The sequence below is a fragment of the Paenibacillus sp. JJ1683 genome, assembly GCF_053006485.1.
Window position 1 is genome coordinate 4,209,455 of record NZ_CM129820.1, and the last position, 57,671, is coordinate 4,267,125.

Sequence of the window (57,671 nt, forward strand, 5' to 3'; positions counted from 1 at the left end):
TCGCATGCCGCTTTTGCTTTGGCACCGTCTTTTAAGAGCATTTCATAGCATAACGTTGCAAGTGCCAACGCCGCATTCGTACCTACGGCTGGCGCACACTGTCCCTCGCGTACTCCATTAGGCAGTCCAGCGTTGACCCTGGAGTAAGAGCGAGAGGTCGCACGGGCTTCAAAGTATGTCGATAGTGCATCACCCATACCTGATACGAGGAATCGGGTTGGTGCATTGGCAATTACAGTGGTGTCAACTAATACGACACTCGGGCTTTGTTTAAAATAGGCGTAATCGTCGAATGCGCCTTCTGGAGTATAAAGAACGGCCGAGTGACTTGTCGGCGCATCCGTCGCAGCAATCGTCGGACAGATGATAAGCGCTTCCCCTTGCGCTACACATTTCGCCGCGTCAATCGCTTTGCCGCCGCCGAGACCAACGATGCAATCACATCCATTCGCAGTGGCGATTTCTTGGAGTCTAGACACTTCTTGTCTGGAGCACTCACCCATAAAACCGCTTTCAATAAAGGTTACGTTATACTTTTCCGTAGTGGAATCAAGCTTATCTTTCACCCGCTCCACATCGGCTGGATGCGCGATCAGTAAAGCAGATTTGCCAAAGGTACTCACATAGTAACCCAAATTCAACAATTCGTTTTCACCTTGTACATATTTGCTTGGGCTGATAAAAGCTTTTCTCATCTATAATTCCTCCCTTTAATGGTGTTGGTTTCGTTCTGATTAAAACTATAAACGAACCATGTGAACTTTACATCGGAGGAATCAAGGAATATATTATAATCTGCAATCGTATTTTTTTGCACTGAAGCATGTGAATTGTACTTTTTTGTTGTTGCTTACAGGATAATTTACTATTAAGGGATGAGAATCTTGATACGTGAACATTTGAGCATCCAGAAAATCTTTGATTTGAAAAAGTGGGAGCAGTTGCAGGATTCATTAGCATCCGTTACCAAATTAGCCATTCTCACCGTCGATTATAGAGGGAATCCCGTAACTAGTCACAGCCAATGTCAATCGTTCTGCAAGAAGGTTCGCCAAGATGAGAATCTCCTTCCCTACTGCCAGAAATGTGACTCTCGTGGTGGACTTGAAGCGGTGCGTTCCAACAAACCTTATATTTATCTCTGTCATTATGACATCGTTGACATCGCGGTACCAATCATTATCGACGATAAGTACATTGGCGCCGTCATGGCAGGTCAGGTTCGCCTAGCCGATCCTTCGAACGCTTTACAGCTGGAACAAATCCTCACATCAAAAAATGAAAAACTGTACAGCTCCAAATGGGAGGAACTTAAGGACTACTATGCCGATCTGCCGACGATGACCTATCAGGAAGTTCAGATGATCTCCAACATGTTATCCTTATTGTGTAATTATATTGTTGAAGAAGCAATGAACAAAAATCTTCTCGCGGAAATGTTCGAAAAGGCTTCGGCCATACAGTCCAGTCCGCAATTGTCTGATATCCTTCCTGGCTACTCGATGAAGCATATCGAAAGCCTTAAGAAAGAAATGAATAATTTCTTAGCAGATGCCTATCTGAACTCCTCAGGGGATGAGGATATTCCGTGCGGAAATCCTGTACTCAAACCCGCCTTTGAATATATTTATGAGCACAAAGGTGAAACTTTCTCTCTAAAAGCCATGGCTGACTTGTGTCACATTAGTCCGAGTTATTTTAGTCGGCTGTTTGCGAAGGAAACGGGTGAGAACTTTTCCAGCTATCTTGCCCGCTTAAAGATGAAATGGGCGAAGCAGCTGCTCGAAGCTACAGATATCCCTGTATCCCAGATCAGTAGTGAGCTCGGCTTTAATGAGCCAGGGTATTTTATTAAAATATTCAAAAAATATGAAGGCACAACACCCGCGGTATACCGAAAGTATTACAAGGGATAAATATAAAAAAACAGATGATTCATGGGTCTATCATTACCATGATCATCTGTTCATAATGTTCTTGCCCATGCTACCTCTTCAGTGTGTACTGATCAGGCTGCCTGACCTTTTTGTTAGTAATTATATTATGGCGTGTTTCTTTAGAGCTACTGTAATGTTTCTGACTGATCCTGAGCATTCGTTTCATTGTGCATAGATTCTGACTTTTTCTTGCGAAATAATTTGGCAAAAAACTTGCCTATCACACCAAACACACCTACACAAGCAGCACCAATGAGGACAAGCACCTTAACTCCCGCGCCCTTAATAAAAGCAAGGATTAATGCTAACAAGCCTACCTTTTTAGCTACTGCCAAGCCGGCCCCTCCCAAAATTAGTCCGGTCAGGCCATACTCAGAAATTTTGTCCGTTGAAGCATTAAAATCTTCGTATCGCTCACCTGATTTGACTGTCAGCTTGGGTAATATTTTCTCATTCAAGAACTTCTTATCCGCGTCCAAATGTGCAGGATCGGACACTAATATGGCAGAGATATAACCCTGACGAGTGAGCACACGAACATTATAATTAATCAGCTTTTCCTTGTTCCCATCTTCCGCCAGCATAGACCAGGTTAAATTATGGGTCGTTTCATTATAAAAAGGCTCCACATCCCAGCCTGTAACATACAGACGATCACTTTCCTCTTTTTCCTTGTTACTCTCTTCCGTACCCTCTTTATAACTATCTAGAATGGCATCTGCATCGATGTCTTCTTTTTCATCATCCTTGATATGTCCAAGTTCATAGTATTCAAAAACAACTTCCCAATTTTGATTTTCATCCTTCGGAAATATACTCCCAATTTCCTTGCCAGATGGCTTTTCGTGATTCATCTCGCTTACCTTCGCAGTGTTAGCCGCATCCAAAAAAAGAAGAGATGAGTCTAAATCAACCGCAGCTACATTTCCCAGGTCTACCTTTCGGCCACCCTCAATCCATTTTAACTGTTCACTGGATGAAGCCCACGCATTTCCTCCACTGAGTAACACCAGACTAAGCGCCAACAGCGCTCCCAAAATCGTTTGCCCCCATCTCATTTTGTAGTTACATCTGTTATCTAGTCTCTTATTCAAAACTCATTGCCCCTTTATAAATTCCAATATCTCCCGTGTTCCCAACCATATTAGCCACTGCTTTATATTTTGTCAATTCACCGTAGCAAAGGGCGTTTCCACGACTTAATACTCATTTTTATACATATGTATGCAAATTTTCTACTCTAATCGGACTGGTTTTACAATGTATGGAGGAGCGATATAAAAAGACTCATCATGGACAAGCACAATTGCGCAATCGCTGCAACTTATCCGTTCAAGTCTCTCTCACTTATAATTTCTTAAAGGACGTATCCCTTGATTTGACAACTCCGTTGACTTATAGCTTAGTCTCGAGCACATCCATCTAGCCTATAAAATGTCGAATTTCAGCAGATTAAGGAATGCATACTTCACCAAACAAGCGACTATAGTCTTAGTGACTTTATGCCTGTTTTTATACATATGTCATCTTTTTTATTTAAAAAAATGTATAGGCTTACACCGGATTGATTTAACAAATGCTGGAGCACAGAAGTAAAGATAGAGGGGATGAACACTCCACTCCTCTATCTGATGTTCTAATCCACAATCATCCGTCCAGCACCACCGCCCTGCCAGCGGCCTGTTGTGCGCTTCCCCCGTCTGGCTCCTTCCAAAATCAGCACTAGCTGCCTATGGAGCTGAGCATGTGAATATTCCTTATATTCCGCACCACTTCGGTTCGCAATATAATGCTGGATAGATTCTCTGTCCACAGCCTCCAGGTTCAGGCACATCATAGCAAACATACAATCCATCGGATCGTTCGTACCGCTTTTGAGCAGCTCGGATGCAAAGTAGCGCAACGTTTCTGGACGTAATGTACTTTGATACAACCCCGCAAACGGGACATGAATATCACTCCATGTATTGAATTCAGTAGCCATATCAGCAAAATCCTGATAATTGGAGCGAAGCACGGCTCCATCTTTGAGTTTGAATCGGCCCAACTCCAGTTCATCCAATCCGATCTCAGCCTCGGCCTCTAGCACAATATCTGCATGATGCACGGTGAAATCCGGGCGATCGGTTTGTTCCAAAAAGAGCAGCTTCAACACCGATAGCCGCCCCGTAGCCACATATGAAACTTCCTGCTCTTGCTCCAGCAGGTATAATCTATTTTTATGCTTTACAATGCCTCTGCCTACGGTCAGCGCATGTTTCCCGACGGTCACATTCATTCCGGTAATAATACCATCCGAATAATCCTGATACCGGATATCCAGAAAGCTACGGGGGTAATCCCGCAGATTTTCCAGCATCTCGGTTTTGAGAATGCGACCTTTTTCAAACTTTGGAACGATATGCGTTAACATGGGGTTTCCTCCTTTCTCTATTCTTCTTTATTTAAGGGAACAGATAGCCGATTCACACCAGGCGCAGGAGGCGGAACAATAACTCCATCATCGGTGGTGGGTGGAGCTTTACTTACTCCAAGTAATGCAGAAAATCGACGAAAATTCTTTTCTAAAAATTTGCGTATATCCATCATGCTCCCCCCTGATTGAAGACTACGATTCATTATCATCTTAGAATCTATTTATACTTTACATCCCGGCTCCGCGCCCAGCCTGCTCGCGCAGTATATAATTCAGCTCGCGCTTGTCCACAACATAGGTACGTGCAATCAGATCGTGAAGAGCCTGTTTTCTAGCTGTAAAGCCTGCCATAATAAAACCGATCCACAAAATGATACTCGATACAATTTTACTCCAGTAGCGGGCACTCGCACGTCCAAAGCTCAGCTTTTGGTTAAATTCATCTACTACAACGATACCAAGAGCCAGCTTGCCCACCGTAGCTCTGCATTTGGACGATTCCATGATCGCAAAATACAACCATGAAGCCCCCAAATTCATCAAAGTTTGTCCTAATAATTGCATAGTAAAAATAGCAGTCGGCCCGTCTGTCAGCATAGAGGTTTCTGCCGGAGATGGCACCCAATCTCCAATGGCCTGAATGATGATCCAGACCAGTCCGATAACCATAAATACAAATCCTAAAATAAGGCTGTCAATGATATAGGCCAAAGTTCGTTTCCAAAAACCTGCATACAGCATGTTATTCCCTCCATGTGTTGTGTGCTTTTCTGATTTCTGCATTTTGCAAAATCCTTAATTTATTATTTCGTGCCGTCAAAGAAATCCAGCTCGGAGAGATCATTTTCGAAGGCAAAAAAGCGCTTCGGACCCAGATACAGCAATTCATCACGGCGAGTAATCGGCACCACGTAAAAGCCCCAACGACTATCCCCGACAAAAACAAAATATTTCGTTTCCTCATTGCGAATGGAGTCCGTATCATCCTGCGGGATATCCCGGCCGTACAGCTCTTCGATTTCCTCATACGGCATGGGTTCAAAAGCATCTGGCCGACTGCGGTACACATGGCGCTGACGAAGCTTGCCCCCGTTGGCCGTCAGGAAAAATTCCACTTCGACCGCTTGAGACGGCCGGGATATAGAACCGCGTACCCGATTGCTTTCCAAACTCGCAATCAGTTCCTTCTCACGCCCCGTATGCGTCCATGCGCTGACCGTATACGGAATCGCTGGAATATGATTGGTAATGACAGGCTCAATGGTTCCCATTTTTTTAGCGTTCAGGTAACGGATAGCCCCGCGCAGACAGGCCATTTTCAACTCAGGTACTCGGCTCAGGTCTTCTGCCTTTTGTCGAAACTCAATACTGCGCCCCGGTACAAATTCCTTGAGTGCTTCGCGGAACACGTCAATCCGGCAGGACTGCCCGGTTAGCTTGATAATCGAATAATCCTGCAAGCGTCCCTCCAAATAAAAATCATCCAGAAACTTGCGCACAATATTGTAGATATCTGCCTTAAGTAGCTGCTGTACTTCACGAATATTAAACACTACATCAGGTAGACCATATTCATCACGGAACCGTCCATTCTCAATGACCGAAACCAGCCAACGATCCATTACGGCAATGTTCAGGTCGCTTTCAGCAGATAATACCTGCTCGGATTCAAAGCGGCTGCGCAATATCCCCGTACGTAGAAAAAATTCCTTTTTCATATTTTCTGCCGCACTCCACAACAGATGAAAATTACTCAGTACCCGTTGATATTCATCCCGTGTAGCATGCTCATACCGTTTGAACGCGGTAGGCAAGATCGCCTCTGCCTCACGATAGCGTTCCTCCAGCCCTGCGTATACAGCATCTACCCCAAACTCATCCACATGACGGTACAAATCTCCCGAAGGAATGCCGATCAGAGCATCAATATCAGTGTCAGGCAAACGCGTCTCAGCAGCATAATAACCTGCAAATACAATTTTCATAAACTGCATAATCCGATAGGTCAGATTATTTCCGCCAAAATTGGTATCCCCATTTTCATACGTTGTGTGAATATCCAGCTTGTAGGCAATACGCCCATCTTCAATCCGGAAGCGGCAGGAAGACAAATCTGTCGTGCCCCCACCACAATCAATGACAAGTGCCTGATACTCCTCACCGTCTGCAAAAGTTCCTCGTTCCATCTGGTCTGCCAACGTGTTGTACAGCACTGCCAGCCCTTCGTCCAGCGCATCCTCCGCTTCAATCCGGTAATCAGGCAAAATATCGCTAAACATCTCAATAAACTGGGGCTGCAGCTTGACAGGAGCAGAAAAGTGTAAATTGCGAAACCGACACTTAAATTGCTGCTCGGCTGTAGCAATCACATAACGGATAAACGCCGCTAAAATATCGCTGCGGGAAGCGGTTGCTGTATTCCCCTCAGAATCCATTAATTCTTCGATTCGCTTATAGTCATTGACCCAACGTTTAATCCCCCGCAATACCGTAGCACGGCTGCCTGCCACATCACTTCCACGTAGTGCCTCCTCCCCAAATACATAAACGATGTGCTCGGGATTGGAGCAGTCCGCGACGCGAATGGCGGTCGGCAGCACTTCGATCCAGTCGCCTTCCGTACCTTCTGGACCAGGGAATGACACATAATTGATAGCGTCCAGCCTTACTGTGCTGCTCATCCCTGTATCAGGGGCCGTAACGTAGGAACTATCCAAATAAGCACCTGCCGTGGTGTTCGAGGTGCCAAAATCAATCGCCAGTACCGCATCGGTTGTTTCCGTGCCCCGAATGATCAGCTCTGCCACCGGGATTCGATGACCCTGAAGTTTCAGCGGTAGCATCGGCTTATCTCCATAGTAGAGGTTATAAAAATATTCTGACTCCTGTCTTCGCAGAAACAGCAAGCTATAGCTATGATTGGACGTCTCTCGTAGTTCAGCATCGCGGTGACGAGAAAGATAATATACGCCTGTTCGTCCCTCATCCTTCACCAAATTTAAAACACCACATAATTCCCCTGTCGCATTCACCAGCAGCACATTAGATGAGCTCAGCCAAGGCAAATCGGATTCGATCCGATAGTTATCCATGCGACCTGTGCGCACACCCTGATACAGCGTGATTTTGGCGGGAACCCGGATACCGCCGTTCTCCTGCGGGCGGTCATTCCAGTTGCGCTGTAGTGCCAATTGCATACGTTCAAAACCGTCAGGATTTGGTCTGGTAATGAGTAGATGCTCCTCCGCGCTTCGAAATCGCAAAATTACGCGAATCAATTCTTCACGTGCCAGACGATTCGCAAAGCCCTCGACCAGTCGCTCTTTATCACATATCCCGCGCAATTGAAAGGTCGTCATTTGCTCCAATTCCGCCCGCGTGTATTTGGTTGTGAAGCGAGCGCTTTTTCGATCGGTGAGCGGGTCTAGCAACCTGTATGTATAGGGTCCGTTCATCGTTCACATGTCCTTTCTTAGCCATTTAGCCTTAATAGAGGGCGATAGCATCTATTTTCATCGTAGGGTCTTCCTCCAAAATGCCGAAATGACTGGTCCAATACAATTCCGTCGTAAACCGTGCTGGAAGAAACAAATCGAGAATCAGATCGACTTTGATTCGTGACAGCATCGTCTCCTCCTGGCCAATATATATGAGTAGTTCGTCTTTTTCCTCACAGTTGGTGTAAATGATCGAGCGATGGAATACGCGACGCATCGTTTGTTTTAGCAGATGAACAGCTTCCCCCGTCTCGTACAGGCGCAGCAGCCCTTCAGCAATCGCGTCCTGTTCCTCACGGTTTAATTGTCCAAAGGCTTCCTTTACCTTCGGGCCAAAGATGCCATCCGCAATATCACGCTGAACAAACCTTATATGATACTCTCGCCGATTCATCCCTTGATACAAATCGATCTCCGCCAGAAAATGCATCATAATATCAAATAGCGATTCTCTCAGCTCCAGATCCTCTGCTGCATCCGGTGGAAACAGATCCCGAAAAATAGAATAAAAGCGGTAGTACGGATTAATCTCCACTACCTGCTCCAAATGGGACGTATTCAGCTCAGCCAAGCTAAGCTCCATATACGGAGAATAGCTGACAGCGGGTACGAAGCGGAATTTATCTACATCCAGCCCCTGTTTCCTTGCGCGCATGAGCAAATCCCAAACGTAATTCACACCCATTCTCCTTCACACTTGTACTCTGGAAAATACATCTGCACTTCCGACACCAGAAAGCTCATTAAATCGGATAAAATGTAAGCAGGTGCGGTTGGCAAAATATTCTCAGAACCACGTCTGAACCCCAATCGCATGATCTGCTTGCCATCCTCTGTCCGTACATTATCGCTGACAAACGGATTTAACGGATACGTCTGAGTTTTGGTTACAAGGTTGCTTATATCATTTCGCCCTGCACCTCCCCAGATGTCCACACGCTCTAGCTCTAGCCCCTGTGCCGCTTCAAACGAATTGACGATGCGCGTGATCTCTGCTTTAGCCCGGACAATCACGGCCTGTTTTCCTGCATAGCGACCCAAAAAGCTGTCCTGCCGCCGATTAGACAATACCGGAAAAGTCTGACGACTAAGCTTGGTTGTAAATGGTTTCGTAACCTTCAACACATTCCATTCGCCAGATTTATCACGTGGTGTGACAATCGTCAGTTCCTCTTCTGTCCGCTTGATATAGCGGATATCACTTTCAGTCCCGTCAATCAGGTAACCATGCTCTGATCCTGTTTTACGCAAAGGCAGCACATGCTCATAGTTCACACGATCCATAGCTGGTATAGGAAAACCGCTGTTCTTTAGAGCCAGTCTTTCAATGTTCCACAGCGGAAAAACATCGGCTTTCTTATAAACGTCGAATTCCTCCAACGAAATCGAGATTTCACGGATTTCTTCATGAGCGGCCGGCTCGCCGTCCCCACCAATCAATACACAGTCCACAAATTTATAAGCGTATGGATGATTAATCGTTTTCCACGGCATGCCATTTTGCATAAATGTATGATACAACTGCTCAATCTCCAACATATAAGAACGATTATGCTCCAGACGAAAACGAATCGGGTATTTTGCAGTTTCCGTGACCAGCATTCCTAAGAAAATTCGTTTGCTGCGTACCAGTGCCGAGATTTGTTCGGTCTCCATTCCGAGAAAAAGCGTAAATAGCGGCATCTCCCCGCCTTCGCGCACCACCTCTGCCACACGACTGATGTCTACCTGTTTTTCTACTGCATCGGAGGGCAACACAGGATATAAAAATTCATGAATCGGGTCATAGTCCTCACGCGATGTCAATGACACATACACATCAAACTTTTCTTCTGTATTCTCAATTTCCTCAAATACCCGCCGTTCTAGCTGGCGGGTCATTTCTTCCTGATATTCGACGAGGTTCATAAATACCCCCGCCATCATATTTTTCAGTAAACGTCTCTGCTCTAAATCGTCCATCTTGCTCAAACGATCTTGTACCAGCTCTTTCACGACGTCTCACTCCCTTCCGGCTCCAGCATTCAATGAACATAAAAACTTATTTCCCGTTCGCAGCAGCCTGATCTTGACTCTCTGAATTAGACGCCCCGGCTGCTTTAGAAGCAGAATCAGCAGTTCCTTGCTCTTTGCTGGTGTCCGCCTTGGTCGAAGCGGCATTGCCATCCCCCGTACCACCACTTTTTGCAGTCGGAGAGGCTTCCCTCTTCGCGGGCGTAGGACCCGCTGAAGCCGTCGGCGCAGCCTTCGCTTGCGATGCTGTGGCAGAGGTTGCCGCAGCGGAAGATGAAGCTTCACTCGCTGCGTCTCCAGCATCTGTGTCGTTCAACACTCCGTCAGACAATCCCAATCCAGCAGGAAGCTGCCCATTTTTCTGCTGCTCCGCGCTCTGCTTTTCCTCCGCCTTGGCTATGCTCCGCTCCAGCGCCAGAACACTTTCGAGCTTATCAATCTCCTGATAAATCTCCTGTGCCCCGCTATAAGCATCAATGGCCCCTTCATAATCGAGATCTTTCATCAGCCGATCCCCTTTGGCCTGAAGCTTGCCAGCTTGAATCTCCTTGAGCTGCTGCTGAATAGCTGTCAATTTATCATTGGTCTCTGTAATCTTCTTCTCCAGCTCTTTTTGCGCGGACGTATAGCCGGATTTCATCGCAGCCTTATTTGCTTTTTTGTACAGCTTGAGTGCATTTGTGTAATCGCCACCCTGGAATTTTAAATCTCCGTCCTTCATCCAGCTCGCCGTCTCGGCATAGCTGTCCAGTTGGTCGATTTTATGCTCAATGTCCTTCACATTAAATGGTGGATATAGCCCGGCGCTTTTCCGTGCTTTATCGTAGCTGGCTTCAGCTTTGGTAAAATCGGCCTTTTCCACATAACCGTCTCCGTCGACCATCAATTGAGATACTTTCTGCTCTGCCGTGTACAACCGCTTGTGAATTTTATCATTAATCTTAACTGCCGCGTTTTTCGCTTCACTGTAGGATTTGAGCGCTTTTGCATAATCACCAGCTCTTGCATAATCATCCGCAGCCTGAGCCGATTCGATCATCGTTTCCAGCGCAGCCGCTTTGTTCGCAGCCATACGCGCCAGTGTAATCCATGCTCCTCCGCCCACGATTACAAAGGCGAGCAACGCAATCAAAATCCGTTTGATCAGCTTACGACGGTTTTTAGGCTTTTCCTGGAAAACTTTGTTTACATAAATGGCGGCAGCCGTGTAATTATTCACCGTCCGGCGCTGTTTGCTCAGCAGGACCTCTTCCAACGTATCCGTCAGCATACCCGGGTCCTTCGCTTCCTCCAGCGCACCCAGCATTTCCGCCAGTTCAACGTCCTCCCACATCCCAGATGTAGCGAGCAGCATGACATCTCCATCTGCAAGCTGTGTCTTTTTGGCGTAATGGGCATGAACCCCATTCGGATTCCCCAAGTATTCCAGCAGATTCCCCCGTTCCTCGTGTGTACTGGTCGCTTCGTCTGGAATACGACCATCATCTGCCAGTGACTGAGCCAGGCTATGATCCTTACTACGAAAATTAAGCCTTCCATTGCGAAAATGATATAGCCGCACATTACCGCACGAAACGTACACCATTTTGTTGTAGTTGGTCACTACCATCAGTAGACTGGCCTTAAGCCGGACACGACGGCTTTCAAATTGCAGCCATTCCTGCGCTTCACGCAGATCTCTCATCAAACGCCGCTTGGACATGGAAGGCTTCTCCATAAAGTTTTCCAGCACCGTTTTGACTACCATTTCTGCGCTGCGCAGCTCCTGATCCGAATCCAGACCGTCTGCGAGGACATAACAGGCCATGTCGTCCGTCTCCATGAATGCAAAATAGTCCCGGTTATCTATATAAGAGCCCGCTTCCGACACAAAGGCGGTACTAAAATCGCTGTTGTCCTTGCGCATCGCTACCCCCGTCTTTCTTGTTTCATCCTATCGCCAAAATAAGCACTGTCGCATTATCCTGACTTTTAAACCCTTTATCGTTAATGGTGTCGATCATGGCATCCGCCATTTCCTGCGGTGTTCCGCCCTTGCGCATGATCTCTTCCTGCTCAATCTCAGTCAGCGCCTCCTGAATGCCATCACTGCACAGCAGCACATAATCACCCGAATACAGGCGAATCGGTGCATTCCCCAGTTCCATGCTCTCAAAGCCTTCATAACCCAAGTAGTTGACCAGTTGATTGCGTACAGGACTCGTTTTAGCTTCCTCTGAGGTCATTTGTCCAGCAAGCACTCGTTCTTCCAGCAGTGTTTCCGCTGTATGCTTGGAATTGACTGTCTGAAAGTGACCATTGCGGTAAATTGTAATCAAGCTGTCGCCCACCGCTCCGTAATACAGCTGATAGCCGCACACAATGACCGCCGCGAGCGTCGTTCCCCCGCCCTGCCCATTCAAATTTTGCAAAATACCGCGATTGCTTTGGGTTGCAGCCTCTGCAAAATATCCGTTCAAATTCGTTGCATCTTCTAACTTGGCAAATGCCTTCGTAAAAGTCGTCACAGCCAAGGTACTGGACATACGTCCATTAGCCAGCCCACTGATCCCGTCTGCAACAACAGCCAGCGTACCCACAGGGGTGGTCATACTGGAGAAATAATCATCCTGCTCGCTCCGGCTCCCGATCGTTTGACCATTTCCAATCTCAATTCCACTCACGGTACGGCTGCCGGAACTTCGCGTCAGTCGTATACGGATGATGAGAAGAACAGCGAACAGCACCGCAGCTCCACATACAACAAAATAAGGCTGCATCTCGTTACCTCCCTGCACCATTGCCCACTTCCGTTCTAATTTTCGTTATCCCACTCGAAATGAGCGCCGCACAGCGGAATAAAGATAAATTTGCTGCGTCCGAGCTGAATCACGTCATAAGCAGCCAGCTCCACTGGTGAATATACCGCCTCGTTATTGTGATACGCCAAGCCTGACGAATCGCCTGGCAGCAAGTAAAAGTTGCGTTTCTTCGGATCATACACAATGACCGCATGATTTCTGCGGGAAATCGTGTTGTCTCCGATAATACGGACATGCATTTCCTCTGCGCGCCCGATAAAGTTTTTTTCTGCCATAATGCGATAGTCCTGACCCACCTGTGCTCCTTCGATACATACCAGCCATCCGGTTACCGGGTGAATCCCTACCGTCTCGCCTAAATACGGCATGGTTTTGTCATCGTCTCCCGCAACGTTTGTTTTCGCTGCTGGTTCCGCGCTCTTGGGTGCGGCTATATTTACTACCGAATTACAATAAGGACACGTATTTCCGTGCTTTCGTGTACTGAACATGTGTCCGTTCGGGCATCTTGTCAAACTCATAGTCGGTTCCTTCCCCCATTGTCTTGATTGTCTTTACAGCGATCTACGTGTTATGCAATTTCTTCTATTTAACGAGCAGCCTAGTATTGGCAATATATAACAAATCTCCTGAGTAAATTCGGTAAGGTTCGCCACTTTCCAGTTTTTTGGTGACACTTTCGTTCGCAGACCGTAGCCCGGTACCGTTGCCGGAATCCACATCCTCCACAAACCAGTCGCTGTTTACCCGGTTGAGTACCGCATGCTCCACACTTACCAAGGAAGCATAATCTGTACCTGCTAAATCAATATCTGCCTCAGAGCGTGATGTTGTTTTGCCGATTAACAATGATGTTTCGCTTTCGATGTACCATTCTTTAACAGACTCACCCTCTTCATCAATCAACACCAGCTTGGCAATCCGTTTACGCTCTGCCTTTGGCTTGGGCACAGGTACCACGGACACCAGATTGCGCAGTATGTATACAAGCACGCTAATCCCAATACCTATCGCGACCACAGTCTTCAAACCGCTGTAGCCTGTACGATTAAACACATAAAAGGCGATCGCCAGCATCAGCCCGAACATGGCAACATCTATGATGAAAACCCATCTGCTCTGCGCCGTTTTCACTGCTTGCTTCCCCCGTTTCTATCCTGAAATCATCACTTTTTACGAATACCAAAAAATTGGTTGAACATGGCTGAGGTATCCGTCGGATCACCGGATTTTTTCGTTTTTTTCCCTGGTGAGCCCTCCTTCGTTTTCGGATGAAAGCCGAAAAATTGCTCAAAATCAGTGCCTATGTCAGCCGGATTGAATCCTTTAGCTGTCCTATGCGTACCGCCTGAAGGTGCTGCCCCTCTCGCTTTATCTTGCTGTTCTCCGCTAGTTCCCGTAGCTTTTCGGATGAGCTCAGCATCGTATGCCTGCCGCAATGCTTCGTCACGCAAGGTATTGTAAGCCTCGTGAATCAGCTTGAACTTGCGCGTTGCTTCCTCGCTTCCCTGGTTGGTATCAGGATGATACTTTTTGGCCAGTTTACGGTAAGCTTGCTTAATCTCTGCCTCCGAAGCATCCCGGCTGACACCGAGCAGCTCATAGTAGTTGGTCATTGTCTGATGTTCCCCTCTCCGAAAAAAATAAATATTAAGAGACCCGTAGGCCTCTTAATATTTATCCACCCTTCACGTATGCCCCGGGTGAGTGTGTGTTTAAGCTACGCTTAACGTTAAGACGTTAAGCTTAAACCGGATATCCGCCGTCGATGGTAGCCAACTCGGTTTTGTCTTTCTTTTGTTTGATGTAGAGTGTAAACGCACCTACACCTTCTGTGTCGCCGAAGTGCTCGTTGTAGTCTACAACGAAAGCATTCGGGAAGTAGATTTTACGCACCACTTGATCGGCTGCGATAACTTCCAGTGTTACTTTACGGTAGCTGTCTGCTTTTTCAGCAGGAACCAGAGACCACAAAGCCAGTTTCAGCGTGTCATCCGCGCTGTCACCATCTACTGCTGTGATGATTTTACCGCTGATGCGCAGCGTGGAGCCTACGTCAGTGGAGCGTGCATTGGAATCGTCCGGTGTATCGGTGTCATAAATAACCGTTTGGATGTTATCCAAGCCCAGCTCGATTGTTTCTTGTCCTTCTACTTTCAATCTGAATCCCATGTGTGTTGCCTCCTTGATATTAGGTAAAATGCTGGCGGAAGAAGCAGGGCTTCTCCGCGATTTATGTATAAAGGCGGTTCTGGATAGAAACGCCTCTACCATCTTTCGTAGTGCTCGGATCATGATTTGACCGAGCTGGTTCCCTTAGTGATCATGACTTCCAGGTTCTTCACATTACCATTGAAGACCAGATCGATATGACACATATTGCTTTTTTCGTCAATAATGAAGCTCATATCATCTCCGTCCTGAATGATCGAGTTCACAGATCCTCTGCTGCTCAGCCACTTGCTCTTCTGGCTGCTCGGATTGTTACTAAAGAAGCGGACGATATTTTCGTGCTTGAAGTCACCTGTTTGGTAGCGCAAAATACGTTCAATGTACGTGCTGACCAGCGTTTTGTAGATGGAGTCAAAGCCGTCCTCGGACATCGCCATGCTTCTTGCCTTGTAGACAGTAATCCGGCGGATATCCTTATCCTGAATCTGAGCATTCTCGGACGAGAATACAAAGCCAAAGTTTTTACGGTTGATGGCATCCTTGATCGTGTTGGTGAACCCAGTGATTTCCTTGGCCATCGTCGTCACCGTGCGCAGACTGTTGTCTCCAGCTTCAATGTCGAAGCGTACACCCGGGAAGTTTTTATTGACCGTTTTGAACGTCTCACGCAGGTATTCAGGACATTGATAGGAAGCGACCAAGCCAGCGGCCACATAGGCAGCGCCCACATATACGCCCTCGATCCACAGCTTGAGAATATCTTCTTTTTCCTTGGAGAGCTGCACACCGTCTTCGGTCTGTAGCATTTTGCTATCAATAATGACACCCGATTTATCCTTCGGAATAATGGTAAAGTTCGGTACACAAGGAATCGCAAATTCGCTATATTCTCTGCGTACAAGACTGGCGCATTTATCGACATATTTATCGATGCCTGCTGTCGCCATACTGTTGAAGGTCGTCTCTTCACCGGATTCAAAGTTAAAGAACATTTGAATTTTGTAATCCTTCACGACTTGCAGCAGCATCGAAAGCGATTCCATCGAATTTCCGCCCTGCTTTACGACCTTCTCGTTGCCCTTAAAGCGTTCACGAGAAACTTTTACCTTACCGGCTGCTTCAAGCTCGATAGATGGAACGATCCCGAACCAGATGGTGTCGCTGAATTCATTTTTGGCATTTACGGTGTTCAGGTACGTTTCCAGACGCGGGATATTGCTACTTTTCACCAGCATGTCCAGCTTGTTATTCGCTACCAGCATTGTCGGCAGCATCCCTTTGCTCTTCGTCGCATATTGATCGAAGAACATTTTGACACCGAGGATTTTTTCTACCAGCGGCTTAACCGCCTTTACGAAATCATCCTTGGCATTTTTATAGAACTCCAGATACGTGTTGTAGTTCTGAACTTCAACCGCTGTGTCAACCTTGGTCTGAACAGCTGGCAGTGGCACAAACGTGCGAACCACCAAGTCTTTTACATAGTCAGAAGGCGTATCTGTAATAGAGTTGTAATCTTCTTCGAATACTTGGGAGAGATCGCCAGTGCTGTTCTCATCCAACAGCATCAGTTCAGTACTTTCGCTCTTCGGCGCTTCAATAATTTTCAGTTCGCCGCTTTCCCCAATGGAGAGCATACCCACCTGGATCAACTCACCGGCGTTTTCCTCTTGGGCCCCACCGAGCAGAAGTCGGGTTTTGATGTCCTCAATGGCCAGTGGCAGCATAGCCATAACGTTGTTATAGTTCTGGCTCGCTTCCTCGAACATGGCATTCAGCTTGTCACCCATATCGAGTTTCTTCGGATCGCCATCATCCAGCTTGTCGTATTCACCGTACATATAGTGAATTTCTTTGCGGACTTGACGAATATCGTCCATAACCTTTTTCGGTGAAATCATATCCAACAGATTTTCGAATTTGAAATCTACATTGGTGATACCTTGACTGCGCTTAGTATCAATGAGCGTAAACAACATTTTCAGAAAATCATTGCTTTGATTAATACGAATTTCAGAAATGCTATCCTCATCAATTCCCTCAGGCTTTTTAAGGGTGTAGACGACCTTTTGATTGGCCGCGTTAAAAAATGAATACACGGTCGGTGAAAACTTATCCAAAAATTCGTCAAAGCTGCGCACCAGAAGGTGCTGATTAATTTCCTTGATCTTCTCATCGCTCAAGCTGTCGATACCCTTCACATCACCTACAATGGTGATCAGGTCCAGCTTTTCCGGGTTAATCTCTTCAAAAAGCATTGTCCGGTTGGTTTGATAAATGATTTCCATCGCTGTCGACAAATGAATAAAGTTTGAGTATAGGTCCATTGCTCCATATTCGGACATGGGATGTCCAATTTGAAACGGACGAATATTCATTTTTAGTTCATTTGCCTCCTCCCCCCTACTTAACATTTAAATTCGTCAAAGGATTGAGCTTATACCACATTTACGGTACAGGCATATAACCTCGAAAATCGGTCCGAAGCGCTATTCGGCTTTTAACGGCAAGGCATTCAAATGAGATAAAATTCAAAATCAAAAATCATATAACACAGAAACTTCAAATTTATGATTTCGTATTCCTAACTTCAATCCCAATTTTTGCCGTTGATACGAGAGCTATCATACAAAGCACCCTTTAGTTTTGTCAATTTCTGTAGTCTCAGATTGAAATAGGGCATTTTGGCTCATTTTATGCGTGATTACGTAATTTTTATGATATGTTAGACCTGTTTCTTCAGGGAAATATTCACAAATGGAATCCAATTGCCGATAGAAGTTCATTGGATATTTCTGATAAGCGTAAAAGTATCAAATTCATGGCTAATGTGAGGGTTTTCAGCTGTTTTGATCCTTTATCCCTTATATCCCAAGGATTAGGAGAGTTGGCACGCCCACATTGGTCTCGCCGATGGAGGAGCTTATGTTCAGAATAAGGAAACTAGGAATTATCATTTTCATGACTTTTGTACTATTTTTCCAAATGAGCTTAAACGGGGTCATTTGCACTGTAAATCAGGCTAATGCAGCATCTTCGGGGACTGCTCCGATTGAGGGTTACGATGCTGTTTTTGTACTGGATACCAGCTATTCCATGAGAGACACGGATCCCGAGGGTATTGCCGCCGAAGTCATTAGTATGTTTATGGACTTAAGTGATGCAGACCGTACACGCGTAGGTTTCGTCGCCTACAACCATCATGTTGTCGCCTCAAAACCACTTACCTCGATTGGCGTGGCAGCGCAAAAATCGCAAATTCAGCAGGAAATCAGAATGTTGAACCGTTCTGGCTATACAGATTTGGGACTTGGGCTGCGTAAAGGCTCAGAACTGCTAGCTGCCGGAGCATCCCAAGGGCGTCAGCCTTTTATGATTTTATTGTCAGATGGAGAGACTGATTTTGGTGCCTCTTCTGGTTCTCGGTCCAAGGGTGACTCGAATAACGATGTATCCTCTGTCATCAAATCTGCACAGAACAAGGGATACCCGGTGTATACGATTGGCCTGAACCATGATGGCACGGTAAACCGGCAAGAACTCGAACGGATCGCTTCTCAAACGGGAGGAGCTTCTTTTATTACGAGTAGTGCTGAGGATCTGCCGGAAATTCTGAATCGTATTTTTGCCAGTCAAATTCGCTCCAAACTCGTTCCAGTTGCTGCAATTACGACCACTGGCGAGATGCAAGAATTAACGGTGACTCTACCGGACTCTAGTATGGAGGAAGCCAATCTGGTGCTTTTGTCGGAGCATCCCCTGCTGGAAACCCAGCTATACTCCAATTCAGAAAATGTCCGTAGGTACAAGTCGAGCCGATATGCAATTTTGAAAATTGAGCATCCACAAGCAGGTAAAGTGAAGTTGAAATTACGGGGCATACGCGGAGATTTGGTTAAAATCAATTTACTTGGCAGCTACCGACTGGAAGCTGAAGCTACTATAGGAGGAACGCAAACAACAGCAACTCATGGCGACAAGCCTATGCAATTGCTGAAGGGACAAGCGACACCATTTCAAGCTCAGCTCCTGTTACCGGATGGCCAAAATCTTACAGATGAGGCCGTATATACATCTCTTCAAGCCCATATTATAGTTACCCCTGTAAAAGGCGGTACAGCTAAAAAGGTGCCTATGACCTATAAGTCAGGAGCCTTTCATACCGAATATGCGTTCCCACAAACGGGTGATTATACATGGCAGCTATCTCTGGATAGTCCGCAGTGGTACCGTAAGGGAATTGTACATAAAGTTCACGCCACCAATGCAGCACCACAAGCTTTAAAAGACCTGACGATACATCTGGTAAAAGAAGACGGTGATTCCCGTCGAAGTTTAGAGGATTTTATTGTTGATCCCAATCATGACAAGCTGAATTATAAGCTGGATTCAGGAGCCTCTGAGGATACAATTAATGCCGAGATTAACGGTAATGATCTGCTGCTATCCAAGCTTCACACAGGTGACACGAAGCTAAAGATTACCGCTACCGATCCAGAAGGTGCATCCAGTAGCGCTACACTGACCGTTTCAGTCCAATCCCGGTATACAGCCATTAAATGGACGATAGCCATCAGCATTGTGATAGCTGCTCTTCTGTATTGGTTCTTGCGACCGAAGCCGCAGTTTGCTGGAAGAATCGAAGGATATTTTCTCGCTACAGCGAGTGGACAGGAGATTCCGGTAAAATCTTGGCCGCTGACCTCCTTTCCGGGTCATAAGGTCAGCTTGCAGGAGTTATTCCGTACGCTTGACGTTCACGAACCATTACCAGAAGCGGAACGAATCCTATTTTCCGCAGGTAAAAAAGGGACTCTGATCGTGAAACATGATACACGTTGCGCCCTGCAGCATGGAAAAATCAGATTGAGCCGTAACAAAAAAGCGGTCATGGCGTATGGTGATAAACTGTACATCACATTTGAGGACGGCGTCACTGAAATTGAGCTGCGGTACAAGGCGATTAAGCCGAACACTTCACTGTACACCGACCATATTCAAGCTCCGACAGGATAACGCCCGTCGGAATAAAAAAGAGAAGCACCGTCTCTTACGATTAACGAACCGTAAGAGTAGGGCGCTTCCCTTTTTTTATCCAATATTCCGCACGTAGTGCGGCTTTAAACCATCGAAGTGAGCGGCAACGCTTGTTAGCCTGTACCTCCAGACCACGCCGAATCACGTACGGCAGTAGTGAAATCCCTGCATTTTCGATCCGAATCCGTTCGGTCCGATCTGCAAATAATCTGCCTGGCACGTCCGGTGGAGGTGATCCTTTTTGGCAATAATACAGCGTGGCGGCCAAGCTATAAATATCCGACACAGGTCCCTGCCGCGAACGGTTAGAGTAAAATTCCAGCGGAGAATAGCCTGCCGTCGTGAAGATCGGATGCTCCTTGCCTTCGAAATGCACAGCAGAGCCAAAATCAATCAGCTTGATGTTGCCATGTTCCCCAACCATAATATTGCCTGGCTTAATGTCCCGATGAATAATTCCTTTGTTGTGTATATACTCCAAGGCATCAATTAATGGCAGCAGCGTTTGGTACAAAAAAGTAGGATCAGACGTTGGCACAGCCTCTTCTTGCATCATTCGATCCAGCGTCTTGCCTGCACAGTATTCCATGACCAGATAAGCAGTTCCATTTTCCTCAAAGTGATCTATATAACCGACAACCCCCGGATGATTTAATTCCTTCAACATTTGCCCTTCACGCAAGAAATAATGCATAAACTCTACATATTTGGATTGCATAGAAGCGCTACAAGTGACCGTTTTTCGATCCATCCCCCGCAAAGCCAGCGCATTCGGAAAAAATTCCTTTACAATCACCTTTTCTCGGTTATCCAACAGCCTTGCCGTATACACGATGGCCAGCTCACTGCGGGACAAGGCGCTTCGAATTTGATATGTATTTCGCAGCTTCGTATTGCGGGCAAGCAGATTCCCGCTTGTATCCACGATCATGACTCGTCCTCCTGTCAGGTTCTTAGCTTATGTCTTTTGTATATATCGGCTTATTACACGTCTTTTTATTATACCGTAAATCAGGTTATTGGAAAAACAAATAACCTGCCATAATCTCCCTTAGAGAAATGATGACAGGTCTTTTGGCATTCATCTGGTCCTATTTTCTCAAATCGTTTAACCTAATTTTGTACCTGGCTTCATACTGCGTACACCGTTGGTGTTTTTCTTCCGTTCGCTGCGCAGTTTGCCTTTACCTTGTTCTGGAGTGCGAATGGTGAGGGCAATCAGGAACGATACGACGCACAGCACAGCAATTGTGGTAAAGGTCGGGATAAATCCGCCGAGCAAGGCAGCGATAAATGACCCCGCCAGCGCACCAAGGCCAAAGCCCTGATACACAATACCATAGTTTTTGCTTTGGTTCTTCAGACCGAAGAAATCAGCTACGATGGCAGGAAAGACGGTAATATTGCCACCGAAGCAAAAAGCAATTCCCGCTACACAGGCAAAGAACAAACCAAAATTCAGGGGTACCAGACTCAGTACTGTAACTGCAACTGCTGTTGTTAAAAGTGCACCTGCTACCACTTTCAGACGACCTACCTTGTCCGATAGCGCACCTAATATAATCCGACCCGCCGTGTTGAAAATAGCGACCATAGCGACCGCATTGGCAGCTGTTGCTACATCCAAGCCAGCCATCCGTACACCGATATCTTTGACCACTCCGATCAGGTAGAGACCACTCATACAAGCGGTAAAGAACATGACGAACAGCAGGTATGCCTGCTTGGTGCGCAGCATTTCTTTAACGGTATAGTCCCGCTGTACAGCCCCATTTTGTTCCGAAGGTTTGTTCACAACTACTGCTTCTTTCACCAGGAAAGAACCACCGACGATCATGATCAGCACGATGATACCCCAATACAAAAATGCCTGCGATACGCCAACAGACTGAATCAGCGAACCGTTAATATACTTGAATATCAGACTGCCTGTTCCGTAAGCCCCAACTGAAATACCGGAGATAAGTCCTTTCTTCTCGGGAAACCATTTAATCAGATTTGACAGTGATGTAATATATGCCGTTCCATCCGCAAAACCTACGACAATACCTGCCAAAATGTACAGCAGGGATAACGAAGTTACCTGTGAACTGAGCATGAGCCCTGCCCCTAACACGACACCTGCACACAAAATCAGACGACGAAGTCCCCATTTATCCTGTAGCTTGCCTGCAAATAATGTAGCAAACGCCAGTGCAAAACTGGTAATTGAAAAGGTAATAGCGACCGAACTGAGGTTCCAGCCAAAGCGGTCCACCAACGGTTGATTAAATAAACTCCATGTATAAATGGTACCTAAACCCATCTGGACAATAATCGTTCCCAGTACGACCAGCAGGCGATTTCCGCTGTTTGATTTCATATTGATCTCCTCTTTTCATTCCGGCTCTACAGCATCCAATTGTTATGATGATAACCGTGAATCCAATACGCTTTGCGCCTATGAAAGAGCAATTCTGTAAGGATTCTGTTTACACGGTTATTATAACCCTGCATGTCAGCCAGAAATCGTTTGAGGAATGAAATGCACATATAGCGGAATGAAATGCCTTTAAAGTCGCATAATTTGCCGAAACTCCTTGGCCTTACTGCGACTCACCGGAATTTCTGCTTCTAGTCCACGCAAGCGCAGGAGATACGTATGATTGAACCAAGGTACAATTTCACGGATTTGCGACAGATTAACCGTATACGATCGGTGACAGCGAAAGAAGTCCTGCTGCGGCAGGCGGGCATGAAATTCCGAAATGCTCATCGGCATCGTATATTCTTCGTGCCTTGTAAAGACACGAGTTACCTTTTCCTGCGCACACGCATAGTAAATATCGTTTGCATCCGTTACGATAATTTTGTCATTTTTCAGCAGATTAATACGCCCCGGAGCAGCAACGGTACTGGTTTCAGCAGCTCGGGGTTGCCCAGCCTGGACAGGTTCCTGTATTTGAGCGTTTCGCTGCTCATAAGCATTTTCGAGCTTATGCAGCATGGATGCGATCCGTTTTTCATCATATGGCTTGAGAATGTAGTCGAACGCCTCCAGTTCAAAAGCCTGCGCCGCATGTTCTTTATAGGCGGTCGTAAAAATAATATAGGGCTTTTTAGCAAATTTGCTAATGTTCTGTGCCAATAGCATCCCGTCCAATGAAGGAATGTTAATGTCCAGAAAGATCGCATCCGTCTCCTGATCTTGCAGAAACCGGAACACATCCAGCCCATCCTCAAAACTATCGGTCACCTCAATGTTGCTATGAGTCTGAATAAGATACTCCAGCTCTTCACGCGCTGGAAGTTCGTCTTCTACAATTATGGCCTTCATGACTTCTCCTTTGGTATGTCAAAATATACTTCGGTGCCCGGATCATGTTTAAGAATAATGACTCCTTCACCGTACATAAGCTTGAGTCTTCTGTGCACATTGTACAAGCCGATCTGTTTAGCCGGAACTTGATCATGATATAGGTTATCCACTACATCGTCGCGTATACCCACCCCGGTATCAGCTACAGAAATACGCACCTTTTCGCCACGGTCTTTTACAGAAATGGTTACTGTACCTGGCCCTTTTTTCTTGAGGATTCCATGATTAATCGCATTCTCAACTAGGGGCTGGATAATTAGGCTCGGAATACGCACGGACACCTCATCCATTACATACTCCACCTGAAGCCGATTGCCGAAGCGAGCTTTTTCAATTTCTACGTAATCCGACACCTGTTGAAGCTCCTTGTGAATTTCGATCAAATCATCATTCAGCTCCAAATTATAACGCAGATAGCCTGACAAATTGATAATCAGCTCTCGCGCCTTATCCGGTTTGGTGCGCGTCGTTGAGGCAATGGCATTCAACGCGTTGAACAGAAAATGAGGGTTGATCTTCGTCTGGAGTGCCTTTAACTCGGCCTTATTCGCCGCTTCCTTAATTTGCTCCACACGCGACACTTCCATTAACGTGGAAATGATCTGAGACAAGCCAATCGCCATCGTCTGCAACGGATACGTGATTTTATAAGCTTTTCGGTAGTAAATCTTTAGGGTTCCGGTTACTTCTCCCCGCTCCTCTAACGGGATAATGAGCAGAGACTGGATTTGGGGCGTTTTGTCGTCAGCAATATGGTTGCGGATCGTGATTTTACCACTGCGGATCGTCGATTTAGTCACATCGCTAATAATTTCATCCCCGATATGATAGCGTTCTTCGCCAAATCCGACGTAAGCCAGTACATCTCGGGTATCCGTAATCGCCACCGCGTCTGCCTTGATGTCTTCTTTTATAATCGAGCAAATCGTATGCAAGGATTCCGCATTAATCGAACGAAAATAAGGCAACGTCTTGTTGGCAATATCCAATGCCAGCTTGGCCTGTCTTGCTGCGATATTCTCCTTTTCCCCCTCTACACTTTGGATCAATAGAACGATTAAACCGATACTGACCTCTCCGATAATCATCGGTAGACCGATCTTGGAAACGATGTCCACACCAAGGCCGTGAGGTTCTGCCATCACCAGAATGAGCAGCATCGTCAACGCTTCACAGACCATACCTGCAGCGATGCCGACCAGCCATCTCTTGGAACGATTGACCCGGCGGCCGATATATCCTGACACCACACCTGCCAGAATACTTGTAATCAAACACGGAATCGAGGTCACTCCCCCGATATCAATTAGATAACGATGGATCCCCGATACAATACCTGTAATGATCCCAACCCAGGGTCCGAACAAAATACCGCCCGCCATAATTGCAATGATTCGAACGTTAACCAGCGAGCCTTCAACTTCAATCCCGGTGTAGGTACCAAACAGGGCAAACATACAGAAAATCAATGTTAGTAAAGTCAGCTCTGCCGGAGAATGACTGTTCTTCTGCAAGGTTTCCTTAAATCGGGGGATACGTGTAATAAAAAACAAACAAATCAGCAACAATGCTGCGCGCTCAAAGAGCTGCATCAGCATTTCCAGCAAGGCGTTCACATGCGTTCCTCCCAAATAAAAACGGATATGGCTACATAGTTGTGTTACTAAAAAACCACTACTCACATATTTCAATTCCTACCCTGCCATTACGGGCACGAATAAGCACCTTCCCGCCAATCGGAATGTAAACTGCGGCGTGGTATGACCAAAATCAGCATCTGCAATCACCGGTATAGAGGCCAATTCTCTTTTCGAACGAATAATTTGCCGCAGCAATTCTTCTGTCATATGCGACGCCTTCTGAAATCGTCCTATGATGATTCCTTTAACCTGATCAAATCCAGGCTGGTGCAACAATGATTGCAAATCCCGGTCAAATGTAGCGGGAGAGCTTTCGTAATCATCCTCAACAAACACTATAGTTCCTTTTAGACTTGGCATGTATGGGGTTCCCTGTAACAAATTCAGAGTACACAAGTTTCCGCCCACAATCGTACCCTCTGCTTCGCCTTCATGAATCGCATATGGACCCGCATTGCGGTGAAAGCTTCTTTGATCCTGATCCTGATACCAAGCATCGTCACTCCACTCTGGCGACGATTGGATTTGAATGCTACCCTCTTCCAACATTAACCTTTGGAAATAAGTCGTCGTATATTCATTTCCTCGCAACATGGCGAACGTCAAAAAGTGAGGTCCTGCATACGTGATAAGCCCTGTTCTGGCATAAATCGCATGGCTTAACGCCGTTATATCCGAATAGCCACATAATCGTTTAGGATGAGCGCCGATCAGATCATAATCCAGATGGGCTAGAAGCTGATTGGCATTATAGCCCCCAATTGAGGTCAGAATGCCCTTTACCTTTGGATCGACAAAAGCTTCGTGCAAGTCAGCTACTCTAGACTCTATCGAAGAAGATGCAAAGTCATCGTTTTCCAGCACATGCTGTGAAAAGCTCACTTTAAACCCAAGCGCCTCCAGTCTACTCTGAGCAATCAGTCGATTTTCCTCAGAAACAATAGACAAGCTTCGGGATGGCGAAAGAATGCGTATCTCGTCTCCTGCTTTTAATTTAGGTGCTTGCTTTCCCATCATCATCGTCATTCCCCCTTGTTCCAAAGCATTTAAACTGCCACAAATTATACCATCAACTTCCATCTAATTATAGCTTCTAAAACTTCCCACTTCATTCCCTTCTTCCCAATAAGAAGTAAAAAACCGGGGATACCGCTTGTTAGCGATAAGCCCCGGATCTCTAGTCCGATGATGATGCTTTTCGGTTATTTACTTTTGCCGATTTCACTAGAGCTGTTGTTCTCATTCTGATCATGGACCAGCTCTTTCAACTGAATAATCAATGCCTCCAGCTCACTAAATCCCGCCACCATATTGGAGGTTATATTTTGCTGCTCTTCTACTCCAGCCAAAATTTGTTCAGACGCTGCACTTGCTTGTTCTGTCACACTGGAAAATTCCATCATCTCTTGAACGACCTGAGACGAAAATTGTTGCATACTATTCGTACTGGACTCTACCTCCACAGCCTGCACCAATACTTTATTGGCATTTTGCAGGATATCTTCCAGTACAATTTCGGTCGAATGTGCCGACTCCATGCTTTGCTGCAATCTTTCCTGTCCTATGTCAAATTGGCTTACGACGGAATCCATCTGAGTTCTCAGCTGTTCTAAAATACCCTCCATCGCCACTGAGGTGTTCCCAACCATTTCAGCCAAATTACGCACTTCTCCAGCCACGATCGCAAATCCTTTTCCATGCTCTCCCGCTCTGGCGGCCTCAATGGATGCATTCAAGGACAGCAAATTGGTTTGCTTTGAGATTTGAGTAATATCTTTAAGCATGGCAGACATATTGTCACTCTGCAATTTAAACTCATCCAATTCTTCTTTGGTGCGACTCATCACCTGACCCAAATCTTTAATTTGAGATGTTAATGCAAGCAGTTGACTGCTACCTCTACCCCCGGCATTTTTCGTATCTTCGGAGAGCTGCTTCAGCTCCCGGGAATGATCGGCAACCTCGCGCACATGCCGGTCAGACTGAGCCAAGTTATCGGTTACCTCAGTGATATTCGAAGCCTGCATCTCTACCCCTTCGGCAACCTCCTGAAACCCGATGGCGACTTCATTCGTCACAATGCCTGTAGCATCCACTTGATTCCTGAATCGTTCTGTAAAGCTATGTAATCCCGCTACAGCTTGCCTCACTTGCTCAAACAGAAATTCAATACGTTGCCTTGTGGCATCCATATTTTTATTTTGTTCCTCCGTTATCTTAAACTGCTTTTGGTTTAACACCGATACCACTAGCAATAGTAACCCAATCAGCCCTACAATAATAAATTCATGTACATAACGCAAAGAACCGGTAGCTGGCAGAGTTGCAGGCGTACCGATCGTAATTTGTATAAAAATATTACATAGATTTAAAGTCATAGCTACCAGAAAATATGGATAAGATGGGTAGAGTAACAACAATGAACAAATAAAGATCGTAGTCACTACCTCCACGCTAGATAAGTTCACAAATATACATATTAATGCACTATAAAATGTAATAATCCAAGGAATAAGCCGGATTCCTATCTTTTGTATATTCAGAATCGTCAAAACCGCCGCGACTACTAATCCTACACCGCTAGATATCCACATCGAGGGATTAGATATTGCCGGGACGATGCTGCTCAAAGTCATAATCCAAAAAATAATGATCACCAATTTGTTTCTTTGCCACAACAATTCATTCGTTCTGTCCATGATTGTGTACGCGCTCCTTAGAGATATATTAGGTATTTATAAAATAAAAATGTAAATGCCATACTATATATATCGTCATATCAGAACGCGTATTGAATGATGGTCGTACTTTAAAGACAAAAACCGTCCCCCTAACAGGGAACGGTTTTAATTCACGGTTTGATCATCTTCTTTAATTGGCAAACGTTTAATGTGCCTGCTGAATCCATTAAGATTCCTTGTTTTCGGAAGCCTCTTCAGCACCTTCAGTTGCCGCTGCATCACCTTCCACAGCAGCATTTTCTACTTCGACTGCACGCGGAACGATCACGGATGCCAGCAACTCCTCTTCAGAGACATGCAGCGTCACGCCTTTAGGAAGCTTCAAGTCGCTTGCGCTCAGCTTGTCGCCAATATCCAGTGCGGATACATCCACTTCAATAGTGGACGGCAAGTCAGAAGGCAAACCTTCAACCTCGACTTCTGTTTCTTGAACTTGCAGAATACCGCCTGATTTTGTACCTACAGGCGTACCCTGATAATCAATCGAAACACGCACGCGAAGCGGTTTGTTTTTGGAAATCTTCAAAAAGTCGGCATGCAACCATTGGTTGTCACGCTGTTGATAATCTTTAATAATGACTGGAATCGTTTCTCCGCCTTCTACTGTGAGATTAAAAACCTCTGAACGTCCGGTTCTGATTACTTTATTAAATTCCTTGGCATCGACATGTACAGGGGTTCCCTCGATTTCAGAGCCGTAAACCACAGCTGGAATCCGTCCTTTTAACCTCAATCCACGAATGGCCGAACCCTTCTTCTCTGTTCTCGGCTGGGCGGTTAGTTGAATACTTCCTCCATTAGAACTCATGATATACAACCTCCTTCAGGTTACCTTACAAATGATTTTCCTCCAAGAATCTTGCTTGTTTACCAGTCGTACTACAGAATATAAGCCAGCAAGCTGGCAAAACTAAACAAGTCCATAATTCTATTTTACCCCTTTTTTCTGAAACTGACGCACATTTGCATAAAAAAATAGCATTTCTCGAAATGATCGAAAAATGCTATTTCTCGTGTATATATGGCAACCAGGCATACAAGTCTATCCCGCCCGGTTATCGTTAACCAGTAATAAATATTCCTCTCTGCCACTATGAATCAATACCTGCATCACAGACTGGGTCGGATCTACATCAATATATCGATCTGCCTCCACATCCTTGGCATCCCAGTGATTCAGTCGGACAATGTAGCCAATTCGCTGTACATCAGGAGCCACCCGAATGCGGGCTACTGCCCGACCATCATCCCAATCGTGAAATTCAACATGTCCGTCCTGGTGTCCGGTTCCCCATACCCACACATTCCAGCCAGAGTATTGCCGGTCTGCACGCTCGTAGATCAGTTCAATCGTACGAAACGGAATAACCGCTCTATCGTTTCCTCGCTGGGCATCTGTCATTGCTGTACCTGCAATCTTTTGATTCGTCCCCTCATCTAAGCCCTTCGTTTCGTTATCCACTTGCTCGTTAGCTTGATCTTGCTCAGTCAAAAAGGGGGCTTGGGGAGGTCCAGCCTGATCATACAACACCATCATCGACCAGCGCGATACAGTCACACGATGGCCTACGACTTCATAGCGTGTCTCATTCCCGGCCCCGTGTGCATCCACGACCACATGCCAACGATCCGATTCCGCAGGCAATGATATTATCTGCTCTGTATCCGAACCGTTATAAATCACCACAATATAATTCCAGGCATCGCCGTTAGCATGATGCCTCAATGCAAAAGCCACCACATGCCCACTGCTTTGCAGGACTTCCATATGCTGCTCCACCAGCTCACGCTGATCCATACGGAATGCCGGATGACTGCGCCGCAAAGCAATTAAGCCCTGGTAGTAATTAAACACGGATCGAAACCTCGCCTTGTTATTCCAACGGATGGCATTCACTACATCAGAGCTTCGGTAGCTGTTATGGTCTCCATATTTGGAACGCAGCAGTTCATCCCCTGCATGGATAAAAGGAATGCCTTGCGATGTCAGAATCATGCCGTTAGCCAACAGAGACTTACGTACAGTTTCGTTTTCAAGTAGGTTACTTTCATCCAGTTCCTGATACGGGTCTGCTTCAGCTACGGCTTGTTCGGCTGTCCTTCCATCTTTGGGGTTCCCCTGCTCCCATTGCGGAAAACGACAGTTCTCCCGCACATGTCTCACCGTCAAAATTTTATCCCACAAATTGAGATTATCGTGGGCCGTTACATAATTGACGGTCTCTGATGGATGAGCTGTAAAATCATAGATAGCTCCAAAAGCACCTTGAAGTACCCGTTCCTCCTGATTTTCCGCCCCCGTGGCAAACCCATTCCCGGTACCGTCGCTATCTCCCTTAATGGCAGAGCGGTAATTGTCGTTAAAAACGGCAAAGCCCTTATCCCGCTGCGTTCCTTTTAATGTAAGCAAAGGCTGCGGGGACTCCCCACCCGTCCAAGGCTCACCATAGATCAGCAGATCGGGACGTATTTCAGCGCGAAGCTCTCGGGTAAGCTGCTCTACAGTCGGTGTATCAATTAACGCCATCAAATCAAACCGGAAGCCATCTATGTGATATTCCTCTGCCCAATAGCGTAGTGAATCCTTGATATACTTGCGCACCATCGGACGTTCGGTTGCCAGTTCATTACCTACACCTGATCCATTGGTGAGCTTCCCTTGCTCATCCGTACGGTAATAATATCCTGGTACAATCGGCTCAAACGGACCCTTTTCCACCGAATACGTATGATTGTACACAACATCCATAATGACACCAATGCCAGCAGTATGCAGAGACTGTACCAGCCGTTTCAGCTCTCGTATACGCATCTCCGGGTCAGCTGGATTGGAAGAGTAAGATCCCTCCGGCACATTATAATGCTGCGGATCATAGCCCCAGTTATATTCAGTTCCTAATTCCGAAAAATCATTCACCGTATGAAAGTCAGCCACTGGAAGCAAATGAACATGTGTAATGCCCAGCTCCAGCAAATGATCCAGTCCGACACTGTTACCCTCGGAATCCATTAATCCCGTATACGTAAAGGCTGCAAACCGCCCCTGAGCAGTAGATAAATCTTTTATACCCGTATTAAAATCGGGGTCCATCGAAAAATCACGCACATGAAGCTCATAGATAATAGCATCTGTCGTACGCTCAAGTACGGGTCCCTCATCCTGTTCCCATCCATCCGGGTTCGTTCGATCCAAATCAATGATAGCCGTACGTTGCCCGTTGGCTGATACCGCTCTGGCATATGGATCGGTAGCATAATGAATGCTGTGGTCCGCCCACTCCAGCCTGTACATGTAATAATATCTGTTCCAGTCGCCTTCCAGCTCTATAGACCATACTCCGTGACCATCACGATTCATGAGAAATTCCTGACCACCGCCGTGCTCCTGAACGATTCCTTCTTGATCGTACACCCCTGCGTCGGTATACAACGCGATATGAACCTGCTGTGCAGTCGGTGCCCATACCTTAAATTTGCTGCCCGCAGGCGTATAAGTAAGACCCAAATCGTAGCCTTCATATATGGGATATGCTGTGTGCTCAAGTCCCTTGAGCTGATTGAAATCAGACATTCCTGTTCACCACCCATTTCTATACATCGGCTTATAGCCTCTGTTCATCCATCATTTATGATGTTTATGACTTGTCAATATACCTCAGGATTTGCAAAATCCTCACCTCATAGGCTATCAAAATAAGACAAGCTTGAAAAGCTGGATGATTTAAATAAGGATGACACTCTCATTTCAACGCGCACACTCCATTTTATGACAAAACGATGAACAGGCTACAGCTTTCGCCTTCAAAGCATCACATTTATTTCCCAGCTTTCATCACGTTCAGGAGAGTCGGCGGTTATCCATTTGAAAAATTTCGTCAGCCATTCGCATAGTGGAGCTTCGATGCGAAACAAGGATAATCGTTTTGTCTTGTTGCTGTTCTTTTAACGATTTTAAAATAATCGCTTCGTTCAAACTGTCCAAATTGCTAGTTGGTTCGTCCAGCAGTAAGAGGGGCGCATCATGAACAAAGGCTCTGGCCAGCCCCAAGCGCTGGCGTTCACCACCAGACAGCCTGTCCCCCAACTCTCCGACCCGGCTGTCATATCCTTGAGGCAATGTCATAATAAAATCGTGTACTGATGCCTTACGGGCTGCTTCCACAACCTGTTGATGTGTAGCATCCGGCTTTCCAATTTTGATATTAGCTGCAATGGAATCGTCAAACAGGAATGTATGCTGATCGACGTAGCTTTGCAAGCTTCTCAAATGTCGGGTCTCAATGTCCTTCAAATCGTGGTCAGATAGTAAAATCCCACCCTTCTGCGGGTCCCTGAATCGCATCAGCAACTTCAGCAACGTTGACTTACCGGACCCACTTTTACCCTGAATACCTATAATTCGCTTGTGTGGTATCGTGAGACTTACATCATTCAGCACCGTTTGACCATCGTATGCAAAAGTCACCTTGTCTATCTGCGCTCCAGTAAAGCCAACGGTCATTCCATTCATATTTTCTTCTACCTCCGGGCTCTCCTCCAGCAGACTTAGCACTCGCTCCCCGCTTGCCAGCGTTTGAAGCAAATTGTTGGACAAATTGCTCAGTGCGACCACCGGACCAAATGAACTAAACAGAGCAATGACTGAAATCAGCATACTTGTAAAATCCATCTGTCCTTTAGACATGCCATACAATCCAGCTAGCAGCATCAAGAATGAAAATCCGACTACAGCTGCATCTGTGACTGCTCTTGTGATGCCTTCATGATGCTTCAAATCCTTCTGCTTGGCATCTAACTGATCCGTACGACGGTTAATTTCATTTAATCGTTGTTCCCCTTGCCCATATTGCACAATTTCCTTCATCCCACGTAAGCTGTCCAAAAAATAACTGCTCAGCTGGCCGAAGCTGCTCCGGTATTCCATCCCTTGGCGCTTGCCCATACGTGTCGTAAGTAGGGGAATAAACAAACCGACGGTTATGTAAGCAAGCGCAGCGATCCAGCCTAGTAAAGGCTCATAAGAGCCTATAAAAAATACCATGAGCAGTGAAGTGATGATGCCAATCATAACAGGCGCTATCGTATGCGCATAAAATACTTCCAGCAGCTCAATATCACTTGTAATCAGCGATATCAGATTCCCTTTGTCCTTGCCTTCAAGCTTGGCTGGAGCCAATCTGCGCAAAGCTTGAAGCACCTTGTCTCGCAGCACAGCCAGCAGCTTGAAAGCGAGATAATGGCCACTCATTTGCTCGCCATAACGAAATACACCGCGCAATACAGCACATAGCACGATGACAGTCAGCAAAAATGTCATGCTGTAGCCTGTCGTGATGCCCGTTGCTGTCAGTAGGGCAAGGGCCCCATATACAATAATGCCAATAGCACACACAAAGCCGAGCACTCCTGTAACAATCGTGATGAGCAGCACAGGTAAAAGAGGTCCTGCCAAGACCAACAATTGACCCATGATTCGTAAACCGGGTCTACGCATATACTGCACCCCCTTTTACAAACTGTTCCATCCGATGCTGACTGAGATACATCTCCGCATAATGTCCCTGCTGGCTCAACAGCTCCTGATGTGTTCCGGATTCTGCCACCAAACCATTTTGCAGCACATAAATACAGTCAGATTGGATCACGTTTTCCAGTCTGTGAGAGATGAGAATCACTGTTTTTTGACCTGCCAGTGCATGTATGACCTCCATGATTCCTTCCTCACTCTCAACGTCAATGTTAGAAGTAGCCTCATCAAAAATATATACATGACTGTCGTGCAGCAACGCTCTGGCCAGTGCTAGACGTTGACGCTGTCCTCCTGACAGATTCGCACCCTGCTCCTCTATCTCTGCTTCCAATCCCCCTTCGGAGAGAATAAAATCATACAGTTTCACTTGCCGCAACGCCTCCAGCATTTGTCGCTCATCCGCGTGCTCATTGCCCATTCTCAAATTTGCTTCTACGGTGCCTTTAAAAATATAGCTGTTAAAACCGATCCAGGTCATACGACGCATGCGGCTTTCTTCCGATATGAAGGTCAGTTCGGTTCCTCCGATCGTTAGGCTTCCTTGATAACCCTCATGATGTCCAACGATCAATCCGGCTACCGTACTTTTACCTGAGCCTGATTCTCCAACAATGGAAACGAAGCTGCCTTGAGGAATGTCCATGGTTATATTACGCAAGGTATCTCTTTCGTCGTAAGCAAAATTTACCCGTTCCAATCGAATATCTGTAGCTTCTATGCTTTGTTGTCCTTGTACAAGATCCTCTGTACTCAACATTTCGAATATTTTGTCACTTGCTGCCATTCCGTTCATGGCAATATGAAAGTAGGAACCGAGCAGACGCAGCGGGATGAAAAACTCTGCCGACAGCAACACAATGATGAGCGCTCCCGCCAAGCCAATGTGACCCGAAGAATATTCGCTAACCGCGACCAGCACACCTGCGGCGGCACCACCAAATGCGATAAGATCCATGACAGCTACGGAGTTTAACTGCATGGTCAGGACTTTCATTGTCATTTTGCGAAAATCCTCAGCCGCTGTGTTCATTTCCTGATGTTTATTCTGGTCTGTCCCATAAATTTTGAGCGTAGTCAGACCTTGTACATTTTCCAAAAAGCTGTGGCCCAAATTGACGTAGCTGCCCCAATATTTCCGAAACAGCTTTTTAGCCATCCGCATAATAACAATAATGGACACTGGAATTAAGGGAACGCAGATCAATAGAATGATAGCCGCTTTGAAGCTGACAAAAGAGAGGGTGATGAACAACGTTACAGGTGCAAGCAGACTATAAAATAGCTGAGGCATGTATCTACCAAAATAGGTTTCAAGCTGCTCCACCCCTTCTACAGCAACCTGAATAACCCCTGAGGTGGAGGTATGATCCGTATAAGAGGGTCCCAGCTTTAACAGCTTGCTGTAAATCTGCGAGCGCAGCGTTTTTTTAGCATTTATTGAAGCCCGATAGGACAGCATACTGGCTGCATAATTACTCAGGAAGCGAACGGCAATGGCAGCAATAACAATGACTGTCATGGATAGAATTAGCTGGCGAGTTACTTGTCCTTCCCATGCTTGCTGCATCACAAAGGCCATAGACAAAACGGCGGCTATACTCCCTAAAAGACCGATCCACTGTACGAGCACACCCAAGATGATATATTTTCGGGAATGCTCCACCAGGCCTAGTAGACGACTGTCGACCATTTTAGACCTTTTTTTCGGAGTAGGGACGGCTTCAGATGAAGACGGAGTTTCCGCCTTACCTTCCCTCACAGTTCCGACTCGAAATATAAAATAATAGTATTTAAAAAGGATGACCAAGACGATGAGCGCCTTGCCCCACACAATGGGTGTAAAGATAAAGCCTGTAATCAGCATAGCTGACGCTAAGCCCAATGACGTAATTTTTGTAGACAGCTTCAACGACCTGGTTTGTACAAAACTCTCCAGATACTTATGATACAAAGTTGTATTCGAAAACCACTGATGAATCCTTTCAGACCCCCGCATAAAGAAAAAGGTTGCCAGCAGCAGAAACGGTGTAGTCGGCAACAACGGCACCACTACGCCAATCACTCCAAGTGCCAAAAATAAAAACCCTAAGGTAATATAAATCGGTTTCACTGTAATCCCCCTAATATATATACTGTTAATGATATTTTATAGATAATGATAATCATTATCAATATATAATAATTTAGTCAGGTTGTTATGTGATGTAAATCACGCATATAAAAATCCTCTTGAAGTTCAACTCTACAGAACACTTTTGTGCTCATATAGATGTTTTGTCTTCAAGAGGATAATCGAAATAAGTGCGTGTTATTACGTTGTTTTATGAACTTATAATATCATATTGCTCCAATACCTGCCGATGTAACGGGTCATCTGCAGGTATGGACGTATAACGTGTCAGCGCTTCACTCACCCCTTGGCTCCGAATCACCTGCTGAAGCTCAACCGCTTCGGGGTCTTCTGTAATATCAAATTTACAGGCGGCAGCCATTCCCAACGCCAGATGATCGGTCGGAATACCATACTCCTGCGCTTGCAGCGCGGGACGTACAAGACGGTCATTGGGAGACAGCTTGCGCAGCGGTGAACGTCCGACCCGAGTAACCTCGTCTGTCAGATTAGGATTGCGGAAGCGATCCAAAATCTTAGCGATGTACTTCTTATGCTCCCCTTGATTCAAACCGAAGCGCTTCACAAGCACCGCTCCTGTTTCCTCCAGCGCCCCGTGTATGGAGTCCACCACCTTGGTATCCTTCATGGCTTCCTGGATCGTGGCATAACCTGCGACATAACCAATATAGGCTGCCACGCAATGGCCCGTATTCACCGTGAACAGCTTGCGTTCAATGTAAGGCTCCAGATCCTGCACGTAAAGAATGCCTTCAATCTCTTGATGATCAGGAGCCATTTGCGAGCGATCCACAACCCACTCGTAAAAAGGCTCTACCTGCACATGCAACGGGTCCTCATGATGCTGAATCGGCACAATCCGGTCTACAGCGGCATTGGGAAAATAAACTGAAACCTCTGCCTTGGCACGAGTCGCCTCATCCAGTAGCGCAAAAACATGCTCTTTCAGTTGGGCGCTGCCTCCAATTGCATTTTCGCAAGCAATCACATGCAGCGGGCCTGCCCCTCGCTCTACCCGCCGTGCTATGCCCTCGGCAATACCTGCTGCAATATGCCTGAGGATGCTAACTCCTACCGCGGTCGTTACCAGATCAGCATGGTCTACCGCGTCTGCTACAGCCGATGCATCTCTGCCGTCAATCGCGGTTACATTCGTAACTGTCTCCGTATCCTTCGTATCATTCGCCAACTCTACCGTATACTGCTTGCGGCGGCGTAACTCAGATACAAGGGTCTCGTTGACATCTGAAAAGACAACCTCATAGCCTGCACGCGACAAAATCAGCCCAATAAAGCCACGACCGATATTTCCTGCTCCAAAGTGAACGGCTCTCATAACTCCAGCTCACTTTCGAACAGATCTATAATTTCCTGTGCGGTCACCGCGTTGCGAAGTTTGTCCATATTCTCTTCCTCCGCACATACCACAGCGATACTCGTCAAAATCTCCATATGATCGCCGCCTTGGGCTGCAATACCGATCACCATGTATGCTTTTTCTTCCCCGAAATCTACGCCTTGCGGGAACTGAACGATGGAGATGCCAGTGGATTGAACAAGCGTCTTGGATTCCTTGGTACCATGTGGAATAGCCAGCCCGTTCCCAATATAGGTGGATACGATCTCCTCGCGTTCAAGCATCTTGTCAATATACTCACTTGTAATATGTCCTGCATCCAGCAGAATTTGTCCTGCCATACGAATCGCCTCATATTTGTCTTTGGCGGTTGCGTTCATTTTTATTTTGTCTATCGTCATAATACTCACGTTAGATTCCTCCCTGTCCCTAATTTACTGTGAAAAAATTCAGCCAGCTCACTCGATATATAATTGGCAATCTGATCCCTGCTACCGTGTTCCAGTAGCGTAATCATGTCTTCCTGCAACAGTAATGCACTAATCTCGCTCAATACCTCCAAGCTTTCTTTCGGCAACTCACGAGGTCCCAACATCAGCAGAACGCATTCTACCTGCTCATCTACATCCGCCAGCAGCGGCTCAGCCAGCCTATACAAGGTCAGCGAAGGCTGGCGAACATAGGGACTGCGCGTATGAATCAAAGCAACGGAGGTATCAGAAATCACCTGACTCCCTTGACGCTCTCTTTCTACAAGTTGTTCAGCAACAACAGAAGGCTCTGTGACATTTCCCCGCACTGCCTCCAACATGCAGATAGCCTCTATAGTGGCTGACATATCCATCCCTCGATTTTCCAGCGGGTATACTTGAAATTGCTGTACAATGTGTACAATCTCCTCAAGGCTTTTCCGTAGACCGGTAAGCCACTCCATGCCCTGGCCGGGCTGAACAGCCTGTTCCTGAGGATGGTCATTGAGTTGATTGAGTGTAATATGCTGGATAAAATGACGCAGACGGTCACTCTCCTCTTGCGTCAGTAGCGGGCTGATTTTGAGATATCGATCCGGTTCAAGCGGCAGCTCCACTGTCGAAATGATCAGATCATAATCCTCCTTGGGAATTCGCGTCGCCTCGTACCATGAGGACCTATCCACGATTTTGATCTGTGGCAGCTCCTTGGCCAGTCTGGTTGCCAGAAGTCTGGAAGATCCAATCCCGCTCGTGCAGACTACGATCGCCCGCACCTCCCGTTGCAACTGTCTCAGCCGCTCCAGCGAAGCGCCAAAATGCATGACCAGAAATCCGATCTCTTCATCTGGTACTTCCATTTCTGTCATATCCGCCGCAGCCTTTTTGACCGAGTCGAACAAGCTGCCGTAATCCTTGCGGATTTGCTGAAGGAGAGGGTTGCGGATGGACTTTCCTTCCCTCAAACGTTTGAGTACCGGAGCCATATGGGCTATCAGTCCTTCACGCAAAACGCGGTCCTCTGCAAGTGGTGTGCCTGTCTCTGTCTCCACACGACGAATCAACTCATGAACCAACTCCAGCAGTACAAGATCATCCAGTGGCAGCAACCGGGTGGAATGATCCTCAGCATCACGGAACAGCAACCTGAAATAACTTCGTTCCTGGTCTGGAAAGTCAATAGCCAGCGCCGCCGACAACTCTGCGCATATGCGTTCTACCATAGCTGTGCGCAGCATGATATTCTCCTCCGAATCTGTCTTCGAATACGGGAGGGAGGCACGATGATCTACAACGTACCCGAGTCGTAGACGTGCCAGTGACACGCAAATTTGAATCAGCAACTCCATATATTTGCTTTCCACCATGTTTTTCAGCCATTGATCATGAGGCTGCCAGAGGGCGTTCTCCACGGTTAGCAAGTTCTCCCTGCCAATCATCTCCAGCAACTTTTCAGTGACACGTGTCACCGGACGAAGCTCCTCACGACCGGAAAACAGAGCCGATTCATCCAAATATTCGAGAGCCAGCTCAGAAATCGCCCGTCTTTTGTCTATCTCCCGTCCTGTAATCTCGACACCGTATCCCCGTCTGCGCACTAGCACGAGCCCTCGATCTGCAATCCAGCCTCGTAATTCGTCCAGATCATGACTGACCGTAGTTACTGTGACTTTCAAATCCGATGCCAGCGCCAGTAACTTGATCGGCTCCTGTGTATCCAGCAGCATGCACAGCACTACAATCTTTCTCTCCTCAGCCGAGTAATCGTCTGACTTCGTTTGCAGCAACTGCTCCCGTAGACTTGCAAGCTGATTCGGGTCGGCATCCACATAGATACCGATCCCTGATTTTTTCTCCAGCTTTACCTCATGAGCCGCCAACCAGCACTCGACTGCGCCAAGTTCCCGATGGACCGTCCTTGTGCTGACATTAATCTTCTCGGCAATTTCCCCGGCTGTAACCTCATGGGGCTGCTCCAAAAGATACTCCACGATGTCAGATTGTCGTTTCGTAATATTCATAAGCGCATACCGTTCCTTCCCAAGCTCTATTCCCTTTTAGCAGGAAATACAAACTGTACACAGACGGCTGACTTTATAGGGATTAAGAGTCGGATTTCAGACGGTCAACCAGCGCTTCGTATTCAGGGCTTTTCAGAAAATTGTCAATGGAAATGTGCTCAGCATTCGGGGCTACCGTTTTAGCCCGGTCTGTTAATGTTTTTTGCGTAATGACAATGTCCGCATCCTGTGGAATTTCACTGATTGCCGTATTCGTTACCGTAACGCCCACGCCCGCCTGTTTCATTTTTTTGCGTAAAATTGAAGCTCCCATGGCACTTGAACCCATACCTGCATCACAGGAAAAGACAATTTTGTTCACTTCGGATTTATCCTTGAGCATTCGATCTGCGGCAATCTCAGCAGCACGATCAGATGCGTGGTTATCTTCCATTACAGTGGCGTTAGCACTTGCACCCTTGCTTTGATTTTTCATATCTTTCAGGCGGGATGCAGCTTCCTCCAGCCCCTCTTCCTTTTGCTTACCTGTCTTGAGCAATACTGCGGCAACAGCAAAGGATACGACTGCAGCAGCGATCACACCGCTCAGCATCGGCAAATATCCGCCTTTTGGTGTCATCAGGAAATAAGCAATGATACTGCCTGGTGAAGGAGCAGCAACCAGTCCGGCACCTGTCAACATGAAACAGAAGGTTCCCACAACGCCCCCTGCTATAGCAGCGAGAATTAGAATCGGCTTCATCAAAATGTAAGGGAAATAAATTTCATGAATCCCGCCGAAAAAATGAATGATAACTGCACCAGGAGCAGACGACTTCGCAGAGCCTTTACCGAACAGGCAATAGGCCAGCAAAATGCCGAGCCCCGGCCCAGGATTGGATTCAAGCATGAACAAAACGGATTTTCCTGTTCTTGCAGCTTCCTCCAACGCAATCGGACTCAATACTCCGTGATTCAGTGCGTTGTTGAGAAATAATACTTTTCCGGGCTCAATAATGAGGTTGACAAGCGGCAAGAGCCCTGCATTTACGAGAAACTGTACCCCTGCCGACAATACTTGGCTGATGGTTTGAACGACCGGGCCAATCCCCACATGAGCGAGCAGTGCTAGAATGGCACCGATAATCCCGGCCGAGAAATTATTGACCAGCATTTCAAAACCTGATTTGACTTTGCCTTCAATGGCCTTATCGAACTTCTTCAAGATCCATGCAGCCAGCGGGCCAGCTACCATTGCGCCCAGGAACATCGGGATATCGGCCCCCACAATGACACCCATCGTCATAATGGCACCGATCACACCTCCGCGCTGTCCGTGAATCATCGTGCCTCCTGTATAACCAATCAACAGCGGCAGCAAATAATTTTTCATCGGATCAACCAGTTGTGCAAAACCCTCGTTTGGGAACCACCCGGTCGGAATAAAAAGGGCCGTGATTAATCCCCATGCGATAAAGGCTCCCATATTGGGCATTACCATACCGCTGAGAAAACGGCCAAAACGCTGTACGGCGACACGAGCGCCACCGTTTGAACTGGACTTTGTGTCCACTGTGCTCATATTCATATCCTCCTTGTGAGTAAATAGCATCACTACCTTTTCTTAAAATTCATACTAAATGACAGCGCTATCTTCATCAACGAAATGAAAACGTACTTTCGTCATGAACGTTGATGACAAGATTTAAATTTAAAATAACGGACAACGTATTATACCTGCATAATTCTTCTTAATATGACCGATAACAATAGAAATTAGTCGAAAAAACAGTGCTGTAAATCTGCACCTTATGTAGAGGAGCTCACCTCTAAATCTAATAAATCGACGTAATTACGTCTTCTAAGAGACAACAAAAAAATAGCCGCCATGTCAGATCATAGCGACTATTTTATACACAAAACGAGCGGACTAACGATGCTTTTATTCAATTCAATATCCATATAAAAATTTAGAATAAAGCGCTAATATTCCATCTTATATTGCTCATTATTGTTCATCCGAAATCAACTGCTCGTACTGATCCGCAGACAGCAGCTTGCTCAGAGCTTCCTCGACATCATTGCCCATCTCTACTTCAATCATCCAACCCTTTTCATAGGGAGATTCATTCACCAGCTCAGGTGTGCTTTCCAGAGCTTCATTTACTTTCAATACGGTTCCCGCCACCGGAGCAAAAAGGTCGGATACGGTCTTCACCGATTCAATTGTACCAATCTCTGCCCCCTGTTCAATCGTTGCTCCCGCCCCAGGTAATTCCACAAAAACAATATCACCCAGTTGATGCTGTGCAAAGTCTGTAATGCCGATCCTCAACGTCCCGTCTGCTGTGCGCTGAACCCACTCATGTTCGTCTGTATACCAAAGTTCCCGTTTCACTTCACTCATCCTGCTTTCGCCTCACTTCCACATGAATAAAATGCTTTTAATCACCTGTATTAGACAGGTTAAGATTATGACAACATGAACACTCATGTCAATAATACTAACAAAAATACTTCATGTTATCTCATATAGCATAGAATATTAAAAAATGATAACTTGTAACAAACGCTTACATATCCTTATTTATACATTAAATGTTTTTTGGATTGTTTTATATGACATTTTTATTGACATTTTGAATGAATTTGCGTATTAATGGGTTATAGCAAATGCTTTTGGAAATACCCCGACAACTGCAAACGCGGATGAACGCGGAGGGAGAGACTACCCAAAAGATTCGCATAGCTGTTGTCGTATCTGAGACAGTTGTGCACGCGAACTCGGATCAAGTTGTTACCTGCAAAACTGGGTAACCTACCGTTGATCCAAAAGGTAGCGCCGAAGGAGTAAACTTGCATTGCAGGTGAATCTCTCAGGCAAAAGGACCTCTGCCGGACGCATCTCTGGAGAGCATTCGCGATTAGAGCGGATCACCCAAGGGGAAACCTGGTTCACACCGGGGTAACTTTCTGGTATCAAGGACAGAGCTGAAAGAAGAGTATGGACTGCCGTCTATACGTTTCTTTCAGCCTGTCTTTTTTGTTTAGCCGATTACACTGGATAGGAGTGAAAAAATGTCTAATTTGCGAAGAACACCATTATTTTCGTCTTACGGGACGCAGCCCGGGGTTCGTTGTATTGACTTTGGCGGGTGGGAGCTTCCCGTTCAGTTTAGCGGCATCCAAAAAGAGCATGAGGCCGTCCGGCAATGCGCGGGTTTATTCGATGTCTCGCACATGGGCGAGTTTTTGGTTGAGGGCAAAGAAGCCGAGGCTTTTTTGCAATGGGTAACCACGAATGATGTCAGCCAGTTGGAACCGGGCCAGGCACAATATTCACTCCTGTGTTACCCCGATGGAGGCGTAGTGGATGACTTGCTTGTATACTGCAAAGGACCAGAGCGCTACATGCTCGTTGTGAATGCCTCCAACATCGACAAAGATTGGGATTGGCTCATGCGCCACGTACCTGCATCGGTTCATCTGGAGAATGTGTCTGATGCGATCGCATTGCTGGCATTACAAGGACCGGAAGCAGCACATATTGCCGCAGCCGTGACAGATGCAGATATTACGAATCTGGCATCTTTCCGATTCCATGAGAACGTGCAATTGTTCGGAGCAAAAGCACTCGTCTCCCGAACCGGATATACCGGGGAAGACGGTTTTGAATTTTATATACCTGCTGAGGAAGCACCCGCCGTGTGGAATGGTTTGCTTCGTTGCGGTGAATCGTATGGGCTAATTCCCGCTGGGCTTGGTGCTCGCGATACACTGCGGTTTGAGGCACGGCTGCCGCTGTACGGACAGGAGTTATCTGCCACCATTTCACCGCTTGAGGCTGGTTTAGGTTTCTTCGTCAAGCTGAATAAAGGAGATTTTATCGGCAGAGAAGCACTGCAACACCAGAAAGAACAAGGAATTCCTCGCAAGTTGATCGGGCTGGAAATGATTGACCGCGGTATCCCGCGCGCTCATTATCCAGTCTTCGCGGAAGGCCAACACATTGGTGAGGTCACAACGGGGACTCAATCGCCCACCTTGAAGCGTAATTTGGGGCTAGCCTTGGTGGACAGTCGTTTTAGCACCCTATCTACACCGTTAGAGGTCGAAATTCGAGGTAAACGCCTGCGTGCGGAAGTGGTCCCAGCCCCCTTTTATAAACGGTCACGCTGATCTTAATCCTCTTCACTCTAAAAAAGCGATCATGTCAGATACGAAATTCTGGATTTTCCAACTACGATTATGTATTAGCTAATTTACTATCTAAATTTTGCTTTTCGAAAGGAGCCAGAACTTATGAAGCAGCATCGCTATCTCCCCATGACCGAACAAGATCAAACCGAAATGCTGCGTGTGGTGGGCGTATCATCCATTGATGATCTATTCAGTGACATTCCAGAGGCAATTCGATACCAAGGGGAACTCCCTCTTTCCTCTCGGCTCGACGAAAGAGCCCTAACTCGCCACATGGCCGAGCTGGCCGGGCACAATGCCAATACAGATACACATGCCAGCTTTCTTGGTGCAGGTATTTATGATCATCATATTCCGTCCGTCATTCAGCACATCACCTCACGTTCCGAATTTTACACAGCCTACACCCCCTATCAGCCAGAAGTAAGCCAGGGCGAGCTGCAAGCTATTTTTGAATTCCAGTCATATATTTGCGAATTGACAGGCATGGCAGTAGCGAATGCCAGTATGTACGATGGAGCGACAGCTCTGGCGGAAGCGGGCTCACTGGCCGCCGCAGCCACGCGCCGTAAACAGCTTATTGTATCAAGGTCTGTCCATCCAGAGGCACGCCAGGTATTGGCAGCCTATGCGCGCGGATTGGACTTGGACATCGTGGAGATCGGCTGTTCGGACGGCGTAACGGATGTCGATGCGCTTGCCGCGGCCGTATCGGAACAGACGGCGGCTGTCTTGATCCAAAGCCCCAACTTTTTTGGAGCCGTGGAAAATCTGAAGCCGATGGCTGACCTGATCCATGCACACAAGGGGCTAATGGTCGTCAGTGCCAACCCATTGGCACTTGGCTTGCTGGAGGCGCCCGGTAAGCAGGGCGCGGATATTGTTGTAGGGGACGCGCAGCCACTTGGGATCTCGTCCTCCCTCGGCGGTCCGACCTGCGGTTACTTTGCCGTCTCCCAGGCGCATATGCGCCGTATCCCTGGGCGTATCGTAGGCCAAACCACAGACCGTAACGGCAAACGCGGCTTCGTGCTGACCTTGCAAGCGCGGGAACAGCATATCCGCCGCGAAAAGGCCACGTCTAACATTTGCTCCAATCAAGCGTTGCTTGCATTATCTGCATCTGTGTACTTGTCCGTCATGGGGAGACAGGGCATCCAGGAAGTAGCCGAGCTGAATTTGCATAAAAGCCGCTATGCGTTAGAACAATTGCTGAGCTTGAAAGGCGTAACTGCCTCATTTCACGCACCGACCTTTAACGAGTTTGCCCTTAGGCTGCCTGAAGGTACGGATGTGAGCCAACTTCAGGACAATCTGCTAGCTGCTGGATTTATCGCAGGCTATGATTTGGGCCGGGACTATCCGGAACTTGCGGGTCACATGCTGATTGCCGTGACGGAGCAAAGAACCAAAGAAGAGATCGACCAATTTGTACACACCTTGGAGGGATTGCTATGACACACACCGGACCGGACCAGAAACAAGAGCTGTTGAAAGAACACGATCAAGCGCTCATTTTTGAATTGAGCCGTCCGGGTCGCATCGCTTATTCCCTTCCCGAGTGCGACGTTCCTCGTCGCCCGGTGGCAGAGCTTTTGCCGGATTATGCGCTGCGCAGCGAACCTGCGGCATTACCCGAGGTATACGAAGTAGATGTTATTCGCCATTATACCGCCCTGTCCCAGCGCAACTTCGGCGTCGACAACGGGTTTTATCCGCTTGGCTCGTGTACGATGAAATACAATCCAAAAGTGAATGAGGATGTCGCCCGTTACGCAGGCTTCGCTAAAATTCATCCATATCAGCCGGAGAATAGCATCCAGGGGGCTATGGAGCTGCTGCATACGCTCCAAAACGATCTGGCTGCGTTGACCGGCATGGATGCCGTCACGCTCCAGCCCGCTGCTGGCGCCCATGGCGAATGGACCGGGCTGATGATGATTCGCTCGTACCACGAGGCACGTGGTGAGCGACGTACCAAGGTGCTCGTGCCGGATTCCTCGCACGGTACGAACCCCGCCAGTGCAACCGTCGCGGGCTTCGAAACAATTACCCTCCCCTCCACCCCTGAGGGGCTGGTGGATCTGGACGCGCTCCGCCAAGCCGTAGGCAACGACACCGCTGCGCTCATGCTGACCAATCCGAACACGCTGGGCTTGTTCGAGAAGCAAATTACTGACATTGCCGCGATTGTGCATGACGCAGGTGGTCTGCTCTACTATGACGGGGCAAACTCCAACGCCATCATGGGGATTACCCGCCCCGGGGACATGGGCTTCGATGTGGTGCATCTCAATTTGCACAAAACGATGAGTACCCCGCACGGTGGAGGCGGCCCCGGCGCTGGACCCGTGGGCGTAAAGCAGCGGCTGATTCCCTATTTGCCCAAGCCGTTTGTCGTACGTGATCCGCAGGGTGTGTACCGCTGGGATCGGGAGCAGGGAGATTCTATTGGACGGGTCAAAGCCTTTTACGGTAACTTCGGCATTCTCGTCCGTGCCTATGCCTATATTCGCAGCTACGGTCCTGATGGCTTGAAGCGAGTGTCCGAATGCGCTGTACTTAATGCCAACTACATGATGCATCGGCTGGCTCCGCACTTTGACCTGCCTTATCCTGGGCATTGTAAACACGAATTTGTCATGTCAGGGCGAGGTTTGAAGAAATTTGGAGTGCGCACGCTTGATGTAGCCAAACGATTGCTTGATTTCGGTTACCATCCACCTACCATTTATTTTCCGTTAAATGTAGAGGAATGCATCATGATCGAGCCGACGGAAACAGAAAGCAAAGAGACGCTGGATGCTTTTGTCGACACTATGATTCATATTGCGCGCGAAGCTGAGGAGAACCCTGAGCTGGTGCTCAATGCACCCTATACCACTCCAGTCACACGCCTGGATGAAACCACTGCAGCCCGTAAGCCTGTGCTGAATTGCGCATGTAGTTAAGGTTAAATTCAAACACAACCATCCAAAGCATACAAAAAAGCCGGTATCTGTTGAGATACCGGCTGCTGTATGTATACAGCAATTTTTGTTGGAAAAAGATATAACCTTTGAAAATGTGATACCCTTCCTTATGCTTCGATGCTTTGAACCAATTCAACAACCTGCTCGGCTGTTTGCATATCCAGAGCTTTTGCAGCCAATTTCTCCATGTCCGCACGGGACAACTTAGAGATTTGACTACGTGCTGGCAGAATGGAAGTTGCGCTCATGCTGAACTCATCCAGTCCCAGACCCAGCAGCAACGGAATTGCTGTTGTGTCTCCTGCCATTTCACCACACATACCAACCCAACGTCCTTCACGGTGAGCGGCATCAATAACCATTTTCACCAGACGCAAAATGGATGGATTATATGGTTGATACAGGTAAGAAACCCGCTCGTTCATACGATCCGCTGCCATTGTGTATTGAATCAGATCGTTAGTACCGATACTGAAGAAATCCACTTCTTTTGCGAATTGGTCAGCCAATACCGCTGTGGAAGGAATTTCTACCATGATGCCCAGCTGAATTTCTTCAGATACGGATACACCCTCGGCTACCAACTTTTCTTTTTCCTCCAACAAAACAGCTTTAGCTTCACGGAATTCGTTCAGCGTAGCAATCATTGGGAACATAATGCGCAGGTTACCGTGCACGCTTGCACGCAACAAAGCACGCAATTGAGTGCGGAAAATATCCTGGCGATCCAGACACAGACGAATAGCACGGAATCCGAGGAATGGATTCATTTCTTTCGGCAGATCCAGATAAGGAAGTTCTTTATCTCCACCGATGTCCAAAGTACGAACTACAACCGGTTTGCCTTCCATTCTTTCCAGAACCGTTTTGTAAGCTGTATATTGTACTTCTTCGGATGGTAGCTTGTCGCGTCCCATGTACAAGAACTCCGTACGATACAAGCCAACGCCTTCACCACCGTTGTCTAGAACACCAGCTACATCGTTAGGCGTACCAATATTGGCTGCCAGTTCGACATGGACACCATCGACGGAAACCGTAGCTTCGCCGCGCAGCTTACGCCACTCTTCGCGTTGCTTGTCATATGCCACTTGTTTAGCGCGGTATTCTGCAACGATTTCTTCGGTAGGATTCACGAACACGTGACCATCCAGACCATCGACGATAATCAAATCGCCGCTTTTAGCTTGAGACAATATATTTTTTGTTCCTACAACAGCAGGAATTTCTAATGAACGAGCCATAATAGCCGAGTGTGAAGTGCGTCCGCCGATATTCGTTGCAAAACCCTTAACAAATTCACGGTTCAGTTGAGCTGTGTCGGAAGGTGTCAAATCTTCTGCAAGTACAATCGTTTCTTCGGCAATTTCTGCAGGGCTGACAAAATGAACACCAAGCAGATGATTAAGCACCCGTTTGGTTACATCACGCATGTCCGATGCGCGTTCTTGCAAATATGCACTTTTCATGTTCTCAAACATGGAAATAAACTGTGTAGCTACTTCATTCAAAGCATAGTCAGCATTAAGCTGCTCGTCTCTGATTTTAGCTTTAACCGGATCGATCAATTCAGGATCATTCAGGATGAGCAGGTGAGATGCAAAAATTTCTGCTTTTTTCTCACCCAGCTCACGAAGCGTTTTCTCCTTAATCGATTCCAATTCGGTTTGAGATTGTGCCAAAGCCGCATCCAATCTTGCGATTTCAGCTTCAACATCACCAACCGCGCGTCTCTCTACAGCGTAATTCGGATGCTCCAAGATAAACGCCCGGGCAATGGCTATGCCTGCCGAAGCGGCAATCCCGGAAATTTTAAGCATGAATTTCGCCCAGCCCTTCGTTAACGATTACATTTTCAAGAGCTTTCAATGCTTCAGCAGATTCAGCGCCTTCGCAGATAATGTTAATAGTATCCCCTTGTTCCAGACCAAGAGACAATACACCCAGAATGGATTTCAAAGTTACTTTTTTACCGTTAGCTTCGGCGAAAGATTCAGCACCGCTGAATTTGTTAGCTGTATTTACCAGCGCAGTTGCAGGACGTGCATGGATACCGTCTTCATCCGTAATTCTAAAAGTTGTTTGCATAATTTGTTCCTCCCACTTTCCTAAAAATAATATTTGTTTACACGCAGCATACCGGATAATTGATCAGACGGCCTAAGCCGCCTAATCAACTAATCCGAAACACATAGAGTTTATTTTATCGTAATTATACCATCTTCGCCAGCCTTCAATACTCCAGTTTTGTTTAAAGTTACCGAAGATCCTTCTGGAAGGTTGGTAAAAATGACAGGTGAGATGATGGATTTAGCGTTTGCCTTCACGTATTCCAGGTCTACTTTCATAATAGGCTGGCCGGCTGACACAAGATCGCCTTCGTTCACCAAAACGTCAAATCCTTGACCTTTAAGCTTCACTGTATTCACCCCGATATGAACAAGCACTTCTTTACCACCATCGGATTGAATACCAACCGCATGCTTGCTTGGGAATACATTGAATACTTTACCATAAACAGGAGAAACAATGGTTCCATCATTTGGCACAACTGCAAAGCCATCACCTGTCATGCGTTCTGCAAAGACCGGATCGGGAACGGTCGAGATGTCCACCAATTCACCGTTTACTGGCATCACGATATCTTCCACAACGATTGTTTGCTTTTGTTCTCCGGCTTCCTTTTCCTCTTGTGGAGCTGGTTCTGAAGGAGCAGGTGCAGGTGTACGTCCTGCCATGATATCAGCCATTTGGGTTTTAATCGTATCGGAACGGGTACCAAAGATCGCCTGTACATTGTTACCAACTTCAAGGACACCTGAAGCGCCAAGTTGTTTCAGACGAGCTTTATCCACGTTTGATTTCTCATTAACCTCGATCCGAAGACGTGTAATACATGCATCCAGATGCTTGATATTCGATGAACCACCGAAAGCAGCCAAAATGTTATGTGGAAGCTCGTCACTGCTACCGCTTGCTGCACCCTCCACATTATCTGTAGCTTCTTCACGTCCTGGTGTCTTCAAGTTGAATTTCCGTATGATGAATCGGAATCCGAAGTAGTAAATAACCGCCAAAATCAGACCGACGATAATTACATACCACCATGGCGTACGGGTTGGAATAATCCCGAATATCAGGAAGTCAATAAATCCACCTGAGAACGTCATACCGATTTTAACATTCAAAATTTGCATAGTCATAAATGACAAACCTGCAAATACACAGTGTACTGCAAACAGCAATGGAGCTACGAACAGGAAGGAAAATTCCAGTGGCTCCGTAATACCTGTCAGGAACGAAGTCAAGGCAGCTGAACCCATGATACCTGCTACATATTTTTTGTGTTCCGGTCTTGCTTCATGATACATCGCAAGTGCTGCTGCCGGTAATCCGAACATCATGAATGGGAACTTACCTACTTGGAACGTACTTGCTGTCAGTGCCACGCCGTCGCGAAGCTGATTGAAGAAGATCTGCTGGTCACCGTGAATGGTTTGACCTGCTTTGTTCACATATTCACCAAACTCAAACCAGAACGGTGAGTACCAGATGTGATGCAAACCAAACGGAATGAGCGCACGTTCGATAACCCCGAACAGGAACGCCGACAAAGTCGGGTTGGAATACACCATAAAGTGAGATACTGCGTTAAGCCCTTGTTGAACTGGGGGCCAGATCAGCACCAATGCCAGTCCGACAATCAGTGAAGATACTGCCGTTGCAATTGGAACGAAGCGCTTACCCGCAAAAAAGCCCAGGTACGAAGGAAGCTCGATTTTGAAAAATCGATTGTACATAGCAGCGGCCAGTATACCGATGATAATCCCGCCGAACACCCCGGTTTGAAGTGTAGGAATACCCAACACATTCGCATAACCCGGTACTTTTTGAGCAATCAGACCAGGTGTAACACCTACAGCTGTACCCAGCGTAATGTTCATTACGAGGTAACCGATGATCGCAGCCAAACCTGCTACACCTTCGCCGCCCGCCAGACCGACGGCTACGCCGACTGCAAACAACAGCGCCAGATTATCAAAAACAATTTGTCCGGCGTTCATCATGATTGTCGCTACCGATTGAACCCAGCCCGCATTTAACGCAGGGATGTACTGGAGAAAATCAGGATTGACCAGCATGTTGCCGATACCCAATAAAAGCCCCGCAGCTGGCAAAATGGCTACTGGAAGCATTAACGCTTTACCGACACGCTGTAAAACGCCGAAAAGCTTTTTGAACATACCTTCCACATCCTTCTCTGAAATTTAGAACAGAGGCAAAACAACAAAAAAGGCATGAGCCGATTTAAGTATGTTTGAACACAACCTTGGGATATAGCATACCCCAGTAGGCTGTAAACAATCATAACTTAAAACAACTCATGCCTGATCGAATCAGTAACACGTTAAAATGTTTAGTTGTTGTCTTCCTCATTGCAAAATTGATTATAGCACCACGCTAAATGCGAGGCAATACTTTTTTATTCGGGCTTTATCACAGTTTGTTGCTCTCCCTGCTCCTTGCGTTGGGACAAACGCTGCAGATGCATCGTCAAATAGCTAACTTCAGCTGGATACACCGGTTTACGTAGCCTTTTCTCCATAATCTTCGTAAGTTTCCAGGCCAGCATATACATTTCTGGATATTCTTCATTCAAAAGCTTGTCCAATCGGTAAATCTCCTGCACAATTTCTCCTCGTCGTACACGTTCAATCGCAAATCTCAGATGAGTCAGCAGACGAGAATAATCAAGGGATTGGAGAGGAATTCGGTAATCCAGTGTCGTCTCGACGACCTGAACCATGTCAGCAATCAGACGAGAATCCTTCCTAACCTCGGAGATATGTTGGTTTGTCATAGCACTATAAATATGCAGAGCTACGAATCCGATTTCATCTTCTCCCAGATCTACATTCATCTTATCCCTGATTAAAGCAACAGCCTGCTCAGCCATCTTGTATTCCTGAGGATATATTTCCCTAGTCTCATACAAAAACGGATTATGAATCGTAATTCCCTGTTTATGACGGTTGATGGAAAAAGCGATATGGTCAGTTAAAGCAATCAAAATATGCTCATTTAGAGGCTTCTTTGCTTGAAGTTGAACAAGATGAAGTACCTCACCGATGACCTCGATGAGCTTTTCATCCAGCTCAGGAAGCAACCGTTTGTATTGCTCCTGCTCTTCATGGCTTTTTAATATAAATAATTTTTCAACTGAATCCAACGGCATAAGATCGCCGGGTCTGCGATTGAAACCGATTCCTTTTCCAATCACGACAACCTCATCATGCTCGGGATGCATCCCTATAATCACATTGTTATTCAGCGCTTTGGCCACTTTTAGGCTGCTCACATCCGCACCTCTTTTATCAGAACCTTGATCCTAAGAATTATAGCATGAAGCTCAGAGGAATCCACGTTAAAGTACCAAATATTCCGCTAAAGGTCAATAAAAAGAAAACGCTTTTCATCACAATTTCTAGGAAATGCTGTGATGAAAAGCGGTCTTTTGGGGGCTAAGAATCTGCTCCCGAAGGCTTATCGTTATTCTTTATCCGTTAGTGTCACCTCAACCGAGGCTGGATTGTGCAGCTTGTTCGCATCAACGGAGGACGGTACGGAATGAAGACCATTTTTTCCAGTGGTTAGTCCCTTGATCAACTGCTCTACATCAATACCGGATACACTCTTAAGCATCTCAGGAGCCGTCGCCATCAGTTCGGTGACATAATTGCTGACACGCGTTGCTCCTTCCCCTTTCCCCGTATCCACAACAGTCAGTTTATCAATGGATGCAATCGGTTCGGCAATGCGTCCGGCCAGATCCGGCAACATTTTCACGATAATATCGAGCACGGCGGCCTCTCCAAACTTCTGGAACGCCTCCGCCAGTTTTTCCTTGGCCTCAGCTTCCGCGAGACCACGCAAACGGATGACATCTGCATCGGCTGTACCTTTGGCCCGTTCTGCATCCGCTTCTGCTTGCCCGTTTAGACGTTTTTGTTCAGCTGACGCTTTAGCCTGTGTTTCAATCGAGTATTGCAGCGATTCCGCCTCACGCATTTTACGCGATTTGTCGGCTTCCGCCGCTTGTTCTACTGCATACCGATCGGCTTCCGCCTTCTTTTTCACTTCCGCATCATATTGCTTTTCACGTACCTGTATTTCCTTGGCTTGAATATCAATCTCCCGTTCCTTACGTACTAACTCGACTTTCATCTGTTCCTCAACGGCAGTCTGCTTGGCACGGGCCTCCTGAATGTGATAAGCCTGATCGGCTTCTGCCCTGGCTGTATCCTGTTCTTTCTTAAACGAAGCCACCTTCAGTTCCTTCTCCTTGGCTGCCTCGGCAATATTCGTATCCCGCAATAGCTCGGCCTTCTGTCCTTCCTGTTCTGCTTGCGCCTTCTGAATTCGGGCATCCCGCACTGCCTCGGCTTCTGCAATCTCTGCATCCCTTTTCACAGCAGCAATTCTCGGCTTACCAAGCGCATCCAGATACCCATGTTTATCGCGCACATCTTTGATGGTGAATGAAACGATCTGCAAGCCCATCTTTTTCAGATCGCGCGCAGCCACGCCCTGTACTTCCTGCGCAAACCGATCCCGATTACGATATACTTCCTCTACCGTCATGGAGCCGAGGATTGCCCGCAAATGTCCCTCCAGCACTTCTTGAGCCTCTCCTCTAAGCGCTTCCAGCGGCTTTCCGATGAACTGCTCGGCTGCTGTGGCTACATCCTCAATGGAACTGCCAACCTTGATGATCGCCACACCATCCGCAATCACGGGTACTCCTTGCTCTGTATATACTTCCGGTGTAGTTACGTCCAATTTGTGAGACAACAGAGAGATAAATTCGGACTGCTGGAAAATAGGCCAAATGAAAGCGCCCCCACCACGTACAATTTTAATCTTGCGACCAGAATCATCCTCGGAAATATTTTTATTTCCCAGAAAAGAACCTGTCACAATCATTCCTTCATCCGGTCCTACCGTTTTGTAACGGGCCCAAAAAGCAATCCCTAATATGACGATAACAATGACAACAATTCCAGGGATCAACACAATATCTTGCAAACTTGACACTCCCGATCACGCTCCCTTCAAGTTAAGCGAATGCGCCGTCTATGTGTCCAGGTACGCTACGCGGACGACGCCCTCTGCGACCTCAACCACGACAATACGGGTTCCCGCAGCTAGCGGTTTGTGATCAAAGCTAGATGCTGTATGTATGGTGTTGCCTGCACCCAAGCGGATCATAACTTCCCCGTAACCAACCTCAGGTACAGGAATGGTGACCTCACCGATTCTGCCAGTTAGTTCACGCATTGAGAAGCCACTGGATACCTCTGAATTCGCCATAGGCTTGATAAACGCAAAAAACACTAGCACTCCAATCACAAGTGCAATCCCTAAAGCAAGCACAACGACCCAGCCCATGGTCAGCCCAGTATACTTTGTCAGTAGTACTCCAGCCCCGCCAAAAGCAGTCATAGCCCCAAGTAGAACGACAGGTCTGAACCAATCAAGGCCCGGCAGTTCTAACGCCCCATCCAGCCAGCTACCGAGTACATCCCCGATCAACACGCTAACCAAGGTAAAGATTGCCCCTCCTGCCAATAACCACCAAAATAAGGTTTCCATGCGACTCCTCCTTCCATGCACCTTTTCAGTCTGGTTTCCAGTCTATAACTATGTTTACGTATTCAACCTTAAAAAGTTTCAAAATTTACCTCCTATATTCCAAATTAAACCCAAAAAAGCACGTTCGTACGTCTAATGACGCACAAACGTGCCTATTATGCTCCAACCGCTGTTTACAGGGATGCTTTGTAAATTTCGACTACATCTTCGCGATTGAGCTTGTTAAAGCCACCGAAAGGTCCGAATTTCACAGCTTTATCAGCCATTACATCAATTTGGGACGCATCAATATCGTAATCAGCCAGACGGCTTGGTGCACCAATCGAGCTCCAGAAATCACGCAACGCTTGAATACCTTCCAACGCTACTTCTTCATCACTCTTACCTTCTGGGTTTACATGGAACACATTCACAGCCAGCTGTTTGAAGCGTTCAGGCTTCACATGCAGGTTATGTTTCATCCAGTTCGGGAACAGAATAGCCAGTCCTCCACCATGCGGAATATCATAAACAGCAGACACAGCATGCTCAATATTGTGAGTAGCCCAGTCACCTGTCAGCCCCATGTTCAGGAAGCCGTTCAGTGCCATCGTACCACAATACATAATGGTTTCACGCAGCTCGTAGTTTTCCAGATCGTTAACCAGTCCCGGCGCCGCATCTATGACCGTACGCAAAATCGTTTCACACCAGCCCAGTTGAACCGGAGTATTGGATTCCAAATGGAAATAATGCTCGAGCGTATGTGACATCATATCCACAATTCCGTAAACCGTTTGATTTTGTGGCAGAGAGTATGTGTTCACCGGATCAAGAATGGAAAACGCAGGAAACGCATGTACGCTACCCCAGCCCAATTTTTCCTGAGTTTTTTCGTTTGTAATAACAGAACCTGCGTTCATCTCAGAGCCGGTTGCAGCCATGGTCAGAACCGTACCTAATGGCAAGGCTGCTTTGGGAGCCGCTTTACGCTCTGCAAAATCCCACATGTCCCCATCATATTTTGCACCGACAGCAATAGCTTTGGAGCAATCCAGTACACTACCACCGCCCACAGCCAGTACAAGGTCGATTTGATTTGTTTTACACAATTCAACACCCTTATGTACCGTAGACAAGCGAGGATTTGGTTCTACACCCGCCAGTTCTGTTACCTCTGCACCAATTTCACCAAGCAATTTTATTACATTATCGTACAAACCGCTGCGCTTAATGCTGCCGCCGCCATATACAAGTAGTACACGTTTTCCATATTTAGGAACTTCACGCTTGAGAGCCTCCAATTGTCCTTTACCGAAGATCAATTGTGTAGGATTATAAAATTCGAATGCTTTCATCGCAAACGTTCGCCTCCAATAATTCTAAAGTTTAATGTTAAGAAACTACTCTATTATAACCTTTATGGTTACAGGAAACAAATTGCTTTATTTTCAGAAAAAAAACCATACTCCTTAAGGAGTATGGTTACATTTCACATCTTGGGAGGGTTCTCGTATTGTATTATGTGGCAACATAAGCAACTTTATTCTCCCAAGGTATAGCCCAATTGTTTCATAAAACGGCCAAACGCTTGCTGACCGGATGGATTCCGTTTATACACTCCTGCGTGCTCTAAAATTTCACTGAATTTCAGTCCAACCTCATTTTGTACGTTACGAACAGCCGTCTCCTTATCAGACAGGCGACCGAACCGGGTATTCAACTGGTAAATCCAGTCTGCATGCTTAAACAGTGGATGTCCTTCCTGCTGCATAGCCACGGCCAATTCGTCGTCCCCACACAAGATATCAGCAATTCCATCTAGCTCATCCTTGAGTCGACCTGGTAAGATGGCAAGCCCCATCACCTCGATCAGACCGATATTTTCCTTTTTGATATGATGCATCTCGCGATGGGGATGGAAAATACCTTCCGGGTATTCTTCACTCGTTCGATTGTTCCGCAGTACGAGATCCATCTGATATCTTCCTTCAGAATCCCGGCGCACAATCGGCGTTACTGTATTATGCGGAATCGTTTCCCCCTCCAGCTCGGTATGAGAGAGAACGTCTACTGATGGATCACTATAACCCTTCCAGGCTTCAAAAGCAGCATTCCCCGCCTCCAACAGTGCGTCGGGATCTGTTGACGTAAAACGAATGACCGACATCGGCCAGTTTACAATACCTGCCGTAACCTGCGGAAACTCTTCATTATGGTATACGCCGTCCACACCCGCCTTTTCAATTGGGAATGTATGACGACCGCCTTGAAAATGATCATGAGTTAGGATCGACCCTCCGACAATAGGCAGATCCGCATTAGAGCCAATGAAATAATGCGGAAACGCTTTCGTAAAGGCCAGCAACCGCCGCAGCGTATCCTTTGTAAGCTTCATGGGTACATGATCATGATGGAACACAATGCAATGCTCGTTGTAATACACATAAGGTGAATATTGAAAAAACCACGGTTCCCTATTCAATTCGACCGGAATAATACGCAAATTTTGGCGGGACGGATGGTTTACCCTCCCGGCATATCCAACGTTTTCACGGCACAATTGACATTTGGGGTAAACAGGCGGCGGTAAAAGCTTCGCCATTGCAATTTCCTTGGGACTTTTTTCTGGCTTGGACAAATTAATCGTAATTTCCATATCTCCGTAAGGCGTTGACTGATTCCAGTACACATTGCTGGCTACCCGATCCATTCGAATGTAGTTCGAATCGATGGATAATTGATAAAAAGCATTTGTAGCCGCTTCTATACCACGTTCAGCCTCCGTTTGATGAAAGTCACGGATGACTTCAGACGGTCTCGCCATTAGCTGACCCATGATTTTGGAATCCAGCAAATCACGATACGTATCCGTGTTTTCAGGGATAAGCCCTATGGCAAAACCATAATCTATCAATACATTAAGCACAGGCTGGAGAGCTTCGGGGGCAATAATGCCCCCTGCTTCCCCACCGGAATAAGGCTCCGAAAACCCGAACTGCTCCAATAGCAGATTACGACTGTAATCCGTATCTTGCAGACCAATCAAGCCCTTCTTATGTGCGAAAGCAACCAGTTGCTCCACCGCATATAGAGCCGATTGCTGTACAGTTTCGTCGATGTCATGGGCCAGGTGCCGGGAAAGTTCCCGGTCTTGGCCTTTATCTACGGATTGGCGCTCGCTCATATGTCATCGTCTCCCGTCTATTCGTCGCCGTAGCCTTGAGGGTGCGACTGATGCCATCCCCATGCTCCGCTAATAATATCCTCCAGCTGGGTACGTTTTGGACTCCAGCCCAGCACCGAACGGGCCTTGTCAGAAGATGCAACCAATATTGCTGGATCGCCTGCACGGCGGGGTTCTGTCACAACTGGAATGTCGAGTCCAGTAACCTTGCGTGCCGTTTCAATCACTTCCTTCACAGAGAAGCCCTGCCCGTTGCCCAGATTGAATATGTTGCTGTCATTACCTTCACGCAAGTAATTCACTGCGCGCACATGAGCATCCGCCAAATCACTTACATGAATGTAATCACGGACACACGTACCATCAGGTGTCGCATAATCCTCACCAAACACAGCGATATGTGGACGCTGTTTTAATGCTGTCTGGAGCACCAATGGGATCAGATGGCTTTCTGGTCGGTGATCTTCACCGATTTTGCCGCTCTCATGGGCACCAGCTGCATTAAAATACCGTAAAGACACGTATTTGATGCCTAATACTTTATCAAACCAGGACATCATGCGCTCCATCATCAGCTTTG

Annotated in this window: 44 protein-coding genes and 2 riboswitches (2 of these 46 running past the window's edge); of the genes, 5 read left to right on the forward strand and 39 right to left on the reverse strand. The window is 46.7% G+C overall.

Annotated features, from left to right (window positions below; all coding sequences use genetic code 11):
- On the reverse strand, positions 1-695 hold the 5' portion of the coding sequence (locus ACUC6J_RS17995) for a glycerol dehydrogenase (RefSeq protein WP_016818681.1). It extends 439 nt beyond the left edge of the window; 695 of the gene's 1,134 nt are visible here — the first part of the coding sequence; the start codon lies at positions 693-695; its stop codon lies off the left edge, out of view.
- A gap of 189 nt (positions 696-884) precedes the next feature.
- Here ACUC6J_RS17995 and ACUC6J_RS18000 point away from each other — a divergent pair, with 189 nt between their 5' ends.
- Positions 885-1,916, forward strand: a complete 1,032-nt coding sequence (locus ACUC6J_RS18000; protein WP_447249230.1) for a PocR ligand-binding domain-containing protein — start codon at positions 885-887, stop codon at positions 1,914-1,916.
- Positions 1,917-2,062: 146 nt separating this feature from the next.
- Here the strand turns inward: ACUC6J_RS18000 and ACUC6J_RS18005 are convergent, their stop codons facing one another.
- From ACUC6J_RS18005 to ACUC6J_RS18070, 14 genes are all read right to left on the reverse strand, one after another.
- The gene (locus ACUC6J_RS18005; RefSeq protein WP_447250306.1) at positions 2,063-2,995 is read right to left on the reverse strand and encodes a DUF2167 domain-containing protein; all 933 of its coding nucleotides are present in this window, start codon (positions 2,993-2,995) and stop codon (positions 2,063-2,065) included.
- 578 nt (positions 2,996-3,573) lie between these two features.
- Complete coding sequence (locus ACUC6J_RS18010) at positions 3,574-4,350, reverse strand: DNA and RNA helicase (RefSeq protein WP_447249231.1); 777 nt, start codon at positions 4,348-4,350, stop codon at positions 3,574-3,576.
- A 17-nt stretch (positions 4,351-4,367) separates the two neighbouring features.
- Positions 4,368-4,523, reverse strand: a complete 156-nt coding sequence (locus ACUC6J_RS18015; RefSeq protein WP_447249232.1) for a hypothetical protein — start codon at positions 4,521-4,523, stop codon at positions 4,368-4,370.
- Between the two features lie 58 nt (positions 4,524-4,581).
- The gene (locus ACUC6J_RS18020; protein WP_017426761.1) at positions 4,582-5,094 is read right to left on the reverse strand and encodes an RDD family protein; all 513 of its coding nucleotides are present in this window, start codon (positions 5,092-5,094) and stop codon (positions 4,582-4,584) included.
- Positions 5,095-5,156: 62 nt separating this feature from the next.
- Positions 5,157-7,808 (reverse strand): molecular chaperone, encoded by a 2,652-nt coding sequence (locus ACUC6J_RS18025; RefSeq protein WP_447249233.1) that lies wholly within the window; start codon positions 7,806-7,808, stop codon positions 5,157-5,159.
- A 31-nt stretch (positions 7,809-7,839) separates the two neighbouring features.
- Positions 7,840-8,529: a hypothetical protein gene (locus ACUC6J_RS18030; protein ID WP_016818675.1), complete on the reverse strand. Its 690-nt coding sequence runs from the start codon at positions 8,527-8,529 to the stop codon at positions 7,840-7,842.
- Positions 8,526-9,845: a normocyte-binding protein gene (locus tag ACUC6J_RS18035; RefSeq protein ID WP_430209791.1), complete on the reverse strand. Its 1,320-nt coding sequence runs from the start codon at positions 9,843-9,845 to the stop codon at positions 8,526-8,528. Before ACUC6J_RS18035 ends, ACUC6J_RS18030 begins: the two co-directional genes overlap by 4 nt.
- Positions 9,846-9,891: 46 nt before the next feature.
- Complete coding sequence (locus ACUC6J_RS18040) at positions 9,892-11,769, reverse strand: serine/threonine protein phosphatase (protein WP_447249234.1); 1,878 nt, start codon at positions 11,767-11,769, stop codon at positions 9,892-9,894.
- Between the two features lie 22 nt (positions 11,770-11,791).
- Positions 11,792-12,622 (reverse strand): PP2C family protein-serine/threonine phosphatase, encoded by an 831-nt coding sequence (locus ACUC6J_RS18045; protein WP_025676108.1) that lies wholly within the window; start codon positions 12,620-12,622, stop codon positions 11,792-11,794.
- Between the two features lie 35 nt (positions 12,623-12,657).
- Positions 12,658-13,185, reverse strand: a complete 528-nt coding sequence (locus ACUC6J_RS18050; protein ID WP_025365579.1) for an FHA domain-containing protein — start codon at positions 13,183-13,185, stop codon at positions 12,658-12,660.
- Between the two features lie 64 nt (positions 13,186-13,249).
- Positions 13,250-13,798, reverse strand: a complete 549-nt coding sequence (locus tag ACUC6J_RS18055) for an FHA domain-containing protein (RefSeq protein ID WP_447249235.1) — start codon at positions 13,796-13,798, stop codon at positions 13,250-13,252.
- A gap of 32 nt (positions 13,799-13,830) precedes the next feature.
- On the reverse strand, positions 13,831-14,280 hold the full coding sequence (locus ACUC6J_RS18060) for a DnaJ domain-containing protein (RefSeq protein WP_447249236.1): 450 nt from the start codon (positions 14,278-14,280) through the stop codon (positions 13,831-13,833).
- 130 nt (positions 14,281-14,410) lie between these two features.
- The gene (locus ACUC6J_RS18065; protein ID WP_007431573.1) at positions 14,411-14,836 is read right to left on the reverse strand and encodes a hypothetical protein; all 426 of its coding nucleotides are present in this window, start codon (positions 14,834-14,836) and stop codon (positions 14,411-14,413) included.
- Between the two features lie 119 nt (positions 14,837-14,955).
- The gene (locus ACUC6J_RS18070) at positions 14,956-17,124 is read right to left on the reverse strand and encodes a hypothetical protein (protein ID WP_025365581.1); all 2,169 of its coding nucleotides are present in this window, start codon (positions 17,122-17,124) and stop codon (positions 14,956-14,958) included.
- Positions 17,125-17,749: 625 nt separating this feature from the next.
- Here ACUC6J_RS18070 and ACUC6J_RS18075 point away from each other — a divergent pair.
- Positions 17,750-19,852 (forward strand): vWA domain-containing protein, encoded by a 2,103-nt coding sequence (locus ACUC6J_RS18075; RefSeq protein WP_447249237.1) that lies wholly within the window; start codon positions 17,750-17,752, stop codon positions 19,850-19,852.
- Between the two features lie 40 nt (positions 19,853-19,892).
- Here the strand turns inward: ACUC6J_RS18075 and ACUC6J_RS18080 are convergent, their stop codons facing one another.
- The 15 genes from ACUC6J_RS18080 to gcvH form a co-directional block, all read right to left on the reverse strand.
- A complete protein-coding gene (locus ACUC6J_RS18080) occupies positions 19,893-20,804 on the reverse strand; it encodes a serine/threonine protein kinase (RefSeq protein ID WP_019688284.1) in 912 nt (303 codons plus the stop codon).
- 177 nt (positions 20,805-20,981) lie between these two features.
- Positions 20,982-22,235 (reverse strand): L-lactate MFS transporter, encoded by a 1,254-nt coding sequence (locus tag ACUC6J_RS18085; RefSeq protein ID WP_017426752.1) that lies wholly within the window; start codon positions 22,233-22,235, stop codon positions 20,982-20,984.
- Between the two features lie 189 nt (positions 22,236-22,424).
- Positions 22,425-23,189, reverse strand: a complete 765-nt coding sequence (locus tag ACUC6J_RS18090) for a LytR/AlgR family response regulator transcription factor (RefSeq protein WP_044787231.1) — start codon at positions 23,187-23,189, stop codon at positions 22,425-22,427.
- A complete protein-coding gene (locus ACUC6J_RS18095) occupies positions 23,186-24,847 on the reverse strand; it encodes a sensor histidine kinase (protein ID WP_016818665.1) in 1,662 nt (553 codons plus the stop codon). Before ACUC6J_RS18095 ends, ACUC6J_RS18090 begins: the two co-directional genes overlap by 4 nt.
- Before the next feature lie 78 nt (positions 24,848-24,925).
- The gene (locus ACUC6J_RS18100) at positions 24,926-25,891 is read right to left on the reverse strand and encodes a S66 family peptidase (protein ID WP_447249238.1); all 966 of its coding nucleotides are present in this window, start codon (positions 25,889-25,891) and stop codon (positions 24,926-24,928) included.
- 182 nt (positions 25,892-26,073) lie between these two features.
- Positions 26,074-27,570: a methyl-accepting chemotaxis protein gene (locus ACUC6J_RS18105; RefSeq protein ID WP_151255637.1), complete on the reverse strand. Its 1,497-nt coding sequence runs from the start codon at positions 27,568-27,570 to the stop codon at positions 26,074-26,076.
- A 208-nt stretch (positions 27,571-27,778) separates the two neighbouring features.
- Positions 27,779-28,420 carry a 50S ribosomal protein L25 gene (locus ACUC6J_RS18110; protein WP_019688287.1) on the reverse strand — a complete coding sequence of 214 codons (642 nt, stop codon included), beginning with the start codon at positions 28,418-28,420 and terminating at the stop codon, positions 27,779-27,781.
- A gap of 234 nt (positions 28,421-28,654) precedes the next feature.
- Positions 28,655-31,183, reverse strand: coding sequence for a type I pullulanase (gene pulA / locus ACUC6J_RS18115; protein WP_447249239.1), 2,529 nt, complete (start codon positions 31,181-31,183; stop codon positions 28,655-28,657).
- Between the two features lie 267 nt (positions 31,184-31,450).
- Entirely contained in the window at positions 31,451-33,106 is a 1,656-nt protein-coding gene (locus ACUC6J_RS18120) for an amino acid ABC transporter ATP-binding/permease protein (protein ID WP_447249240.1), read from the reverse strand.
- Positions 33,099-35,252 carry a DUF454 family protein gene (locus tag ACUC6J_RS18125; RefSeq protein WP_447249241.1) on the reverse strand — a complete coding sequence of 718 codons (2,154 nt, stop codon included), beginning with the start codon at positions 35,250-35,252 and terminating at the stop codon, positions 33,099-33,101. The genes ACUC6J_RS18120 and ACUC6J_RS18125 overlap by 8 nt, the downstream gene beginning before the upstream one ends.
- A gap of 211 nt (positions 35,253-35,463) precedes the next feature.
- On the reverse strand, positions 35,464-36,609 hold the full coding sequence (locus ACUC6J_RS18130) for a mannitol-1-phosphate 5-dehydrogenase (protein ID WP_045244257.1): 1,146 nt from the start codon (positions 36,607-36,609) through the stop codon (positions 35,464-35,466).
- Positions 36,606-37,040, reverse strand: a complete 435-nt coding sequence (locus ACUC6J_RS18135) for a PTS sugar transporter subunit IIA (protein WP_025365592.1) — start codon at positions 37,038-37,040, stop codon at positions 36,606-36,608. The genes ACUC6J_RS18130 and ACUC6J_RS18135 overlap by 4 nt, the downstream gene beginning before the upstream one ends.
- The gene (locus tag ACUC6J_RS18140) at positions 37,037-39,121 is read right to left on the reverse strand and encodes a BglG family transcription antiterminator (protein WP_447249242.1); all 2,085 of its coding nucleotides are present in this window, start codon (positions 39,119-39,121) and stop codon (positions 37,037-37,039) included. Before ACUC6J_RS18140 ends, ACUC6J_RS18135 begins: the two co-directional genes overlap by 4 nt.
- A gap of 82 nt (positions 39,122-39,203) precedes the next feature.
- Positions 39,204-40,682, reverse strand: coding sequence for a PTS mannitol transporter subunit IICB (locus ACUC6J_RS18145; RefSeq protein ID WP_017426746.1), 1,479 nt, complete (start codon positions 40,680-40,682; stop codon positions 39,204-39,206).
- A 426-nt stretch (positions 40,683-41,108) separates the two neighbouring features.
- Positions 41,109-41,507 carry a glycine cleavage system protein GcvH gene (gcvH, locus tag ACUC6J_RS18150; RefSeq protein WP_016819056.1) on the reverse strand — a complete coding sequence of 133 codons (399 nt, stop codon included), beginning with the start codon at positions 41,505-41,507 and terminating at the stop codon, positions 41,109-41,111.
- 395 nt (positions 41,508-41,902) lie between these two features.
- A riboswitch (glycine riboswitch) is annotated at positions 41,903-42,002 on the forward strand.
- A riboswitch (glycine riboswitch) is annotated at positions 42,003-42,099 on the forward strand.
- A 79-nt stretch (positions 42,100-42,178) separates the two neighbouring features.
- On the opposite strand from gcvH, the gene gcvT reads away from it, so the two are divergent.
- The 3 genes from gcvT (at position 42,179) to gcvPB (ending at position 46,251) form a co-directional block, all read left to right on the forward strand.
- Positions 42,179-43,279: a glycine cleavage system aminomethyltransferase GcvT gene (gcvT, locus tag ACUC6J_RS18155; protein WP_126665973.1), complete on the forward strand. Its 1,101-nt coding sequence runs from the start codon at positions 42,179-42,181 to the stop codon at positions 43,277-43,279.
- Positions 43,280-43,402: 123 nt separating this feature from the next.
- Positions 43,403-44,758 (forward strand): aminomethyl-transferring glycine dehydrogenase subunit GcvPA, encoded by a 1,356-nt coding sequence (gene gcvPA, locus ACUC6J_RS18160; protein WP_019688295.1) that lies wholly within the window; start codon positions 43,403-43,405, stop codon positions 44,756-44,758.
- Positions 44,755-46,251 carry an aminomethyl-transferring glycine dehydrogenase subunit GcvPB gene (gene gcvPB / locus ACUC6J_RS18165; RefSeq protein ID WP_016819059.1) on the forward strand — a complete coding sequence of 499 codons (1,497 nt, stop codon included), beginning with the start codon at positions 44,755-44,757 and terminating at the stop codon, positions 46,249-46,251. The genes gcvPA and gcvPB overlap by 4 nt, the downstream gene beginning before the upstream one ends.
- A 128-nt stretch (positions 46,252-46,379) precedes the next feature.
- On the opposite strand, the gene ptsP is transcribed toward gcvPB, so the two are convergent.
- The 9 genes from ptsP to galE all read right to left on the reverse strand — a co-directional run.
- Positions 46,380-48,092: a phosphoenolpyruvate--protein phosphotransferase gene (ptsP, locus tag ACUC6J_RS18170; RefSeq protein WP_016819060.1), complete on the reverse strand. Its 1,713-nt coding sequence runs from the start codon at positions 48,090-48,092 to the stop codon at positions 46,380-46,382.
- Complete coding sequence (locus ACUC6J_RS18175; protein ID WP_447249243.1) at positions 48,085-48,360, reverse strand: HPr family phosphocarrier protein; 276 nt, start codon at positions 48,358-48,360, stop codon at positions 48,085-48,087. Before ACUC6J_RS18175 ends, ptsP begins: the two co-directional genes overlap by 8 nt.
- A 110-nt stretch (positions 48,361-48,470) precedes the next feature.
- Positions 48,471-50,516 carry a glucose-specific PTS transporter subunit IIBC gene (gene ptsG, locus ACUC6J_RS18180; RefSeq protein ID WP_016819061.1) on the reverse strand — a complete coding sequence of 682 codons (2,046 nt, stop codon included), beginning with the start codon at positions 50,514-50,516 and terminating at the stop codon, positions 48,471-48,473.
- A 239-nt stretch (positions 50,517-50,755) separates the two neighbouring features.
- Positions 50,756-51,631, reverse strand: coding sequence for a glucose PTS transporter transcription antiterminator GlcT (gene glcT, locus ACUC6J_RS18185; protein ID WP_090889850.1), 876 nt, complete (start codon positions 51,629-51,631; stop codon positions 50,756-50,758).
- Positions 51,632-51,822: 191 nt separating this feature from the next.
- Complete coding sequence (locus ACUC6J_RS18190; protein WP_090889853.1) at positions 51,823-53,358, reverse strand: flotillin family protein; 1,536 nt, start codon at positions 53,356-53,358, stop codon at positions 51,823-51,825.
- A gap of 48 nt (positions 53,359-53,406) precedes the next feature.
- A complete protein-coding gene (locus ACUC6J_RS18195; RefSeq protein ID WP_031462051.1) occupies positions 53,407-53,925 on the reverse strand; it encodes a hypothetical protein in 519 nt (172 codons plus the stop codon).
- Between the two features lie 173 nt (positions 53,926-54,098).
- Positions 54,099-55,262: an iron-containing alcohol dehydrogenase gene (locus tag ACUC6J_RS18200; protein WP_016819065.1), complete on the reverse strand. Its 1,164-nt coding sequence runs from the start codon at positions 55,260-55,262 to the stop codon at positions 54,099-54,101.
- A gap of 185 nt (positions 55,263-55,447) precedes the next feature.
- Positions 55,448-57,091, reverse strand: a complete 1,644-nt coding sequence (locus ACUC6J_RS18205; protein ID WP_447249244.1) for a UDP-glucose--hexose-1-phosphate uridylyltransferase — start codon at positions 57,089-57,091, stop codon at positions 55,448-55,450.
- Positions 57,092-57,108: 17 nt separating this feature from the next.
- Positions 57,109-57,671, reverse strand: the 3' portion of a protein-coding gene (gene galE / locus ACUC6J_RS18210; RefSeq protein ID WP_016819067.1) for a UDP-glucose 4-epimerase GalE. It continues 427 nt past the right edge of the window; only the last 563 of its 990 coding nucleotides appear in the window; the start codon falls outside the window, past its right edge; it ends in the stop codon at positions 57,109-57,111.

What these genes read in the sequence shown, in the direction of transcription:
- ACUC6J_RS18130 (WP_045244257.1), bottom strand. Translation starts at nt 36,609, where the DNA reads ATGAGAGCCGTTCACTTTGGAGCAGGAAATATCGGTCGTGGCTTTATT.
- ACUC6J_RS18040 (WP_447249234.1), bottom strand. Translation starts at nt 11,769, where the DNA reads ATGCGCAAGGACAACAGCGATTTTAGTACCGCCTTTGTGTCGGAAGCG.
- ACUC6J_RS18060 (WP_447249236.1), bottom strand. Translation starts at nt 14,280, where the DNA reads ATGACCAACTACTATGAGCTGCTCGGTGTCAGCCGGGATGCTTCGGAG.
- gcvPB (WP_016819059.1), top strand. Translation starts at nt 44,755, where the DNA reads ATGACACACACCGGACCGGACCAGAAACAAGAGCTGTTGAAAGAACAC.
- gcvT (WP_126665973.1), top strand. Translation starts at nt 42,179, where the DNA reads ATGTCTAATTTGCGAAGAACACCATTATTTTCGTCTTACGGGACGCAG.
- ACUC6J_RS18105 (WP_151255637.1), bottom strand. Translation starts at nt 27,570, where the DNA reads ATGGACAGAACGAATGAATTGTTGTGGCAAAGAAACAAATTGGTGATC.
- ACUC6J_RS18050 (WP_025365579.1), bottom strand. Translation starts at nt 13,185, where the DNA reads ATGAGTTTGACAAGATGCCCGAACGGACACATGTTCAGTACACGAAAG.
- ACUC6J_RS18045 (WP_025676108.1), bottom strand. Translation starts at nt 12,622, where the DNA reads ATGCAGCCTTATTTTGTTGTATGTGGAGCTGCGGTGCTGTTCGCTGTT.
- ACUC6J_RS18090 (WP_044787231.1), bottom strand. Translation starts at nt 23,189, where the DNA reads ATGAAGGCCATAATTGTAGAAGACGAACTTCCAGCGCGTGAAGAGCTG.
- ACUC6J_RS18140 (WP_447249242.1), bottom strand. Translation starts at nt 39,121, where the DNA reads ATGAATATTACGAAACGACAATCTGACATCGTGGAGTATCTTTTGGAG.
- ACUC6J_RS18070 (WP_025365581.1), bottom strand. Translation starts at nt 17,124, where the DNA reads ATGGAAATCATTTATCAAACCAACCGGACAATGCTTTTTGAAGAGATT.
- ACUC6J_RS18175 (WP_447249243.1), bottom strand. Translation starts at nt 48,360, where the DNA reads ATGCAAACAACTTTTAGAATTACGGATGAAGACGGTATCCATGCACGT.
- ACUC6J_RS18015 (WP_447249232.1), bottom strand. Translation starts at nt 4,523, where the DNA reads ATGGATATACGCAAATTTTTAGAAAAGAATTTTCGTCGATTTTCTGCA.
- ACUC6J_RS18075 (WP_447249237.1), top strand. Translation starts at nt 17,750, where the DNA reads ATGGAGGAGCTTATGTTCAGAATAAGGAAACTAGGAATTATCATTTTC.
- ACUC6J_RS18100 (WP_447249238.1), bottom strand. Translation starts at nt 25,891, where the DNA reads ATGATGATGGGAAAGCAAGCACCTAAATTAAAAGCAGGAGACGAGATA.
- ACUC6J_RS18200 (WP_016819065.1), bottom strand. Translation starts at nt 55,262, where the DNA reads ATGAAAGCATTCGAATTTTATAATCCTACACAATTGATCTTCGGTAAA.
- ACUC6J_RS18145 (WP_017426746.1), bottom strand. Translation starts at nt 40,682, where the DNA reads ATGAGCACAGTGGACACAAAGTCCAGTTCAAACGGTGGCGCTCGTGTC.
- ACUC6J_RS18065 (WP_007431573.1), bottom strand. Translation starts at nt 14,836, where the DNA reads ATGGGATTCAGATTGAAAGTAGAAGGACAAGAAACAATCGAGCTGGGC.
- ACUC6J_RS18110 (WP_019688287.1), bottom strand. Translation starts at nt 28,420, where the DNA reads ATGAGTTCTAATGGAGGAAGTATTCAACTAACCGCCCAGCCGAGAACA.
- pulA (WP_447249239.1), bottom strand. Translation starts at nt 31,183, where the DNA reads ATGTCTGATTTCAATCAGCTCAAGGGACTTGAGCACACAGCATATCCC.
- ACUC6J_RS18005 (WP_447250306.1), bottom strand. Translation starts at nt 2,995, where the DNA reads ATGAGATGGGGGCAAACGATTTTGGGAGCGCTGTTGGCGCTTAGTCTG.
- ACUC6J_RS18080 (WP_019688284.1), bottom strand. Translation starts at nt 20,804, where the DNA reads ATGATCGTGGATACAAGCGGGAATCTGCTTGCCCGCAATACGAAGCTG.
- ACUC6J_RS18020 (WP_017426761.1), bottom strand. Translation starts at nt 5,094, where the DNA reads ATGCTGTATGCAGGTTTTTGGAAACGAACTTTGGCCTATATCATTGAC.
- ACUC6J_RS18120 (WP_447249240.1), bottom strand. Translation starts at nt 33,106, where the DNA reads ATGCGTAGACCCGGTTTACGAATCATGGGTCAATTGTTGGTCTTGGCA.
- ACUC6J_RS18010 (WP_447249231.1), bottom strand. Translation starts at nt 4,350, where the DNA reads ATGTTAACGCATATCGTTCCAAAGTTTGAAAAAGGTCGCATTCTCAAA.
- ACUC6J_RS18025 (WP_447249233.1), bottom strand. Translation starts at nt 7,808, where the DNA reads ATGAACGGACCCTATACATACAGGTTGCTAGACCCGCTCACCGATCGA.
- ACUC6J_RS18195 (WP_031462051.1), bottom strand. Translation starts at nt 53,925, where the DNA reads ATGGAAACCTTATTTTGGTGGTTATTGGCAGGAGGGGCAATCTTTACC.
- ACUC6J_RS18205 (WP_447249244.1), bottom strand. Translation starts at nt 57,091, where the DNA reads ATGAGCGAGCGCCAATCCGTAGATAAAGGCCAAGACCGGGAACTTTCC.
- ACUC6J_RS18085 (WP_017426752.1), bottom strand. Translation starts at nt 22,235, where the DNA reads ATGAAATCAAACAGCGGAAATCGCCTGCTGGTCGTACTGGGAACGATT.
- gcvH (WP_016819056.1), bottom strand. Translation starts at nt 41,507, where the DNA reads ATGAGTGAAGTGAAACGGGAACTTTGGTATACAGACGAACATGAGTGG.
- ptsG (WP_016819061.1), bottom strand. Translation starts at nt 50,516, where the DNA reads ATGTTCAAAAAGCTTTTCGGCGTTTTACAGCGTGTCGGTAAAGCGTTA.
- ptsP (WP_016819060.1), bottom strand. Translation starts at nt 48,092, where the DNA reads ATGCTTAAAATTTCCGGGATTGCCGCTTCGGCAGGCATAGCCATTGCC.
- gcvPA (WP_019688295.1), top strand. Translation starts at nt 43,403, where the DNA reads ATGAAGCAGCATCGCTATCTCCCCATGACCGAACAAGATCAAACCGAA.